Source organism: Mariprofundus erugo (genome assembly GCF_005818865.1).
GTDB lineage: Bacteria > Pseudomonadota > Zetaproteobacteria > Mariprofundales > Mariprofundaceae > Mariprofundus > Mariprofundus erugo.
Map to the genome: position 1 here is coordinate 286,485 of NZ_VBRY01000002.1, position 57,671 is coordinate 344,155.

Annotated in this window: 50 protein-coding genes, 2 pseudogenes and 1 riboswitch (1 of these 53 only partly in view); of the genes and pseudogenes, 41 read left to right on the top strand and 11 right to left on the bottom strand. The window is 53.1% G+C overall.

The window, feature by feature from the left end; genetic code table 11:
* A protein-coding gene (locus tag FEF65_RS03290) for a tetratricopeptide repeat protein (RefSeq protein ID WP_138238352.1) crosses the window boundary here: on the top strand, positions 1-1,489 show its 3' portion. Its footprint begins 413 nt before the window's first position; only the last 1,489 of its 1,902 coding nucleotides appear in the window; its start codon lies beyond the left edge, outside the window; it ends in the stop codon at positions 1,487-1,489.
* 235 nt (positions 1,490-1,724) lie between these two features.
* Here the strand turns inward: FEF65_RS03290 and FEF65_RS03295 are convergent, their stop codons facing one another.
* The 5 genes from FEF65_RS03295 to FEF65_RS13470 all read right to left on the bottom strand — a co-directional run bounded on the left by FEF65_RS03295 (position 1,725) and on the right by FEF65_RS13470 (position 4,887).
* Positions 1,725-2,156 (bottom strand): TerB family tellurite resistance protein, encoded by a 432-nt coding sequence (locus FEF65_RS03295; protein WP_138238353.1) that lies wholly within the window; start codon positions 2,154-2,156, stop codon positions 1,725-1,727.
* Between the two features lie 182 nt (positions 2,157-2,338).
* Entirely contained in the window at positions 2,339-2,761 is a 423-nt protein-coding gene (locus FEF65_RS03300) for a PilZ domain-containing protein (RefSeq protein WP_161595168.1), read from the bottom strand.
* A gap of 68 nt (positions 2,762-2,829) precedes the next feature.
* Positions 2,830-3,546 carry a sulfite exporter TauE/SafE family protein gene (locus FEF65_RS03305; RefSeq protein ID WP_138238355.1) on the bottom strand — a complete coding sequence of 239 codons (717 nt, stop codon included), beginning with the start codon at positions 3,544-3,546 and terminating at the stop codon, positions 2,830-2,832.
* Positions 3,547-3,605: 59 nt separating this feature from the next.
* Positions 3,606-4,508 (bottom strand): D-hexose-6-phosphate mutarotase, encoded by a 903-nt coding sequence (locus FEF65_RS03310; RefSeq protein WP_138238356.1) that lies wholly within the window; start codon positions 4,506-4,508, stop codon positions 3,606-3,608.
* Positions 4,509-4,725: 217 nt separating this feature from the next.
* Positions 4,726-4,887 (bottom strand): hypothetical protein, encoded by a 162-nt coding sequence (locus FEF65_RS13470; protein ID WP_162847933.1) that lies wholly within the window; start codon positions 4,885-4,887, stop codon positions 4,726-4,728.
* A 166-nt stretch (positions 4,888-5,053) separates the two neighbouring features.
* A riboswitch (cobalamin riboswitch) is annotated at positions 5,054-5,275 on the top strand.
* Between the two features lie 225 nt (positions 5,276-5,500).
* Between FEF65_RS13470 and FEF65_RS03315 the strand changes: the two genes are divergently transcribed.
* The 25 genes and pseudogenes from FEF65_RS03315 to aroG all read left to right on the top strand — a co-directional run bounded on the left by FEF65_RS03315 (position 5,501) and on the right by aroG (position 33,808).
* Complete coding sequence (locus tag FEF65_RS03315) at positions 5,501-7,393, top strand: TonB-dependent receptor (protein ID WP_138238357.1); 1,893 nt, start codon at positions 5,501-5,503, stop codon at positions 7,391-7,393.
* A gap of 19 nt (positions 7,394-7,412) precedes the next feature.
* Positions 7,413-8,096, top strand: a complete 684-nt coding sequence (locus tag FEF65_RS03320) for an energy transducer TonB (protein ID WP_161595169.1) — start codon at positions 7,413-7,415, stop codon at positions 8,094-8,096.
* Positions 8,093-8,893 (top strand): cobalamin-binding protein, encoded by an 801-nt coding sequence (locus FEF65_RS03325; protein ID WP_138238359.1) that lies wholly within the window; start codon positions 8,093-8,095, stop codon positions 8,891-8,893. The genes FEF65_RS03320 and FEF65_RS03325 overlap by 4 nt, the downstream gene beginning before the upstream one ends.
* 102 nt (positions 8,894-8,995) lie before the next feature.
* A complete protein-coding gene (gene bluB, locus FEF65_RS03330; protein WP_138238360.1) occupies positions 8,996-9,652 on the top strand; it encodes a 5,6-dimethylbenzimidazole synthase in 657 nt (218 codons plus the stop codon).
* Positions 9,649-11,154, top strand: coding sequence for a cobyric acid synthase (locus tag FEF65_RS03335; RefSeq protein ID WP_138238361.1), 1,506 nt, complete (start codon positions 9,649-9,651; stop codon positions 11,152-11,154). Before bluB ends, FEF65_RS03335 begins: the two co-directional genes overlap by 4 nt.
* A 45-nt stretch (positions 11,155-11,199) precedes the next feature.
* The gene (locus tag FEF65_RS03340; RefSeq protein ID WP_138238362.1) at positions 11,200-12,261 is read left to right on the top strand and encodes a PDDEXK nuclease domain-containing protein; all 1,062 of its coding nucleotides are present in this window, start codon (positions 11,200-11,202) and stop codon (positions 12,259-12,261) included.
* A gap of 29 nt (positions 12,262-12,290) precedes the next feature.
* Positions 12,291-12,635: pseudogene (locus FEF65_RS03345) on the top strand (PDDEXK nuclease domain-containing protein); the annotation flags it as partial.
* A 2-nt stretch (positions 12,636-12,637) separates the two neighbouring features.
* On the top strand, positions 12,638-14,968 hold the full coding sequence (locus FEF65_RS03350) for an nSTAND3 domain-containing NTPase (RefSeq protein WP_138238363.1): 2,331 nt from the start codon (positions 12,638-12,640) through the stop codon (positions 14,966-14,968).
* A 138-nt stretch (positions 14,969-15,106) separates the two neighbouring features.
* A complete protein-coding gene (locus FEF65_RS03355; protein WP_138238364.1) occupies positions 15,107-16,963 on the top strand; it encodes an SEC-C metal-binding domain-containing protein in 1,857 nt (618 codons plus the stop codon).
* 18 nt (positions 16,964-16,981) lie between these two features.
* Positions 16,982-17,506: a bifunctional adenosylcobinamide kinase/adenosylcobinamide-phosphate guanylyltransferase gene (gene cobU / locus FEF65_RS03360; RefSeq protein WP_138238365.1), complete on the top strand. Its 525-nt coding sequence runs from the start codon at positions 16,982-16,984 to the stop codon at positions 17,504-17,506.
* Positions 17,503-18,531: a nicotinate-nucleotide--dimethylbenzimidazole phosphoribosyltransferase gene (cobT, locus tag FEF65_RS03365; protein ID WP_138238366.1), complete on the top strand. Its 1,029-nt coding sequence runs from the start codon at positions 17,503-17,505 to the stop codon at positions 18,529-18,531. Before cobU ends, cobT begins: the two co-directional genes overlap by 4 nt.
* Positions 18,524-19,135, top strand: coding sequence for an alpha-ribazole phosphatase (gene cobC, locus FEF65_RS03370; protein ID WP_138238367.1), 612 nt, complete (start codon positions 18,524-18,526; stop codon positions 19,133-19,135). Before cobT ends, cobC begins: the two co-directional genes overlap by 8 nt.
* On the top strand, positions 19,123-19,848 hold the full coding sequence (cobS, locus tag FEF65_RS03375) for an adenosylcobinamide-GDP ribazoletransferase (RefSeq protein ID WP_138238368.1): 726 nt from the start codon (positions 19,123-19,125) through the stop codon (positions 19,846-19,848). The genes cobC and cobS overlap by 13 nt, the downstream gene beginning before the upstream one ends.
* Positions 19,848-20,774, top strand: coding sequence for a FecCD family ABC transporter permease (locus FEF65_RS03380; RefSeq protein ID WP_138238369.1), 927 nt, complete (start codon positions 19,848-19,850; stop codon positions 20,772-20,774). Before cobS ends, FEF65_RS03380 begins: the two co-directional genes overlap by 1 nt.
* Positions 20,775-21,509: an ABC transporter ATP-binding protein gene (locus tag FEF65_RS03385; RefSeq protein WP_138238370.1), complete on the top strand. Its 735-nt coding sequence runs from the start codon at positions 20,775-20,777 to the stop codon at positions 21,507-21,509. It begins immediately after the preceding gene.
* Positions 21,506-22,042, top strand: coding sequence for a cob(I)yrinic acid a,c-diamide adenosyltransferase (gene cobO / locus FEF65_RS03390; protein ID WP_138238371.1), 537 nt, complete (start codon positions 21,506-21,508; stop codon positions 22,040-22,042). Before FEF65_RS03385 ends, cobO begins: the two co-directional genes overlap by 4 nt.
* Before the next feature lie 72 nt (positions 22,043-22,114).
* On the top strand, positions 22,115-22,741 hold the full coding sequence (locus FEF65_RS03395; RefSeq protein WP_138238372.1) for a sirohydrochlorin chelatase: 627 nt from the start codon (positions 22,115-22,117) through the stop codon (positions 22,739-22,741).
* The gene (cobA, locus tag FEF65_RS03400; protein WP_138238373.1) at positions 22,738-23,490 is read left to right on the top strand and encodes a uroporphyrinogen-III C-methyltransferase; all 753 of its coding nucleotides are present in this window, start codon (positions 22,738-22,740) and stop codon (positions 23,488-23,490) included. The genes FEF65_RS03395 and cobA overlap by 4 nt, the downstream gene beginning before the upstream one ends.
* Positions 23,487-23,816 (top strand): (2Fe-2S) ferredoxin domain-containing protein, encoded by a 330-nt coding sequence (locus FEF65_RS03405; RefSeq protein ID WP_138238374.1) that lies wholly within the window; start codon positions 23,487-23,489, stop codon positions 23,814-23,816. Before cobA ends, FEF65_RS03405 begins: the two co-directional genes overlap by 4 nt.
* A gap of 185 nt (positions 23,817-24,001) precedes the next feature.
* Positions 24,002-25,930, top strand: a complete 1,929-nt coding sequence (locus FEF65_RS03410; RefSeq protein WP_238701147.1) for a transglycosylase SLT domain-containing protein — start codon at positions 24,002-24,004, stop codon at positions 25,928-25,930.
* Positions 25,931-25,992: 62 nt separating this feature from the next.
* Entirely contained in the window at positions 25,993-28,056 is a 2,064-nt protein-coding gene (locus FEF65_RS03415; RefSeq protein WP_138238376.1) for a M3 family metallopeptidase, read from the top strand.
* A gap of 3 nt (positions 28,057-28,059) precedes the next feature.
* A complete protein-coding gene (locus FEF65_RS13475) occupies positions 28,060-28,230 on the top strand; it encodes a hypothetical protein (protein ID WP_162847932.1) in 171 nt (56 codons plus the stop codon).
* Between the two features lie 39 nt (positions 28,231-28,269).
* Complete coding sequence (gene recQ, locus FEF65_RS03420; RefSeq protein WP_238701155.1) at positions 28,270-30,114, top strand: DNA helicase RecQ; 1,845 nt, start codon at positions 28,270-28,272, stop codon at positions 30,112-30,114.
* 258 nt (positions 30,115-30,372) lie between these two features.
* Positions 30,373-32,538, top strand: a complete 2,166-nt coding sequence (recQ, locus tag FEF65_RS03425) for a DNA helicase RecQ (RefSeq protein WP_138238377.1) — start codon at positions 30,373-30,375, stop codon at positions 32,536-32,538.
* Positions 32,539-32,737: 199 nt separating this feature from the next.
* The gene (gene aroG, locus FEF65_RS03430; RefSeq protein ID WP_274595099.1) at positions 32,738-33,808 is read left to right on the top strand and encodes a 3-deoxy-7-phosphoheptulonate synthase AroG; all 1,071 of its coding nucleotides are present in this window, start codon (positions 32,738-32,740) and stop codon (positions 33,806-33,808) included.
* 79 nt (positions 33,809-33,887) lie between these two features.
* On the opposite strand, the gene FEF65_RS03435 is transcribed toward aroG, so the two are convergent.
* Complete coding sequence (locus FEF65_RS03435) at positions 33,888-34,352, bottom strand: RNA recognition motif domain-containing protein (protein WP_138238378.1); 465 nt, start codon at positions 34,350-34,352, stop codon at positions 33,888-33,890.
* A gap of 131 nt (positions 34,353-34,483) precedes the next feature.
* Here FEF65_RS03435 and lipA point away from each other — a divergent pair, with 131 nt between their 5' ends.
* The gene (lipA, locus tag FEF65_RS03440; protein ID WP_138238379.1) at positions 34,484-35,404 is read left to right on the top strand and encodes a lipoyl synthase; all 921 of its coding nucleotides are present in this window, start codon (positions 34,484-34,486) and stop codon (positions 35,402-35,404) included.
* 57 nt (positions 35,405-35,461) lie between these two features.
* Here lipA and purM read toward each other — a convergent pair whose 3' ends face one another.
* From purM to dnaN, 4 genes are read right to left on the bottom strand one after another with little or no spacing between them, the layout of a single operon-like run.
* Positions 35,462-36,514, bottom strand: coding sequence for a phosphoribosylformylglycinamidine cyclo-ligase (purM, locus tag FEF65_RS03445; RefSeq protein ID WP_138238380.1), 1,053 nt, complete (start codon positions 36,512-36,514; stop codon positions 35,462-35,464).
* 11 nt (positions 36,515-36,525) lie between these two features.
* Positions 36,526-38,952 carry a DNA topoisomerase (ATP-hydrolyzing) subunit B gene (gyrB, locus tag FEF65_RS03450; protein WP_138238381.1) on the bottom strand — a complete coding sequence of 809 codons (2,427 nt, stop codon included), beginning with the start codon at positions 38,950-38,952 and terminating at the stop codon, positions 36,526-36,528.
* On the bottom strand, positions 38,949-40,091 hold the full coding sequence (recF, locus tag FEF65_RS03455; RefSeq protein ID WP_238701149.1) for a DNA replication/repair protein RecF: 1,143 nt from the start codon (positions 40,089-40,091) through the stop codon (positions 38,949-38,951). Before recF ends, gyrB begins: the two co-directional genes overlap by 4 nt.
* A gap of 31 nt (positions 40,092-40,122) precedes the next feature.
* Positions 40,123-41,229: a DNA polymerase III subunit beta gene (gene dnaN / locus FEF65_RS03460; RefSeq protein ID WP_138238383.1), complete on the bottom strand. Its 1,107-nt coding sequence runs from the start codon at positions 41,227-41,229 to the stop codon at positions 40,123-40,125.
* Positions 41,230-42,746: 1,517 nt separating this feature from the next.
* On the opposite strand from dnaN, the pseudogene FEF65_RS03465 reads away from it, so the two are divergent.
* Positions 42,747-43,109, top strand: a pseudogene (locus FEF65_RS03465) (transposase); the annotation flags it as partial.
* Between the two features lie 133 nt (positions 43,110-43,242).
* Here FEF65_RS03465 and dnaA read toward each other — a convergent pair.
* Positions 43,243-44,571 carry a chromosomal replication initiator protein DnaA gene (gene dnaA, locus FEF65_RS03470; RefSeq protein WP_138238385.1) on the bottom strand — a complete coding sequence of 443 codons (1,329 nt, stop codon included), beginning with the start codon at positions 44,569-44,571 and terminating at the stop codon, positions 43,243-43,245.
* A 142-nt stretch (positions 44,572-44,713) separates the two neighbouring features.
* Between dnaA and rpmH the strand changes: the two genes are divergently transcribed.
* From rpmH to coaD, 13 genes are all read left to right on the top strand, one after another.
* Positions 44,714-44,848: a 50S ribosomal protein L34 gene (rpmH, locus tag FEF65_RS03475; protein ID WP_138238386.1), complete on the top strand. Its 135-nt coding sequence runs from the start codon at positions 44,714-44,716 to the stop codon at positions 44,846-44,848.
* 53 nt (positions 44,849-44,901) lie between these two features.
* Complete coding sequence (gene rnpA / locus FEF65_RS03480) at positions 44,902-45,201, top strand: ribonuclease P protein component (RefSeq protein ID WP_138238387.1); 300 nt, start codon at positions 44,902-44,904, stop codon at positions 45,199-45,201.
* On the top strand, positions 45,194-45,403 hold the full coding sequence (gene yidD / locus FEF65_RS03485; protein ID WP_170304409.1) for a membrane protein insertion efficiency factor YidD: 210 nt from the start codon (positions 45,194-45,196) through the stop codon (positions 45,401-45,403). The genes rnpA and yidD overlap by 8 nt, the downstream gene beginning before the upstream one ends.
* Before the next feature lie 38 nt (positions 45,404-45,441).
* Positions 45,442-47,028, top strand: a complete 1,587-nt coding sequence (gene yidC / locus FEF65_RS03490; protein WP_138238388.1) for a membrane protein insertase YidC — start codon at positions 45,442-45,444, stop codon at positions 47,026-47,028.
* A complete protein-coding gene (gene mnmE / locus FEF65_RS03495; RefSeq protein WP_138238389.1) occupies positions 47,018-48,352 on the top strand; it encodes a tRNA uridine-5-carboxymethylaminomethyl(34) synthesis GTPase MnmE in 1,335 nt (444 codons plus the stop codon). Before yidC ends, mnmE begins: the two co-directional genes overlap by 11 nt.
* A 168-nt stretch (positions 48,353-48,520) precedes the next feature.
* Positions 48,521-49,387, top strand: a complete 867-nt coding sequence (locus tag FEF65_RS03500; protein ID WP_138238390.1) for a phosphoribulokinase — start codon at positions 48,521-48,523, stop codon at positions 49,385-49,387.
* 656 nt (positions 49,388-50,043) lie between these two features.
* Positions 50,044-51,000 (top strand): class I SAM-dependent methyltransferase, encoded by a 957-nt coding sequence (locus tag FEF65_RS03505; RefSeq protein WP_202978218.1) that lies wholly within the window; start codon positions 50,044-50,046, stop codon positions 50,998-51,000.
* 669 nt (positions 51,001-51,669) lie between these two features.
* Entirely contained in the window at positions 51,670-53,544 is a 1,875-nt protein-coding gene (gene mnmG / locus FEF65_RS03510) for a tRNA uridine-5-carboxymethylaminomethyl(34) synthesis enzyme MnmG (RefSeq protein WP_138238424.1), read from the top strand.
* Positions 53,541-54,107: a 16S rRNA (guanine(527)-N(7))-methyltransferase RsmG gene (locus FEF65_RS03515; RefSeq protein WP_138238391.1), complete on the top strand. Its 567-nt coding sequence runs from the start codon at positions 53,541-53,543 to the stop codon at positions 54,105-54,107. Before mnmG ends, FEF65_RS03515 begins: the two co-directional genes overlap by 4 nt.
* The gene (locus FEF65_RS03520) at positions 54,097-54,882 is read left to right on the top strand and encodes a ParA family protein (RefSeq protein ID WP_138238392.1); all 786 of its coding nucleotides are present in this window, start codon (positions 54,097-54,099) and stop codon (positions 54,880-54,882) included. The genes FEF65_RS03515 and FEF65_RS03520 overlap by 11 nt, the downstream gene beginning before the upstream one ends.
* An 87-nt stretch (positions 54,883-54,969) precedes the next feature.
* Positions 54,970-55,743, top strand: coding sequence for a ParB/RepB/Spo0J family partition protein (locus FEF65_RS03525; protein WP_238701151.1), 774 nt, complete (start codon positions 54,970-54,972; stop codon positions 55,741-55,743).
* Positions 55,744-55,753: 10 nt separating this feature from the next.
* Entirely contained in the window at positions 55,754-56,779 is a 1,026-nt protein-coding gene (gene mtnA / locus FEF65_RS03530; RefSeq protein ID WP_138238394.1) for an S-methyl-5-thioribose-1-phosphate isomerase, read from the top strand.
* 34 nt (positions 56,780-56,813) lie between these two features.
* Positions 56,814-57,308 carry a pantetheine-phosphate adenylyltransferase gene (coaD, locus tag FEF65_RS03535; protein ID WP_138238395.1) on the top strand — a complete coding sequence of 165 codons (495 nt, stop codon included), beginning with the start codon at positions 56,814-56,816 and terminating at the stop codon, positions 57,306-57,308.
* The last annotated feature ends 363 nt before the right edge of the window (positions 57,309-57,671 follow it).

Genomic DNA, 57,671 nt, shown 5'->3' on the forward strand with positions numbered 1-57,671 from the left:
AGCACAGCTGCACCTGGCCAGCATGTATGCCGAGGGTTCAGGGACGAAAAAAAATGATACAGAGGCGCTGTCATGGGCTATCAAGGCTGCGGCAGCCGGCAACCCCGAAGCAGCCTCCTATCGTCAGCAACTGCTTAACCGGGTCACCGCCTCGGCCTCGAACGGCGATGCCGCTGCACAATTTGTTCTGGCCATGCTCTATCAGCAGGGGCAGGGCTTGAATGCCGATATGCAAAAGGCGGAAAACTGGCTTCGCCAGAGTGCGGAGCGCGGCAATGCGGAGGCACAGTTTCATCTGGCTGAGCTACTGGCTTCACGCCCGTCAGATTCAGGCATGACCGAGGCTGCAGACTGGTTTCTCAAGGCTGCTGCCCAAAATCAGATTCAGGCGGCTGCAGCCATTGGCGTTCTCTATGCCACCGGCCATGGCATCGAAAAAGACCGTCAGCAGGCGATACACTGGCTGGAGATTGCCGCCAATGCCGGAGATATACGGGCACAGGCCAATCTGGGCGAAGTATATGGCGATGCCGGCATGCAGCAGGAGGCACTGCACTGGCTGACAGCCGCGGCTCAGGCCGGCGTTGCCGATACCGAAAACAACCTCGGCGTCATCTACGCACTGGGCCTTGGCGTCACAAAGGATATGCGCAATGCCGTTGCATGGCTGCAGAAAGCAGCTGCAGAAGACAATGCTGCCCAGTATAACCTTGGCCTGATGTATCTGCTTGGTACAGGCGTTATCCGTAACGATGAAACCGGCGCCTCGTGGCTGAAACAGTCCCGTCAGAACGGCAATGCACGCGCGGCACTGTTGCTTGGCATACTCTTTGACCTCGGGCGAGGGGTGGTCACCGATCGTGAAGAGGCCATCAAGTGGTATCAACAGGCGGCAGAGCTTGGTGATGCAGATGCCATCTACAACCTCGCGGTGCTCTATTATCATAAACAGGATTATGCGGCAGCACTGCCTCTGTTTGAGAAGGCCGCCAATAACGGCGACAGCAATGCCCAAAATATTCTTGCCACGATGTACCTGTGGGGACAAGGCATTAAGGCCAGCCCGACCGAGGCTTTTACATGGTTTGAAAAGGGCGCCAGGGGTGGCAATGCCATGGCCCGCTTTAACCTGGGTAATCTCTACCGCAAGGGTGAGGGGAGCGAGCAAAAGGATTCACAGGCGGTGTTCTGGTACAAACAGGCGGCAGAGCAGGGCTTTGATCAGGCCGAGAATGCACTGGCCTATATGTATGCACTGGGTCGTGGTACCGCCATGAATAAAAAACTGGCGCAACAGTGGTTCGATAAGGCGGCCGGCCAGGGACTTGAGATTGCCAGCCAGAATCTGAAGCTGCTGATGCAACAGCAAAACGGTTTCACCCTTGCTACTCACGCCATTGATGTGACAACCCGGGCAGATCTGTTCACGGACAAACAGATCGACCTTTCCAGCCAGCTGCAAATGCACCGCATTCCCCGGCTGCACTAGGGAGATGCTGATTTATTGCCATCCTGGCAAAAATCAGTTCGCAAAGACAAAAGCGTGGTTTTGTCTTTGCATACAAATCAGGCACTTACGCGTCTGATTTGGCGAGCCGTCCATGGCTCGCTCGGAAGCGCCGACACATCAGCGCTTCCCCAGGGAGATGCTGATTGATTGCCATCCTGGCAAAATTCAGCCCGCTGCTTTTAGCAGAGACCCCGCCCGGCCACTGGTTGAGACCTCAATGACCCGTCCGCTTGACCTTGACACATCGGGCAAGAAATTCGTTGTCAGGAATATCCAGGTGACGCGCAGCCCGATTAAACAGCTCCTCTTCATACTCCAGCGTCCCCGTATGTGTCAGTGCAATGGCCCAGATATCCCTTAACAACTGGATACGCTCACTCACAGGCAGCTGATTACGGAGCTCATCGGCCACCGAATCGATATCACCCTCAGCCGGGTTGAAACTGTTAATTTCTCGTATCACCATCTCAGGATCGGTGTGATAATCATGGGTAAGGATTCGGACGACAATATCCAGCTCTCTTTGCTCTGCCTTGCCATCCGACCAGACCATATGCAGCAAAAATCTGGAAATAAGATCCTGTAACTCGAGCGCCGTCAGTTTCTTTGTTTTCGCGGCGTGTTTTTTAAACAGATTGAACAACATCTGCGTTACTACCTCCCCACCCTGAATTCCAGCCAGCCATCCTGGCATATATAAGAGACCAGAACCCATTTCCGATCCGATGCAACAACAGATGGATATCCCCAAATATTTTCACAAGCAACGATGATAACGATACAGCCACCATACAATCACTTGCCCCTCTGCTATAGACCAGGCTCTCGTCAGCTCTGGTGACGCATCATCAGTGCATGCCTTGAATGTGTCGTATCCAGCATACCGATCCGACTGCAGCTGTTCTCATCAAAATGCACCCCGATCCCGTCATCCGTGACCCGGGCAACCTGTCCACTCAGGCGGACAGGATCCCGCTCGGAGAGAAATGTCAGCAGCAAATCCAGCTCTTCCCCCACCTTGAAGGCAGCCGGAGTTTCGATAAACACACCTGTTGCACTGACATTACGGGCATGACCGTAATGGTTGGTATCATCACGCGTTGAAAGGCTCAACAGCTCTGTGTAGGGAATTCGAGGGGCGACACGGGCTTCCCCTCTCCAGTCAGACATCAGATCAAGCAGCTGTGAACGAGCCTCTTCAGGCAGCTCGGCAGCGATTGATGACAATCGCTCAAGAAGGTCAGAATCCACAATCACCATAATAAAACAAAGACTACCGCTTAAAAAAAGACAGGCAAACAGAATGATCGTCAGCTGTGTCAGCCGTGAACAATCATGTATAAAGCAATAGCAGCCAGCAGAATCGCCACATACTGCTGAAACCGCTCCCGCGGCATGCGCTCAATCACCCGCTTTGCCGACCAGGTGCCCAAAACCATCGCACAGCTCATGATGGCAGCCAGTATCCAGAATTGCATATCCGTCTGCAGATAGTGCTGATATATGACACTTTTGACGCCATGCATCACAAGTGCGGTGACCGCTTCACTGGCAATATAGGCCACCGGCGGCAGACCAAGGGAAAGAAACACTGCTGCACCAAGTGGCCCGGCACTGCCGGCAAGCCCCGACAGAAAACCGGTGACGGCACCTCCTGCCAATAGCAGAAGAGGGCCTTTGCCAACATGCAGCCAACCGAAATATTTCAGCATAACAAACACAAGGATCAACAGCCCGATGACTCGAATCACCAAATCCTGCGGCAGTTGCACAAACGAGAGAGCCCCCAGTGCACTGCAGGGAATAGCCGCCAGCAAAAACTGACTGACCGGCCGCCAGTGGATCTGACTAAAACCAAAGCCAACCCTTGAAAGATTGCCGACAAACTGGGCGACCGTCAGCAGAGGAACTGCCTTATCCACCCCGACGGTCGCAACCAGCAGGGGCAATAACAACAGCGCGCCACCAAAGCCTGCTGCACCGGATATGGCGGCGGCAACAAACGCCGCCACAAACAGAAGCATGGATTCAAACATCAGGTCCTCGTCAAATGAAAATAGTGTGGCGCCTTACCTGTGAAGGCGCCACAGGAATATCAGAGTGCTTCGCTGCTGTATTCGACCGCAAGCCGGTGTGTCGCACCTGCGGCCAGCTCGACCACATCATCCGCGGCATTGGCCGTTTCAACACAGAGCATCTTCAGATAACCATCCGGCCCCAGATCGCCCATCCGCAGCGTCTTTTCGATCCATGGGTTCCAGACGATGGTGGAGGCACTGCCTTCGCTGCGAATCAGAATCCGCCGCCCCATCACAGGGTCGACGATGGCACAGCTGTGACCAGTGCCCAGATAGATTCGGTCCACTTCAGAAGCAATCGTGACAGCCCCCTGCTGGGTATGCTTGCCACCTGCAACCTTATCCAGGTAATCGCATCCATCCAGCCCTTCAACCTGAGCCTGACGCACGTCTCCAACGAGAAAGTAGGTATGCAGTGCATCGCCGAGCGTAAACGGAGTAGCCCCCAGGTTGGTGGTTTCCAGCGTCATCTGCAAAGTGCTGCCTACCGTCACGTGCAGCTGTACGCGCAACGGGTGAGCACACTGCCTGCGCGTGGCGTCCGTCTCCACCATTTCAAAACTGATGCTGGTACGACCATCCTCCAGCGATGAAGAAGCAACCGGTTTCCACTCCACTGTACGGGCAGGACCATGTCCCGGCAGACTCGAATCGGTCGCATGCGGACCAAACCATGGCCAGCAGACCGGCACACCGCCACGCAGTGATTTACCCGGCGCAAACACCGCCTCATCGGACATCCAGATCAGTGGCTGCTCGCCCATGGCCTGAAATCCAACCAGGTGTGCCCCCTGCAAAGCCATAGAGGCGCAGCCAAGGCTGTTTTCAATCTCGACCACAGCCATGCCGGCCGGGCCACTCAAAAACGTTATCTGATCGGTCATACCAAATGTCTTGTTCAGTTCATCGACGATGCTCATCACTCCCCTCCATTGATTAGTAACGGCATGAGAGGCTATGCCCGCACCTGCATCGATACAATCGGAAAGCAGCAGCGCTATATGGCGTGTTCTCCGCTATCCGGAGCAGGGCACAGGAAATAACACTTTATCCCCAAAAGCGTGGAATGCATGAGCAACCGGGAGATCATCAAAGGGGAGGGCCGTTACATGGATACTGTGAATAAGTCGGTCTTTCTCAGCTTGCCAGCCAGTCGTCCACACTGGGGGTCTTGTCCTGGTTGTCATCGGCATCATCGCCCACTTCAATACCCAGCTTGCGAAGGCGCTTCTCTTCGGCCTTTTTCTGTTTGGCTAGTTCTTTCTGACGTTTCTCAAACTTAAAATTCGGCTTGGCCAACCGGGCACCTCCACGGGCGTGATATGTCCGGTCAATGCAAGCGGAATCACTGCTGAATTCATTTTTTTATGCAGACATCGCCAACTCTGCCAAATTTTCTGGCCGTCGTCCCGAAATAGTCACACGTCCATATCCGCTGACATGGACGCCATCGGACCATGCCGCTAGGGTTGCCGGCGTTTCAGGTGTCCCGATGTCATGATGACAAAGGGATTAAACGGGAAGTCCGGTGCGGTGATCAATCACAACCAAGTCCGGCGCAGCCCCCGCTACTGTAGGCCAGACAACGCTGTTTATATCCACTGGGTGACGGATTCATGATCACCTGGGAAGGTGACAGCTGCGGATGAAGGCAAGCCAGGAGACCGGCCGGAAACACGGCATGACTGCACAACGGAGTCGACCTGATTTCTATCTCTGCCAAGGTGCGGCAACATCACACCACCACCGGGATGAATACAGCGATTGCACCAGCATGCCATCGGTTTGAAGCCTCGGAGGGGGGTGTTACCGGAGCTGACGGTGCCACCATTGCCCCTTCCGATCCGCATACATGCCGCTTCCGCTGCTGATAACCGCCCACATTAACAGGCGCGGCGGGCGCGGGAGAAACATGACATACAAACCACTGATAGCGACATCGCTATTGATCGCAATGACCACATCGGCTCAGGCAGCAGACCTGGGCGAAATCAACGTCACGGCAAATCGTACAGAAGCATCCACATCGACATCCCCTCATACAGTCACAATCATTGAGCGCAAGGTGATTGAGCAGTCCCATGCAGAAAATGTTGTTGAACTGCTGAAAGGACAACCGGGCATTGTCGTATCCGACAGCAGCGGCATCGGTGCCAAGGCCCAGGTGGATCTGGGCGGTTTTGGCGAGTCGGCAGCCTCCAACAGCGTTGTACTTGTCGATGGCCGACGCATCAACAGCCCCGATTTATCAGGAACAGACTGGACGCAGATTCCGGTCGATCAGATTGAACGCATCGAAATCATGCACAGCGGTGGCTCTGTATTGTATGGCCAGGGAGCTGTGGGCGGCGTCATCAATATCATCACCCGTATTCCGGAGGATGGCGGCAATATCAGCGTGGAAGGGGGCAGCTTTGCAACCGTTGGCAGCCGCGTCAGAGCAGGTGCAACAACCGGAAAAATACGCATGGAAGGAAATTTTTCCGGCCTGAAATCGGATGGCTACCGCAAAAACAGCAAAATAGAGCGCTATGACGGCGGATTACGCGGAGAGATTGACCTCTCCGAGGCGGCAACGCTCTACTTCAGCGGCAACCATCATATCGATCGCACCGGCCTGCCCGGCCCGCTGACCCAGGCGCAGATGCAGGCCAACCGCAAACAGAGCCTGACCCCGGCCAATTACGCCAATGCCACCGATGACTTTATCAATGCCGGTGTCATGGCCGATATCGGCGCTGTACACATCGATCTTCCGGCCAGTTATCGCAAACGGGACAACAATGCGGTCTACGGCGCATTTACCATGAATGGCAAGCTGAATACGCTGTCATTGCGCCCTAAATTTGATTTTGAACAGGCCATCGCCGGCATAACAAGTCACCTTGTTGGCGGCAGTGATATCGAGCGAACGACAGGTACGTTTGGCGGCATCAAATCCCGGCGCAACACGGCCGGCTACTATGGCTTTGCCACACTTTCGGATGCAGACGGGCGCTTTGCCATCTCCGGCGGCTATCGTGGTGAAAACTCGCGAGACCAGCTGATGCAGGGCGGCAACAGCAGCATCAGTAACCATAAAGGTGTGTACGATATCGGCCTGACCGCAACGCTGGGCGGATTCCACCTGGGCATCAATCATAGCACCTCGGTTCGCATGCCACTGGTCGATGAGCGCTTCGACTGGTTTACCGGTAACTGGAACCAGGCCCTGCGTATGCAAACAGGAAAACACGTTGGCATCAGCGGCCGCTACGGCAACGACCATAGCTATGCCGAGCTGACATTCAGTCGCGCCGAGCTCACCGATGAAATATTTTTCAACCCGCTCACCTTTGCCAATGAAAACTACAATGCCCGGACACGTCATGATGTCATGATGCTGAGCGGTCGCTGGGATGCAGGTCAGCTTCTGAAATTCGGTGGTAATATCACTCGCAACCATGCAAGCTTCCGTGGAGGCATCTATGCCGGGAAGGTGATTCCGGCCGTAGCACGTATGCGTGCCGGTGCTGACTGGACAGCAGACTGGAGCAAGCAGGTGCAATCCATACTGAAACTGACCTATGTCGGGCCGTCATACCTGATCAGTGACCAGGCCAATGCCCGCCCGCAACTGCCTGCCTACCTGCTGGTGGACACCGTACTCAATTTTTCTCTGAAAAACATGGAGCTGTTTGTTCGCGTCGACAACCTGACCAACAAACAGTACAGCAGCTATGGCGTCACATCCGCCTTTGCCGGGGATAACTACTATCCGGCAGCAGGTATCGGTGTGAGAGCCGGAGCCAGCTATCACTTCTAGCATCAGGTTATGGCCATGGGTGACGGCCAGCATCGTCATCCATGGCCTTCTGTTGCTCGTGCTACCGCATATCAACGGCAGCCGGCCAGCCTCTGCCGGCGGAAAAAACATCACTGTCGAGCTGGTCAGCCAGAAAAAATCAGCGCCTGCCATACAGACAGCAAATACGCCTGCCCCTTACACAAGCTCTCCAGTGGAAAAGAAGCCCGCCCTGATCAAGCAGGATCAGCCATCATCTGCCAGCAACCACCGACTTTATGCGGCAGCCAGGCCGGTTGCCCCCACAGCAGAAAAAATCAGCCCCCCTCAACCGGTCATCAGTCCGGCTGCAACAGTCACTGCATTATCACCGGCCCCTGTACCCGCCCCTGTTGCGGCATCTGCCGCTGCAATCACTCTCCTGCATGAGGCGAAGATACAACAGCCGACAGAGCATCAGCCTGAACTGATCAAGACGCGCATCCGTCAACATCTCGAATCATTCAAATATTATCCGGCCAGCGCTCGCCGGCGCGGTATTGAGGGACAGGTTGATGTCGGCTTCACGCTGAGCCGCAATGGAACGGCCGAACATATCACCGTTTTGCAGGGCTCAGGCTATGCCATGCTCGATCAGGCCGCGCTGCAAACCGTACTCAGAGCCCAGCCATTTCCGGCCGATGACGGCACCTACCGTTTCCGTCTGAGGTTTCAGCGCCTGTGAAATATCTGCTGCTGCTACTTCTGCTGTGGGCGCCCAATGCATGGAGCGCCGAACGCATTCTGGCGCTCTCACCCCATGCCTGCGAGATGCTGTACGCCATTGGTGCTGCCCGCCAGGTCGTCGGAGCGGTTTCCTGGTGTGACTATCCGCAGGCTGCGGCAAAGCTTCCTCGCGTCGGCAGCTATGAGCACATCAACGTGGAGGCAGCCCTGAGGCTGAAGCCCGACCTGGCGATTGTCGTCAACCGCCATGTGAGCGGTATCGACACGCTCGAAAAAATGGGCGTCCGTATCGTCGTCTCCAATCCGGACAGCTTTGAGTCCATATTCAGCGATATGCTGAAGCTCGGCCAGCTCACCTCGCACCCACATGAGGCTGAAAATATTGTCACCGGGCTGCGCGCGCGGCTGGACAAGGTGCGCGCACAACCTCGCTCCGGAACAGCTGTATTTTATGAGGTATGGAGTGATCCGTTACTGACGGCCGGCGGCCCCGGCTTTATCTCGGATATGATTCATCAGGCTGGCGGCAGAAATGTATTTGCCAATCTTGCCGTTGAAACACCGCATGTGAATGTCGAAGCGGTCATCCGTGCCAGGCCCGAGCTGATTGTCATACCGCTGGAAAAGCGTGATATATCGGTACGCCGAGCTTTCTGGGAAAAATGGCTTGGCAAAAACAGTGTCCGCTTTGTCGCCATCAACCCCGACCTTCTCCATCGCCCCGGACCTCGTCTGCTGGATGGCCTGGAGCTGTTGCAAAAAGCATTAAATGGAACCACGGATGGACACCGATGAACACAGATACAAGGCCAAATACAGCGTGGTTACAGACAATGAAGGCTCCCGCCATCGGATTTACCGGCGCTCAACTGTGGCCAGGTGAATAAGAGATTGAATATGGAATACACAAGCGAGCAAGCCCCCTTTACCAGTCAGGAGCGCGAGGCGATCTATCGCGTCATTCATGCCCGGCGCGATATGCGCCATTTTGCGGGCGGTTCAGTGGAGCCGGAAATATTGTCCCGCATCCTGGCAGCAGGACATGCGGCCCCTTCAGTTGGTTTCATGCAGCCCTGGCGCTTTATCCGCATCAGCAACAGCGAACTGCGCAACCAGCTGGCCGAACTGGTCGAGGCGGAGCGCCAGCGTACCGCCGAGCAGATGGACGAACGCAAAAGCGAATTCATGCGACTGAAGGTCGAAGGCATCCGCGACTGCGCCGAACTGATCGCCGTCATACAGGCACCCGACGATGGTACCGTGTTCGGTCGCCGCACCATGCCTGACGAAATGGCTCTCTGCTCCACCTCCTGTGCGATTGAGAATATGTGGCTGGCCGCTCGTGCTGAAAATCTCGGCATGGGCTGGGTCTCCTTCTTCGAGCCTGCCGATGTTGCATCACTGCTGGCATGCCCGTCCGGTGCACGCCCGCTTGCCCTGCTCTGTCTGGGGCCGGTCAAAGCATTCTACGACAAACCGATGCTCGAGACTGAAGGCTGGCGACAACGTGAAACGATGGAGCACATTCTGGCCGAGGATCACTATCCGCAATGAAGGCATTAATGATTCAGGGCACGGCCTCCGGGGTAGGGAAGTCGGTGCTGGTCGCAGGGCTGTGCCGACTGCTGGCCAGAAACGGCGTACGTGTGGCCCCGTTCAAACCTCAAAACATGAGCAACAATGCCGCCGTCACCGTCGATGGCGGCGAAATCGGGCGGGCACAGGCGCTGCAGGCCTTTGCCTGCGGCATTGAGGCGACGGTGGATATGAATCCTGTATTATTGAAGCCGGAAGCAGACTGCACATCACAACTCATCGTACGGGGCAGAGTCGTCGGCAAACTCGAATCCGCTCGCTTCCGCGAGGATCGCCAGCAGTGGCTGGAAATCGTACAGATATCATTCGATCGCCTCTGTTCGCAATACGATGTGGTACTGGTGGAAGGGGCCGGCTCACCGGCGGAGCCCAACCTGAGAGCCGGAGATATTGCCAATATGGGCTTTGCCGAAGCCGCCGATATTCCGGTCTGGCTGGTTGGCGATATCGATTGCGGCGGGGTGTTTGCCTCGCTGACCGGAACACTGGCCATCCTATCCGCATCCGAGCGCCAGCGCGTGCAGGCGCTCGTGATCAACCGATTCCGTGGTTACCTCTCACTGCTGGATGACGGCCTGCAGTGGCTGGAACAACAAACCGGCAAACCGGTCGCAGGCGTGATACCGTGGCTGCCGCTGGAGCTGCCCGAAGAGGATGCACCATACCGGCTGGGCAAACAGCCCGGCAAGGCAGCTGCATCCTTACATATCGCCGTCATTACCTGTCCCCGCATGAGCAACTGCGACGACTTCGACCCGCTGGCCTCGGAGCCGGCCATTTCTCTGCGCTTTATTCATCGAAGCGACCAGATGCAACCGGCAGACCTGGTGATTCTGCCCGGATCGAAACATGTCGCGGCCGACCTGGCCTGGCTGCGGGCGGAGGGGTTCGACAAGGCGCTCGAGCACCACCTGCGCTATGGCGGCCGCATCCTCGGTATCTGTGGCGGCATGCAGATGCTCGGACAAGCCATTATCGATGATACGGGGGTTGAAGGAGGCGGCCGGATTGCAGGTTTGAACTGGCTCGATATCACCACCCAGATGCTGCCGGAGAAAACCCTGAAACGGATCGATGCCACTGCAGCATGGCCTGCCGCCGTACCGGTACATGGTTATGAGATTCATTATGGCGACGATCATCCCGATCCGGCTCTGTTTCCGTTTTCACACCGCTCTGCCGACGGACAGATTCTCGGCACCTATCTGCACGGCCTGTTTGCCAGTGGTGCTTTTCGCGCCGCCTGGCTTGCCGAAATGGGCGTAACAACGGGGACAGGCGAAGATCACGCCCATCGCATCATGGCCAGCCTCGATCTGCTGGCGGATACGCTGGAGCAGCATATCGCACCGGATCTGCTGGCGCCGCTGCTTGCGAGCAGGATGCGACGTGACGAGTGCGCCAATAAAGCAGCGATGGATACAACAAATCATTCACATTCATCCTTGCGCCATGAATAATCGGGGTGATTTGCAGACACCAGCTGCGAACCTGGAGATAGCGGCATGAACGACCAACCCGCCCGATTGACCCCGATACCGGAAGGCTATGCAGACTGGCTGACCGAACTCAAAACGCGCATCCACTCCGCCCAGCAGCGCGCTACGCTGGCGGTCAACCGGGAGCTGGTGCTGCTCTACTGGCAGATCGGACGCGATATTCTGGCGCGGCAAGCCCAGGCAGGGTGGGGGGCCAAGGTCATCGAACGTCTGGCGCAAGATTTGCGCTTAGCCTTTCCGGAAATGAAGGGTTTTTCGCCACGTAACCTGAAATATATGCGTGCGTTCGCCGAGGCATGGTCCGACGCGGAATTTGTGCAACAGGTTGTTGCACAAATTCCGTGGGGTCACAATGTGGTCTTGCTCGACAGGCTGAACACACCGCAAGAGCGCCATTGGTATGCCGTAAAAGCTATTGAAAACAACTGGTCGCGAAACGTATTAGCCATGCAGATCGAAAGTCGGTTGCTGGAGCGCAGCGGCCAGGCAGTAACCAATTTCTCTGCCTGTCTGCCCAAACCCCAATCCGATCTGGCCCGTGAATCTCTGAAAGACCCCTATCGTTTCGACTTTCTGAACCTTACAGAGGAGGCGCAGGAGCGTGAGATCGAGCATGCGCTGGTAAACCATGTTACCGAATTCCTGCTGGAGTTGGGTGCAGGCTTTGCTTTTGTCGGGCGGCAGGTGTTGCTGAATGTGGGCGGCGACGAGTTTTTCATCGATCTGCTCTTCTACCATCTCAAATTGCGTTGCTACGTGGTTATCGAACTGAAGGCCGGGAAATTCAAACCGGAGCACCTCGGCCAGTTGGGCTTTTACCTCACCGCCGTGGATGCGCAAGTCAAAGACGCTCGCGACGGCCCGACCATCGGCATGCTGCTGTGCAAAAGCAAAAACAAGATCGTCGCCGAATATGCGCTTCGCGACAATGCGCAACCCATCGGCGTGGCTGAGTACCAACTGGTGGCATCTCTGCCGCCCGAGCTGCAAACCAGTTTGCCCAGCATCGAGCAGATAGAACGGGAACTGGGCGAAGATATCGGTATGGATAAATCAAAAGCATCATGACCAATTACTATTTCAGGGAGCCTGGGGGGAACTACGGCTACAGTTGCTTTCCAATATGGGACGCAGCGAGTCACAAATTGAGTTGGACCCACTACCGAAATCTCACCCATCAGGATGTCGGACAGATGGACAGCTATGTTCGCATCTACGATCAGCATCACCGCCCGGAAGGCGACCACCCAACCATCGGCCTGATTCTGTGCAGTCAGAAAAGCGAAGCGGTGGTGAAATATTCGGTACTCACCGACAGCGAACAACTCTTTGCCGCCAAGTATCTGCCCTACCTGCCCACCGAGGCAGAGCTGAAATATGAGCTGGAACCGGATCGCCTGAGGCTACAGGCGCAATTTATTGAAAGTGCCACGAAGAGTTAGCCATGGCTAAGTACGATTTCACGAACTCCCTTTCCCCTTTGGATTTCGAGCTCCTGTCAAAAGATCTATTGGAGGCGGAGCTAGGTATAAGTTTGGAGAATTTCAGCGAAGGAAGAGATAAAGGAATTGACCTTCGATATGCGCCAGTCAGCGGGTCTGGTTCACCTTTGAATGGGACAGATAACAGTCAGCAGTCAACAATTGTACAGTGCAAACGATATTCAAAGTTTTCAGATCTCAAAGCATCGTTGAAACGTTCTGAAGTCGATAAAGTAAGAAAACTGAATCCAGACAGATACATTCTGGTGACATCGGTATCCCTTTCTCCTCAACAGGTTGATGAACTCCAAGCGCTGCTATTGCCATATGTAAAATCGACTAATGATATTTACGGTCGAGAGCGCCTGAATTCCATACTTGGCAAACATGGGGAAATTGAGCGACGACATATCAAATTATGGTGCACATCAACCGGCGTTCTGGAGACGCTCATTAATTCAGGTACACACGTAGTTTCGCGTGAAGAGGTTGAGCGAACAATCGCGGCAGCAAAACTATATGTGCGTAATCCCAGTTTTGATGAAGCATTAGAGATATTGCACAAACATCGTGTCTGTATCATTTCCGGGCAACCTGGGATTGGAAAAACGACGCTAGCCCGAATGCTTCTTCTGTACTTTCAGGACAAAAAATTCGATGTGGTGAAGATTGAGAGTGATATATCCGAGGCACGTGCTGTTAGCTATCACAACAGGCCTAGATTCTATTACTATGATGATTTTTTAGGGCAGACAGCACAGGCCGACAAACTGAATAAGAATGAGGATCAAAAGCTGTTGGATTTCATGGCCAGCGTCCGAGATTCCAAAGACTCAGTTATGGTTCTAACTACTAGAGAATACATACTCAATCAGGCCAAACTTCACTATGAAAAGTTGGATAGAGTGGCTTTCGACCACCAAACGTGTGTCATTGATCTGTCTAAATATTCGCGCCGGATTCGGGCTGAAATATTGTATAATCATATTCACTTTTCAGACCTTCCCCATGAATATCAGGAAGCGTTGATAGCCGAGCGCGCTTATCTCAAGATAATAGACCACAAGAATTACAATCCTAGATTGATTGAATGCCTGACTTCGCTGACATGGATTGGAAGCACCTCACCAAAAGAATACATCCAATATTTTTTAGGGCACTTGGACAATCCATCTGCCATTTGGGAGCACGCATTTAGAAACCAGATATCAGATGCTGCGCGCCATCTCATGTTCGTGCTAACTACGCTTCCAACAAAGGTGGTCAGAGAACATTTGGAGCATGCATTTGAGGCATTTCACAGCGCCCAATGTTCCCGCTATGGAGTCCCTCATTCGTGTGCTGATTTCAAGAAAGCGCTTAAAGAATTGGACGGCACGTTTGTGAACACAAGCAGAGATGGAGAGCTATTGTTGGTTGCATTCCAGAACCCATCGATACGTGACTTCATGCAAAACGTTTTGCTTTCTGGAGAAAGTCTGAAAGAAGTTGTTAGTGCACTTGTGTATTTTGAACAAGCTGAGTGGTTCTCAAAAGTGTTAAATGAAGAAAAAGCACACGTTCCCATGTCCCTGCTAAAGAACCATGCGACATCCATTATTGATCGCATGAAGACGCTCTTTAATAGTCCTGGTTGTGGCCCAAGCCTCGGATGGTGGCACACATTAAATCCTGCGGTAAATAAGGCTGATCGTCTGGCTCAACTAGTCGAAACACTGAAACACGTTGATGCAGCAAAGCAGGTTCAATTCATAGAGTCTCAGATCGAAACTCTGGCTAAACAACTGTTGACGGGAGGCATCACGACAGCTTCATGCATAAGAGCTTCTGAAGCTTTGAGTTCAATGGGCTTTCTCTCAAGCGAATATGGTAGAAAGTTTATAACGGCTCTGAAAATTACAGCATTAAATAACCCATCTGATTGCGATGACTTTGAAACTCTTGCAAGCGTGATTGAGAGCTTCCCTGAAGTCTTTTCTCCCGCAGAGATTGAGACGGTGCAAAGCACCTATCAAGACTTCGCTTATGAATATGCCGATGATTTGGTGAGCGGCAACCTAGGCATCGATGACCCGGAGGAACTTCGGCATGAGGCTGGAAAGGTCGAGGAAATTGGAGAATACCTAGGGGTAGATATCTCAGAGGCTAAAGAGATGATCGTAGATTTTGCTGCCAAAAAAGAATTTGATGAAACCGATAGCTGGAGTCCTGATGAAGAACCCGTCAATGTCAGAGGTACACAGGATTGCTCAGATAGTGAAATTGATTCCCTATTTGGCACATTAAAGGCCTAGCTTGGAATGTACGCAGAGCAGTAATGCCTGATCTTGTTTTGTGCAATGAGATTCGTGGTCGATACAAGATGCAGATACTTCAAACCGATGGGCCAAAATTGGTCGAGCGATTGCAAGTTATGGTGACGAGGAGAAGAGATGACAATCGATGACATGGACGATGAATTGAGCGAAGCGTTTATGGATGACTTCCAGGATATGCTGTTTGAGGCAGCAAATTTTATCCGCAATTGCGATCCGGATGCGCAGCGGTTTATTGATCTGTTTTCATTGCTGGCCAGTGAAGATTTCTTCCCGTTTTTCGAGCGTCTGAATATTGAAAACGCTGCAGAGCTGCGTCGGCTGGCGCGGCTGTTTGCCATTCAGATTTGGAATGCCACACCATTGCCATCGAACCATTTTCGCCCGTTGCCGTTGCCGGAGCCCAAACGCAATGATCCCTGCCTGTGCGGTTCCGGCAAAAAGCTCAAACAGTGTTGCGCGCGCCTGGGGCATGAAGGGATGCCCGGAATTTCCGCCAATCTGATGACCGCGCTGATGCTGGAGGTCGTCACGCAGGCCGAGCTGAAACAGGCATGGCAACATCTGCCGCATATGGCGCTGGGCTATATTGCATCATCATGGATGCGTGAAGATGAGGCGATGGCAAACCGCGCATTGATGATGCTCGAACCGATTTTTAAACAGGATGATCATCTTCTTGATCATCGCGATGAGGTGGCGCTAGATGCCATGTTCGAACTCTGCAGCCTGCTCGATAAACCGCGCAAAAAGAGCGCCCTGATCAAACGCTTCATGGCCCATCCGAGCAAGGTGTTGCAGGCAACGGCACTGCACAGACAGTGCACGATACTGGGGGATCAGGGTAAGGATGCTGAGGCATGGGCCTATTTTCAGACGGCTCAGAGACTGGATCCCAATAACCCGTCATTGAGTCATCTGGAGTTGCTATTGCTGATGCAACAGGGGAAAACCGATCAGATGCAGCAACGGGGTAAATACTGGCTCAAACGGCTGGCCGGCATGAACCGGGCCGGCGAACTCGATGAGCTTATTGATCTGATCAAACAAATGATCTCCGATTCGCCGACGGCAATGGCCCCGCTGGTGGATCAGCTGAATCCCGGCGCCGGCCGTCTGATTGGCTGGTTGCAAAATGCCATGCGCAATCCGCCCGCCCTGATGCATAAAACCGTCTGCCACAACGATTTATGCATTGTCGAACCAAAAAACAGGGAAGCAGGTACACTGTTACGGCAGTGGGAACAGCTGGTATTGAGCCACGAAGATTTATGGCAACAGCCCGGACCATGGCTGAAACTGCTGGAACAACATCCGCAACTGGCAGGAAGCATCAATGTCATTGATGATCTGATCGGGGCCGTTTATGACCTGGATACCCCCAACCCTCGGGCTGTGTTTCAACCACTGGTAATGCTGGCCATGCTGCAGATCAAGGCGCTGCTGCCGATGGTGCCACAACAACCATTTGCGTGGGCTGCCCTGGAGAACCGGCCGGCACTGCGCGTTCTCGGTTTTCTGGCCGACACCATGGAAGAGCTGGATAGCGATAAGGAGTCGCTGGAGATACGCGAATGGCTGCTGAGGCTGAATCCCAATGACAATCAGGGCATGCGTTCGCTGGTGATCAATCGCTATCTGCAGCTGGGGCGCAATCAGGATGCCGTCGAGCTCGCCCGACACTACCCGGAAGATTTCGACGTCAGCATCAATTTTGGCTACGCGCTGGCATTGTTCAGATTGGGAAAGCGCAGCGAGGCCGACAAACGTCTGATGCAGGCGATCAGGCAATCGCCGCGCATTGTCGATACCTTGCAGCGCACGCGAATGAAGGAGCCCAAACAGCTGCATCCGGGATATATCTCGCTCGGCGGCGAAGATGAAGCATGGTACTACCGCGAGCATGCACGCGATTTGTGGCTGGCGACACCCGATGCCATGTCCTGGCTGAAACAAATCGCCCAACGCAAGTGAAATGAGGGATATATCACCATGCCTGTCACACTGATTCTCGGCGGAGCCCGCAGTGGCAAAAGCCGCCGGGCTGAAACCATTGCCTTTACCCATAGCGACCACCCGCTTTATATCGCAACCGCACCGTTGATCGAAGGCGATGACGAATGGAGTGCCCGCATCCATCACCACCGTCAGCAACGCGGCGAACGCTGGCGGGTCATCGAAGAGGAGATCGCCATTGCCGCTGTGCTGGAACAACAGGCCGGTTACGGCTCGACCGTGCTGGTCGATTGCCTGACCCTGTGGCTTGCCAATCTGCTGCAGGCGGAAATGGACCCTGAGGCAGAAGCCATGCGGCTGTGTCACACGCTGAAACACTGTGAGGGTAATATCATTCTGGTCTCCAACGAGGTCGGCATGGGGCTGGTGCCTGAATCGTCGCTCGGGCGCGCCTTCCGTGATGCGCAGGGGCGCTTGAACCAGGCCGTTGCCATGGTCGCACAACGTGTGGAGTTTGTCGCAGCGGGACTGCCAATCTGCTTAAAGGGAGAGAAAGAGTGACGATTGCTGTCATCCATGCTGAAAAAGAACAACGGGCCCGAGCCCATCAGGATCAACTCACCAAACCACGCGGTGCACTGGGGCGGCTCGAAGATATCGCCTGCTGGTTTGCCGCCCGTCAGGGCAAAGAGCTGCCTGATCCACTGCAGCCGCATATCGCAGTGTTTGCCGGCGATCACGGCGTTTGCGATGAGGGGGTATCGGCCTATCCATCGGTCGTAACGGGTGAAATGGTGAAAAACTTTGCCCGCGGTGGGGCCGCAATCAATGTGCTGGCCCGCCAGATCGGGGCCACGCTCGCAGTCGTCGATGTCGGCGTCATGGTCGATCTTTCCGGGATCGAGGGCATCGAGCACAACAACGTTCGCAGAGGTACAGCTAATCTGCTGCATGAAGCCGCCATGGGGGAAGCCGAGTGTCTGGCCGCCATCCACACAGGTCGCAGGATCGCATGCGAAGCAATCGCCAAAGGTGCGAATCTGCTCATTGCAGGCGATATGGGTATTGGTAACACCACGGCATCGGCCTGCCTGATTTGCCGGTTTAGCGGCGCAACAGCTGATGCAGTGGTCGGTTTCGGCACAGGCGTTGACAGCCATGGACGCCAGTTGAAGGTGGATATTGTTTCACGCGCGCTGGCACGCATCGGTAACTGCCCGGATGAAGCGGTACTGCAACAGGTTGGCGGGCTGGAGATTGCCGCTATGGCCGGCTTTTATCTGCAGGCGGCAGAGGCGGGCGTGCCTGTCGTCGTTGACGGTTTTATTGCTGCGGCTGCGGCACTGGCCGCACGGGTCATGGAGCCACAGGTAACCGGATGGATGCTGGCCAGCCACGTTTCACGTGAAAATGGTCATCACATCGCACTGAATGCACTGGGGCTTTCACCCATGATCGACTTCGGCATGCGCCTGGGGGAGGGATCCGGTGCAGCGCTGATCGTACCGCTACTGCAATCGGCCATCGCCCTGCACAACGAAATGGCCACATTTGCAAGCGCCGGGGTCACCGATAAAGATGAGTGACCCGATTGTCATTACACTGCTCCGTCATGGCGAGGTGAATGCAAACGGGTGGGCCTTTCGCGGCAGTACCGATGTGCCGCTCTCAACACGCGGCTGGAGCCAGATGAGAGCTGTAACGAATCATCTGGAGCCAATCGATCGGATTGCCACATCTCCGCTGCAACGCTGCCGCCTGTTTGCCGAAGAGCTGAGCCATCAGCATCAACTCCCGTTGCTCACACTCACTGACATGGCCGAAATGGACTTTGGTGATTGGGAAAACAGGAGCTTCGATGATATCTGCGGCGAAGAAAAACAGCTGTTACAGCAGTTCTGGGACTCCCCTGTTGGTATCAGGCCACCCGGCGGGGAGTCATTTGACGAATTCAGCCAGCGCGTCATCGACTGCTGGCATACATGGATTCAAAACGATAGTGGAAAAAACCGACTGCTCGTCGCGCATGGCGGCGTCATCCGGGTCTTGCTCGCCCATACACTCGAGATGCCCATGCATGCGCTCTGGCGGCTACACCTGCCATATGCCTCATGCAGCCGGATCTCCCTGCTTGACGGGCATCAGCCGAGGTTGCTGTTTATGAACAGGGAGCCCGTGTGCGCGGAGTGATTCTTGCCTTTCAGTTTCTGACCCGCCTGCCCACACCGCAACTGGCCGACTTTAAAAAAGAGGAGCTCTCCTCTTCCGCCGTCTGGTTCCCGGTGGTCGGACTCTGCATCGGCCTGTTCATCATCGGCATCGCCAGCATCGGCCTGCATGCAAATCCGTTGATGGCCGCTCTGCTGGCGGTGCTGTTATGGATTGCCATCACTGGTGGTCTGCACCTCGATGGCGCAGCCGATCTCGCTGATGGACTGGGAGCTGCACATCGTGACCCGGAGCGCTTGCTGGCCGTCATGAAAGATCCGCACACCGGTGCGTTCGGCGTCATGGCGATCGTTTCCATTCTGCTCACCAAACTGATCGCCGTTGCCTGGCTGCTCGAATCACCGGCCGCCAACCTGTGGGCACTGCTGTTGATACCGGCCTGGGCAAGACTCGGGGCTATCTACTGGTCACAAACGCTGAATCCGCTGGCCCCGGGCAGTGGCGAAACCTTCGTATGGCAGGTCAACGCCAACATATACAGAGGCTGGGGCGCGGCTCTTTTCTTCCTGTCGCTGGTTGCTGTCTCACTGCTGTTTGCCCTTATCGCGCTGTGCTCCCTGCTGCTGTGGCGAAGCTACCTGCAGCGGCGACTGGGAGGGATGAGCGGTGACTGTCTCGGTGCCGGCATCGAATATTGCGAGTGCATGATGCTGCTCGGCCTTGGCCTGCTCTGATGCTGCGCTGGGGTGCACTCCTGCTTGCTCTGGCAGCCTGTCTGCTACTGGGGCTGGCCGTCGGTCAGCAGTGGATGAATCCGCTGGATGCAACAGGACAGGATGCCGTTATTCTTTGGCAACTAAGACTTCCCCGCGTACTGGTTGCTTTTGCCGTAGGCGGGCTGCTGGCACTGGCGGGAGCATGGTTTCAGGTGTTATTGGGCAACCCGCTGGCTGAACCCTATGTGCTGGGGGTGGCGGGATCGGCCTCTGCCGGAGCCGTCACGGGCTTGATGATCCTGCCTGAATCCGCCTGGGCTATGTCGCTCGGCGCTTTTGCCGGTGCCTGGATCGGCATCATTGCCGTCATGCTTTTCTCCCGGCTCGGTGCCAGCCGCATGTTACTGGCCGGTGTCGTGCTGGCCGCATTCTGGTCGGCAATCCTGGCTCTGCTGCTGGCTCTGTTACCCGAGCAGGGACTGTTTCGTGCCTTCGCCTGGATGATGGGGGATCTCTCCCACAGTGACGTACCTGTTCCGGTCCTGTTACTGGCATGGGCCATCGCACTCTCATGCGGCCTGATGCTCTCCCGTTCACTGGATAAGCTGCTGCTTGGCGAACGCCATGCCGAAGCCCTCGGTGTCAACGTGAAGCAGCTGCGTACACGGCTGTTATGGCTTGCCTCTGCCGTCACGGCACTGTCAGTCACAGCAGCCGGCACCATCGGCTTTGTCGGCCTGGTGGTTCCGCATTTAATGCGTCTGATTTTCGGCTCACTGCACAAAGCGGTACTGCCTGCCTCAGCGATCGGCGGCGGCCTGCTATTGTTGCTGGCCGATACCACCGCCCGCACCATCATTGCACCGGCCGAACTGCCGGTCGGCGTACTTACGGCCATCATCGGCGTACCGGTATTTCTCCTGCTGCTGTTGAGGCGCGGTTAAATGTCCGCACGCATGCAACTGACAGATGTATCGATCCGACGTGGTGACAGAGTCCTGCTCTCTCAGCTGAGCTGTGAACTTCATGCCGGTGAGATCACGGTCGTGCTCGGCCCCAACGGGGCAGGAAAATCGAGTCTGCTACTGGCCATAGCACGGCTGATTGAGGCCAGCGGCTCCATCACGCTGGCAGGTCGTCCGCTGGCAAACTTCAGCCGGCATGAACTGACCGGACAAATCTCATGGCAGGGCGAGCTGCCACCCACCGAGTTCGGGTTGACGGTTCAGCAGCGCCTTGAGCTGGCTGGCACCGATGCGAAAGATGAGATCGAGAGTGTCGCGACCGGCATGGATATCAACCATCTGTTATCCCGCCCGCTCGGTCAGCTCTCCAGTGGCGAGCGCCAGCGCACCGAACTTGCAGCCCTGATGTTGCGCGACACACCACTCTGGTTACTGGATGAACCCACCGCCCACCTTGACCTCAAACACCAGATTCAGTGTATCGAGATGCTAAAGTCACAACGCGACAAGGGTCGCACCATAATCACGGTATTGCATGATTTGCAGCAGGCGATGGCTATTGCTGACCACTTGATCCTGATAGATGGCCGTGGCGGAGCCGAACATGGTGAGGCCGCCGGGCTGTTTGATCCGGCCCGAATGACAGCACTGTTTAGCGCATCACTCAGACAACAGGGAGCACTGCTTGTCCCTGATTACGGGGAGAAAACATGAAAGCACGCGATAAACGACAGGGCGTCGTACTCGTCCACACCGGCGAAGGCAAAGGTAAATCATCCTCCGCCTTTGGCGTGGCCTTTCGCGCTGCCGGCTGGGGCATGAGCGTGTGCGTAATCCAGTTTATCAAGGGCAAATGGAAAACCGGCGAGGAGCGCGCATCAAAGGCTTTCGCTCACATGGAGTGGCACGCACTCGGTGACGGCTTTACCTGGGACACGAAAAACCCCGAACAGGACATCAAAACCAGCCGCGAAATCTGGGAGTTCTGTAAGGAAAAGGTGCGCTCGCATGAGTTCGACCTGATTGTTCTGGATGAAATCAATTACTGCTCAGGATATGGCTGGATATCAGGTCAGGAGATCGCCGAATTTATTCGCGATGAAAAACCGGCATGGATGCACCTGATTCTGACCGGCCGCAATGCCGCAGCGGAGGTCATCGAAGTCGCCGATACCGTCACCGAGATGAAAATGATCAAGCACGCATATGAATCAGGTATCTCTGCCACCCAGGGCATCGAGTTTTGATCTGATCCCGTGCAAAGGTGAGAAAATGATGCCAACGGCACCATACCAGAACTGCTCAAAGGGCATAGAGTCATGAAAATTCTGATTGCCCACGGCTCTTCCGATGCAACGCATGCCAAACAGGTGCGCATGCTGGCCGAAAGCGTATCCAATCTCATCGGTGAAGAGGTAAGGGCGGCATTTCTGTCGGATGAACGGCTGCCGGCAGGCAGTGTTGTGTTGCCGCTGTTTCTCGGCGCAGGAAAACATCTGAGCGAGGATGTTCCGGCACTGGTTGCTGCCTCCGGCGCCACACTGTTGCCATCGCTGAACGAGTACGCCGAACAGCTGGTCACCATGGCCTGTAACCAGCTGACCCGGGAGAGTACACGCATCCATGCGCTGTTTGCCATCTATCGCTATAGCGGTTTTGAACCGCTGGTTGCCGCAATTCACAGCGCCAACAGCCGCTGTTCTCTGGTGGCAACCGCCTCACTTCACTCCGAGCCCTCACTGACCAGTGTATTGAATCGCTGGCAGAGCGATGGCGTCGGGCCGATAACCGTGCAACCGATGCTGTTGTTCGGTGGCCACACCCTTGGCAGGCTGCAGGCCATGATTGAAGACGCTTCCGCAACAGATGTCCTGCTCGCACCGGTATTGAGCGAATGTGATGGTTTTGCTGCATTGATTGCCGGTTGCCTGCAAGCACAATCATGAGGCTTGATGCTCCCCTTCGGGCGGGTGAGGTCGCGCTGGTCGGTGCAGGCCCGGGGGCTGCAGCCCTGCTGACTCTGGCTGCCGCGTCACTGATCTCCGATTGCGATGTCATTGTCCATGATGCGCTGGTATCCGATGAGGTGCTGGCCATGGCGGCCACCGGGGCCGAGCTGATCCCGGCAGGTAAACGCGGCGGGCGCCCGTCAGCCAGTCAGGCGGATATCTGCGACATGCTGATCGAACAGGCAAAAGCCGGTAAACGGGTGGTTCGCCTGAAAGGTGGCGACCCGTTTGTGTTCGGTCGCGGTGGCGAAGAGGTAAGAGCGCTGGCACAAGCCGGCATCCGCTTTCGAATTATTCCCGGTATCACCGCCGGTGTTGCTGCACCGGCCATGGCCGGTATCCCGGTCACCGATCGTTCGGTGAATGCAACGCTGGCGTTTCTGACCGGCCATGAAGCCAGTGATGAAAGCCGCATGGACTGGCAAGCACTTGCCAAAGCCTTTCCGGTACTGGTTTTTTATATGGCCGCACGCAACCTGCCGCGCATTGCCAGCTGCCTGCTTGGCGCCGGTCTGGATGTGCAAACACCGGTTGCTATTATTCATGCCGCAACCACAGAGCATGAACAAACGAACACCGGTACGCTGCAACAGGCGGCGGCCGGCGCTCTTGAGGCTGAATCGCCAGCCATCGTTATTATCGGTGATGTGGTTACATCACGGACTATCTGGAGAGATGAAACATGAAAAAACCTGTCATGCCACCTTATCGTCGCCACGCCATCCTGTGCTGTGGAAAAAGCTGCGGCGAGAACCTGCCACTGCTCAACTACCTGAAAAAGAAAGTGGCAGATGCAGGACTGGTCATGGGTGACCCTGATTCAGTGCGCGTCAACCGCGCCGGTTGCCTGGGCATCTGCAGTGATGGTCCCATCATGGTCGTACATCCTGAAGGTGTCTGGTATTGCAACCTCGATGAGGCCGGCATTGATCGTATCGTCGAAGAACATTTCCGTCAGGGGAAGGTCGTGGAGTCCCTGGCATTTTATCAGGCCAATCCGCCGGCTGAATAAATCGCCGGCAATCTCCCGTCATCATGAAAACCCGTCGTTTTCGTGACCATTTTATGACACAATGGCGCACGTCACAGAATGTCGTTGCTGGTATTAACGGGGAAGTCCGTCTAAGCTGCTCGAAGCGTTGGCAAGGGGTGGGTATGCGGTTCGTGTTGTTGGTTATTGCGTCATGTTTTTTCGCCATGCCTTTTACTCAGGCAGCAACGATTGAGCAGCAGCGCGACTGGTTTACACAGGCCCACCGTGCGCTTGATGCCCACCATATGGACCGTTACGCCACGCTGAAAAAAAAGCTGGCTGATTACCCTTTATCCCCTTACCTCGATATCTGGGAGCAGCGAAAAGCGATTAGTGGCAAAAACGATGCTGAAATTGCTGCCACGCTGGAGTTATTCCCCGATATTCCCGAATCAGATGATCTGCGTAAGGCATGGGTCAAAAGCCTGGCTGAACGCAGCAAATGGAAAGAGGTGGCCAACCAGCTCGAGCACCACCCGCGTCTGAAGTCAAAGCTGGCCGAGCTGGCGATTGTTGCTGAATGGCATAGCGGCAACCAGGAACATGCCATGACCGAGTTTTCCAAACGGTGGGTCAACCTCGACAAATTTAGCGGCACCTCCATCAGTATGCATAAGGCCTGGCTGCGACAGGGACATCCCACCAGTGAAGAGCGCTGGTCACGCATCATCAAACTGGCCGGTAAAGGGCACTGGCGCGATATTGAGGCGCTTGACGGGCCGATGAGCAAACAGCAGAAAAAATGGCTGCACTACTGGCGCAATTTGCAAAAGAACCCGCAGTCCGCCTTTGCCCGCTGGCCCTCTTCACTATCGCCATCGTCACCTGTGTACACGGCATTATCCCAGGCCATGATCAGCGATGGTCTTACCCGCCTGGCCAGAAAAGACCCGCTGCAGGCCTATGCCATGCTGCAGCAGCTTCAAACCCGTATGCCATTTGACAGCAGCGATGGCTTCTATGATGAGGTGGCCAAAGAGATCGCCCTCAGGGCCGCACGCCAACATATGACAGTTGCCGCCGGCTGGCTGGAACAACTGCCTGATCGACAGAAGAGTGCTGAAACACGTGCGTGGCAGGCACGTATGTATATGCTCGACTACGACTGGGCCAAACTGTTGCAGTTCATCGAAGCCATGCCGACAGAAGAACAGCAGGAAGATCGCTGGCAGTACTGGCGGGGATATGCCCTGCAAGCCAGGGGAGATAACGAAAAGGCAAACGCTATTTTCGCTGCTGTTGCCAATGGCCGCGGCTATTACAGTTTTCTCGGTGCAGAGCGCATGGGCCTTCCATACAGCTTTGACAATGAACAAATAGCAGCATCTCCCGCCATGATTCGAGAGCTGGAACAGCGTTCGGGCGTCATACGTGCGCGGGAATGGCTGGCTCTGAAAAGCTACAGCAAGGCAGATCGTGAGTGGTATGCCGCTCTTGCTGCGGCCAACCCGGATGAATGGAAAGCAGCGGCTGTGATCGCCTCCGCATGGGAGTGGCCGGAGCAGGCCATCAGGGCTGCCTACCGGGCAGGAGCGATGAATGCCCTGGAGGAACGTTTTCCACTGCATTACCAGAAGGATGTATTGCTGGCGGCAAAAGAAACGGGGCTGAGCCCCGCATCGATCTGGGGGGTCATACGCCAGGAGTCGTTGTTTAACAGGCAGGCGCTGTCACCGGCCGGCGCACGCGGGCTCATGCAACTGATGCCTAAAACCGCAAAGATGGTTGCCAAAAAAATCCGCCTGCACGGTGGCCACGAAGCATTGTTTTCACCACGTGTGAATATTCGTCTGGGATCACATTACCTGGCAGACATGAAGGCGCGCTTCTATGATCAGCTGGCACTCGCTGCCGCCGCCTACAACGCCGGGCCGCATCGGGTTAAACAGTGGCTCGAACGCACCCCGTTCGATACGGGTGAAATTTGGGTCGAAACCATCCCCTTCAATGAAACACGCCACTATGTACAACAGGTCATGGCCAACGCCACCGTATATGAGTGGCGGCAACAACAGGCACCCACGCGCAAATTTCCCGTTCAGGCCATCGTTGAACCAAGCCAGATCACTTTGAACTCACCGGACCTGCTGTAAACAAGGGCTGGCCGGCAGTCGTCAGGCTTGCGTCAACTGCCGCTTATTCTAGCGTGCACTGCATGAATACACTGACTTGTTCCGATAACCCGCTCATTCAGGGCATCTTTACCGAACTCCCCCTTTTCGACCGTATCAGGGCAGAGCATGTGCTGCCGGCACTGGAGCTTACACTCGCTTATGCCCGCAATCAGGTAGCATTACTGACCGATATTGATGCCCCTTCATGGGACATCCTGATGCAACCGCTTGAAAGTATGGATGAAATGCTGGGGCGCGTATGGGGACCGGTCAGCCACCTGAATGCCGTGTGCGACTCGGATGAGATGCGCCCGGTCTATCAGCAGGGTGTGGCTAAAATGGCCGAGTGGTCTTCTGAACTGGGACAGAATGAAGCGCTCTATGCCGCGATCAGAAAGGTTGCCGATCGCGATGATTTCGCCACCCTGTCCGGCGAACGGCAACGGGTAGTCGAGCATGCCTTGCGTGATTTCAAACTCTCCGGTGCAGAGCTGGAAGGGGATGCCAAAGAGCGTTTTAAAGCCATCCGCATGCGCTCATCCGAACTTTCAACCACATTCGAGCAGCATATTCTCGATGCGACCCGGGCCTTTTCACTGCATATCACCGATGCGGATGATGTCAGCGGACTGCCTGAATCGATCCTGGCAGCAGCATCCCAGCGTGCGGCAAATTCCGGGAAAGAGGACGGCTGGCTGATTACGCTTGATATTCCATCCTACCTGCCGTTCATGCAATACGCCGACAACCGCAACCTGCGTGAAACCATGTACCGGGCCTATGTCACACGCGCTACGACCGGCGAGCTTGATAATACAGGCGTCATCGACGAAATACTGAAGCTGCGCAAGGAAGCTGCATCACTGCTTGGATTTGAACACTATGCCGCCTCGTCGCTGGTCTCGAAAATGGCTGAAAGCGCCGATGAGGTCAGTGCGTTTCTGCGCGAGCTTGCAGCAAAAAGCCGTCCGGCAGCTGAACATGAGATCGCGGAACTGCGCGTATTTGCAGCCGATGAGCTTGGCCTGAATGACTTACAGGCATGGGACATTCCCTATGCCTCTGAAAAGCTGCGTCTGAAAAAATACGCCATCAGCCAGGAGGAGCTGAAGCCATACTTCTCCGAGCAAAACGTGGTTCAGGGCATGTTCGGGCTTGTGGAGCGGCTGTACGGGATATCGATCAGGGAGTCGGAGTCTGTCGCGAAATGGCATGATTCAGCCCGCTTCTTTGAGGTATTCAGCAACACCGGTGAAAAAATTGCAGCATTTTATCTCGATCCATATGCCCGCGCACACAAGCGCGGTGGCGCATGGATGGATGAATGTGTGGCCCGCTGGCTGAAAAGTGATGGCACGCTACAACTGCCGGTTGCCTATCTCGTCTGCAACTTCGATGCACCGGTTGGCGACAAGCCGGCACTATGGACCCATGATGAGGTCACCACGCTCTTCCACGAATTTGGCCATGGCCTGCATCATATGCTCACCACAGTAAACGAGCTCAGCGTATCGGGTATTCGCGGTGTACCGTGGGATGCAGTCGAGCTGCCCAGCCAGTTCATGGAGAACTTCTGCTGGGAGCGCGAGGTGGTCGATATGTTCGCCCGTCACTATCAGACAGGTGAAACCATGCCCGATGCTCTGTTCAACAAGATGCTGGCGGCGAAAAATTTCCAGTCAGCCATGATGATTTTGCGCCAGATCGAATTTTCACTGTTCGACCTGTTGCTGCACAGTGAATATAACCCTGACGGCAATGATTCAGTACAAAACCTGCTCGACAAGGTACGCAGTGAAGTCGCTGTGCTGATCCCGCCTGCCTTTAACAAGTTCCAGAACAGCTTTTCCCATATTTTCGCCGGTGGTTATGCCGCCGGCTATTACTCCTACAAATGGGCCGAGGTACTCTCGGCCGATGTCTATGCCACCTTTGAAGAGGAGGGGATCCTGAATACAGATACAGCCACCCGCTTACGCAACGAGTTGCTCTCCATTGGCGGCAGCCGTGACATCATGGATGCATTCATTGCCTTCCGTGGCAGAAAACCAACCGTGGATGCGCTGCTTCGTCATTCCGGCCTCCACACCGATCAGGAGCAATAAATCATGGATCATCAACACGTCACAATTACCGATATTAAAATGCCATTCTTCTCCATGGTCATCTTCATGGTGAAGTGGGCCATCGCCTCCATTCCCGCTTTTCTGATTCTATGGTTCTTTGGGGCGATCGCATTCGGGCTGCTGGGACATTTTTTCGTCCCCCAGCCGATCTGAACATCCGGCGCTATCAACCCGACCTGCGATTGATACGTGATGTTTGATCTGATCAAACGCCCTTTCATGCGCGATGACATGAGGCAGGCACGCCGCACCCTGAAAAAGATCTTCGGCTACGATGATTTTCGACATCATCAGGCCGAAATTGTCGATGCGCTGATTCAGGGAGAGGACGTATTAACCCTGATGCCGACCGGCGGGGGAAAATCCATCTGTTATCAGATTCCGGCGCTTGTTCGCAATGGCACCGCCATTGTCGTTTCTCCGCTGATTGCCCTGATGCAGGATCAGGTGGATGCCCTGCAACAACTGGGTATCAGTGCGGCGTTTCTGAACTCAACACAGAAGCCGGCGGAACAGAAAGCGATCGAACATGATCTGATGAACGGACAGCTGAAACTGCTCTATATGGCACCGGAGCGACTGTTAAACGGCTATACACTTCAACTCATCGACCGTTGTGACATCTCTCTGTTCGCCATTGATGAAGCCCATTGTGTGTCTCAGTGGGGACATGATTTCCGTAAAGAGTATCAGCAACTCTCCATGCTGCATGCACGTTATCCACATATTCCGCGCATCGCATTGACCGCCACTGCCGATGCCCGCACCCGTCAGGAGATCATCGATCAGCTGGCGCTCCACCAGGCTAAAGTCTTTATCAACAGCTTTGATCGTCCCAATATCCATTATGCCATCAACGAAGGTGCCGGAAGCCGCGATGCTCTGTGGCGCTTTATGCAACAGCAACACCCGGATCATGCCGGCATTGTTTATTGCCTGAGCCGAAAGGGGGTCGAATCAATTGCCGAGTGGCTGAACAGCAAGGGGCGGGAAGCACTGCCTTATCACGCAGGTCTGGCACAGGCTGTACGCTGCCATCATCAGGAACGATTTTTGCGCGAGGATGGCTTGATTATGGTGGCCACGATCGCATTTGGCATGGGGATCGATAAACCGGATGTCCGCTTTGTCGCGCACATGAACCTGCCGAAAAATATTGAATCCTATTATCAGGAGACAGGACGGGCCGGACGCGATGGCAAACCATCCGATGCATGGATGTCATATGGCCTTAAAGATGTCATCAATCTTCGCCAGTTCACCGATAACAGTGATGCAGACGAGCAGTTCAAACGGATCATGCACCAGAAAACCGATGCGATGCTGGGGCTTTGCGAACTTACCGGCTGTCGCAGGGTGGCCCTGCTCGCCTATTTTGGTGAACAGCTGGAAAAACCTTGCGGAAACTGTGATAACTGCCTGAATCCACCAAAGACATGGGATGCCACGATTTCCACCCAGAAAGCACTCTCGTGCGTCTATCGTACAGGCGAGCGCTTCGGAGCCCAATACGTTATCGATGTGTTATGTGGAAAACAGGATGAGCGTATCAAACAGAATGGTCACGACAAACTCTCGACATTCAATATCGGCCAGGAGCATAGCGGGCCGGAGTGGAGGGCTGTTTTCCGGCAACTGATCGCACACGGTTATCTCATCGCCGACACAGAGGGCTACGGAGTACTCAAGCTGACAGCAAAAGCCGCACCACTGCTCAAACGAGGATGTCAGGAAAAGGTGCTGATGCGCACGCTGCGCAAACCGGCGAAAAACCAGCAACGCACGGGTAACGGAACCTCGATGGTTAGCATGACAGCAAATGATCAGGCACTGTTTGACCGACTTCGGGCCCTGCGCAGCCGCCTGGCAAAAGAGCAGGATGTACCGCCCTATGTCATTTTTCCTGACCGGACACTGACAGAAATGGCAAACCTGCGTCCCGGAAGCGAAGAGGAGATGCTGGATATTTCAGGGGTCGGACAGGCTAAACTGGCCCGATATGGCCAGGCCTTTTTACAGGAAATCGCACTGGACTAAGGTGATCCGGCAACACTCTATCCGCTGTCCCTGTCGCCCAGTGAGTGACAGGGATGCTGCAGGCATGCAATAACATTGGCAAAAATACTTGCGATTAGATTCAAAACATGGTGAAATGATCCTTTAACGGCCCCATTGACGTCCAATACGCCCGGGATCACCGTATTGCAAACATACAAATTGAATCGATATCCGGAAGCCAGGCATGGTTTCCGGACATAAAGGCATTGGCTTTTCGGCCCGTGCAAGAGGAAGGAAATGGCAACAAAAAAAGTAAAAGAACAGGCCAGAAAGGTACTGAAGGATATCTTCGGATATGATGTATTCCGCCCTATGCAGGAAGAGATCATCTGCAACCTGCTCGATGGCAAGGATGCCTTTGTTTTGATGCCTACCGGTGGTGGCAAGTCGATCTGTTACCAGATCCCGGCCATCATGCGTGAAGGAACCGGCATTGTTGTCTCCCCGTTGATCTCGCTGATGAAAGACCAGGTGGATGCCCTGACTGCCTGCGGTGTCAAGGCGGCCTATTATAACTCATCGCTTAAAGCCGCTGATGCGAAGGATGTCCTGGAACGCTTTGAAGCGGGAGATCTTGACCTCCTTTATGTGGCACCGGAACGATTGCTGTCCAAGAGCTTTCTGACCAAGCTGGAGACAGTCAAACTCTCCATGTTCGCCATTGACGAAGCCCACTGCGTATCACAATGGGGGCATGACTTCCGCCCGGAATATGTGCGCCTTGGTGAACTGCGCGAAATCTTTCCTGATGTGCCAATGCTGGCACTCACAGCCACCGCTGATGAGCACACCCGCGAAGATATCAGCGATCGTCTGAAGCTGGCAAAAGCCAAACGTTTTGTAGCCAGCTTTGACCGTCCGAATATCCGCTATCTGGTTGCTGAAAAGCGGCAGCCACTAACCCAGATCCTGCAGTTTCTGGAGGGCTGGCCCAACGCATCAGGTGTCATTTACTGTCTGTCGAGAAAGCGGGTGGAGGACCTGGCGGTGAACCTCCAACGTCATGGTATCCGGGCTGCTGCCTATCATGCCGGCATTCCGGGCCGTACCCGTGAAAGGGTGCAGGACGATTTTCTGCGAGACCGTGTTAAAGTCATTGTTGCCACCATTGCCTTTGGTATGGGTGTGGATAAGCCGAATGTCCGTTTCGTAATTCATCACGATCTGCCGAAAAGTATCGAGTCCTATTATCAGGAGACCGGCCGTGCCGGTCGAGACGGGCTGGAGTCGGAAGCGCTGATGCTCTATGGCTCCGGCGATGTGAACCTCGTTCGCCGACTGATTGAAAATGTGGAAAATATCGACCAGCGACGTGTTGAGGTCCATAAGCTCAATAGTATGGTCGCCTTCTCTGAAGCACTGACCTGCCGCAGAAGGGTGCTGCTGGGTTATTTCGGTGAATCACTGGATGAACCGTGTGGTAACTGCGATATCTGCCTTGATCCGCCTGATACCTATGATGCCACCGAATTCGCACAAGCGGCGCTGCAGTGTGTGCGCGAGGTCAAGGGCCATTTCGGTATGGGTTATATTGTCGACATGCTGCGTGGCTCGAATAACTCCCGCATCCGTGAAAACAAGCATGATAAACTGAAGTCGCACGGTTCCGGTGCTGACCTGAATGCTGACGAGTGGACCTCCATCCTCCGCCAGCTCGTGCATCATGGCTATTTTGTGCAGGATGTCTCCAAGCGCGCAGCCATGCTGGCAACCAAAAAAGCCGAGCATATCGGCACCGGCGAACCGATTATACTGGCCAAATACCAGCCGGGTATTCGGCGTCAGTTCAGGAGACTGGGTGCCTCCCGAGATGAGGCGCTGTTCAAGAAACTGGTGCTGTTACGTGAAGAAATAGCCGATAAGGAAGATGTTCCGCCACATGTGGTTTTCAGCGACGTAACCCTGACCGAAATGGCCCAGAGCAAACCGGTCAGCGAGGACGAGCTGCGCGGAATCAGTGGTGTAGGCCAGCACAAACTTGAAGCCTACGGTAAAGCCTTTATCAAGGTCATCAGCAAGCATGCTGAAACCACCGATGCACCTCCGGTGAAATCCGGCGGCAAGGAAATTCCGATGCTGATCGCCAAGGGGCCGGGACTGAATGAAACCCAGTCATATACGCTCTCGCAGCTGCGTAAGGGCATGAGCCTGACGCAGATTGCAGCTCAGCAGAATGTCAGTGAATCAACGATCATGAAGCACTTTGTGGCCATCATCCGTGCCGGCCAGTACATCGATGTACCGGCACTGATCGGAGATGAGTTCGATACCATTATGACCGAGCTGGATGATGCTGATCCCTATGCTTCATTAACTGAAATCAAGCGTGAACTCAGTGTGGAACTGGATAATGATCAGTTCCGTCTGGTACTCGCCTGGCGCGAAGGCATCGGCGTCGCCTGATTGCCACAGCAACAGCGCATGATGTTTTAGCGGGTGCCGGAAAGTGAATCGCTTTAAACCGGCGCCCGCTCACATCAGCTGGTCCGCTCCGCTTTAAGAGCAGATCGGGCTAACAGTTTCCTTTATTTTCTGCAATACTGCGCCCCGCAGGTGCCAATCTGCGGGGATCTATCCGGTTTTATCAGGGGCAAGAAACGTCATGGCTATGAAATATATCACCGACGACCTGCGTATCAGCGGGATGAGCGAAATTGCTCCGCCGCAGCAGGTACATGCTGAATATCCAACATCCGAAACAGCTGCACGCACCACACATGATGCCCGCCTGGCCATTCATGATATTCTTCATGGTGTTGATGACCGCCTGCTGGTTGTCATTGGTCCCTGCTCGATTCATAACCCGGATGCAGCGCTCGAGTATGCCCGCCGAATTAAAGCCATGCGCCATGAGCTTGCCGATGATCTTCTCATTGTTATGCGCGTCTATTTTGAAAAACCACGCACCACGGTTGGCTGGAAAGGGCTGATCAATGACCCTAATCTCGATAACACCTTCGAGATCAACAAGGGAATTCGCCTCGCCCGTAAACTGCTGCTTGATATCAATGAAATGGGTATTCCTGCCGGTACCGAGTTTCTCGACCTGATCACACCGCAATATGTGGCTGATCTGGTCAGCTGGGGAGCGATCGGCGCGCGCACCACAGAGTCGCAGGGCCATCGTGAGCTTGCCAGTGGACTCTCTTGTCCGGTCGGCTTCAAAAATGGCACTGATGGCGGTTTCCAGATCGCTATTGATGCCATCGGAGCTGCGACTCACCCGCATGTATTCCTGTCGCTGACCAAAGAGGGCAAATCGGCCATTTTCTCCACCTCGGGTAACGATGATTGCCATATCATCCTGCGCGGCGGCAAAGAACCCAACTATGATGCTGCCAGTGTCGCTCGCGCCATTGCAGATCTGGAAGGAGCTTCCCTGCACCCGTATCTGATGGTCGACTGCAGTCATGCCAACAGCTGCAAACAGTTTAAGCGGCAGCTGGATGTCGGACATGACCTTGCCGGGCAGATTGCCGGCGGCAACCGCCACATCGCCGGTGTCATGATTGAAAGCCATCTGCATGAAGGACGCCAGAATGTCGTGTCCGGTCAGCCACTGAAATTCGGGGTAAGCATTACCGATGCGTGCATAGGCTGGGAAGACTCTGAAACCCTGCTGCGCGAGCTTGCCGGGGCTGTTCGAAGCAGACGTGCAACAGTATCGGACTGACCGTATAAACAGGCTTGGACTGATTCAGTACCTGTAAGTAAAAAAAGCGCGGTGTGACCCGCGCTTTTTTTATGTTTCCTTATGCTTCGCCTTTTTTCTGGGCTTCGTTCACACGCAGGGTGCGTCCGGCATAATCATTATTATCCAGATGTTTAATAGCTGCCTGTGCTCCGGCACTGTTCATCTCAACAAAAGCATAACCTTTGAAACGTTTACTGCGTCTGTCCTTGACCATTCTGATATCAACCACCTCTCCATAAGGAGCGAACAGGTTTTTGATATCATCCGGACCTGCGTTAAATGGCAGGTTACCGACATACAGGTTGCTCGTCCCGGATGATGCTGCGTCCGTATCAGACTCATCGGCAGAACTGACCGGATAGAGGGCAACCAGAAGTCCACCCGCCACACAACCAATCAGAAGACCGGTTGCAAAGACAGATCCGGCCGGAGTCTCCATACCGAATAGCCCTGCGCTGTAATATCCCAGCAGTGACAAAACAAGTGCAGCCGCGAACAACTTTATAAAACAGGAAAAACTCATTTACATCTCCTCATTGATTCCAAACAATTTTCTTCGTGGCAACAAAGGCGGAATCATGCCAAAAAGAGAATCAATACGCACGAATCACCGTTTCATGGTGACGGGGAGCAAATCGTTGTTAGCATAGCCACATGAGCCGTAAAATCATACCTATACAAACTGAAAGCCAGGGAGAACCCATGGCCGGAAAACCGGCCTGGTTAAAAGTTCGAGCTCCCATGTCGGCTGAGTACAAGTCCATTGTCGCCATGATGCGTACACTCAAGCTGAATACCGTATGCGAAGAGGCTTCCTGCCCTAATATTGGCGGCTGCTGGAAACAGGGTTCTGCCACATTCATGATCCTTGGCCGTGTTTGCACCCGGACCTGTGCATTCTGCGATGTCGCAACTGGAAAACCGGACCCTGTTGACCCGGACGAACCGGTGAACCTCGCCACTGCAGTGGCCCAGATCGGGCTTAAGCATGTGGTCATTACATCGGTTGACCGTGATGATCTGAAGGATGGAGGGGCAGGGCACTACGCTGCTGTGATTCGCGAGCTCAGGGAACGGCAACCTGACGTCACCATTGAAATTCTTACCCCCGATTTTCAGAGAAAACCTGCCTCCTGTCTCGATACAGTGATGGCTGCCCGTCCGGATATCTTTAACCATAACCTGGAAACCGTACCCCGCCTTTATCGTTCTGTGCGACCGGGTGCACGTTATTTCACCTCCCTGCGTCTGTTGCAACGGGCCAAGGAGATTGACCCCGGAGTGGTCACCAAGTCAGGCGTCATGGTCGGACTGGGTGAAGAGAGGGATGAACTGCTGCAGGTCATGGATGATATGCGCGAAGCAGGCGTAGATATTCTCACCATTGGTCAGTATCTGAGACCGAGTATTAACCATCATCCGGTGATGAAATACTGGAGCCCGGAAGAGTTTGAAGAACTCAAATACCTGGCCGAGAAAAAAGGTTTCGGCATGGTTGCATCCGGCCCTCTGGTACGCTCATCCTTCCATGCCGATGAAGTGTTTGCAGCACTGAAACTCTCGAAGCAGAAATAAAAAATCCCCGCACTGCCGAAACAGTGCGGGGATTTCATCTGCCAACTCCGGAAACTTCTAGCCGATCAGAGTCACCGGTTCACCATCCCTGCGGTGAATATGTCCGATGCGATATACCGTTTCACCAGCCTCGCGCAATACGGCTTCGGCTTTTTCAGCTGCATCGGCCGGAAGAATCGCCACAAAGCCGATTCCCATATTAAAGGTCCGATAACGCTCATGTTTTTCAACGTCGGCGAAACCAAGCAGGTATTCAAATACAGGCGGAACCGGCCATGATGAGATATCCACCGTCGCAGCAAGCCCTTCAGGCAGAATGCGCTCAATATTGTCAAACATGCCACCACCGGTGATATGTGAGTAACCATGTACGGTCACGGACTCTTTCAGCATGGCTTTCACAGCCGGTACATAAAGACGGGTAGGGGCAAGCACGCTATCAATTGCAGCTGTACCATCAGAGAGAAGATCGTGGCTGATATCAGCTCCTCCCACCTCAATCAGCTTGCGAATCAGGGAGAAACCATTGGAGTGAGGGCCACTCGAAGCCAACCCGATCATCACATCACCATCGCTGATCGTGGAGCCATCGACAATATTCGGCCGGTCCACAACACCCACAGAGAAACCGCCAATATCATAATGACCCGGTGAATACATGCCCGGCATTTCCGCTGTTTCACCACCAATCAGGGCGCACTCACAAACGCGGCATGCATCGGCAATGCCTTCAACAACGGCTGCCAGCGTTTCACCATCAAGCTTGCCTGTAGCCAGGTAATCGAGAAAAAACAGCGGTTCGGCAGCCTGGGCGGCCATATCGTTTACACACATGGCCACGGCATCGATACCTGCTACATGCGGACGGCCATGCTGCTGCAATAGCAACAGCTTGGTACCCACGCCATCCGTGGATGCAACCAGCACCGGCTCCTGCATATGCTGGAAATTGGCGCTGAACAGGGCACCAAACCCTCCCAGCCCACCGATCACTTCCGGACGGGTGGTCGAAGCAACGGCCTGTTTGATACGACCGACAAAAGCATTACCGGCATCGATGCTCACTCCGGCATCGGCATAGGTCAGGGTTTGTTTGATTTTATCGCTCACATGTTATCCTTTTAAACATCGAGATTTTTAACTTTCAGTGCATTGTCCTGAATAAAGCGACGACGTGGTTCAACGGCATCTCCCATCAGGGTCGAGAATGTTTCATCGGCATTCACCACATCCTCAAGCATCACCTTTTTGAAGATACGATTGGCAGGATCCATGGTGGTTTCCCAAAGCTGCTCAGGATCCATTTCACCCAGTCCTTTATAGCGCTGAATATTCAGCCCTTTTCTTCCCTCGCTCTCAATGGTCCCTGCCAGTTCATCAAAGTGGCTGATATTCCAGCGCTTATCGGCATGCTCGAGATAAGAGCCGGAGCCCACCATCACCTTCAGTGACTCACACAGCTTCTGAGCTTCGCCGAACTCAGCCGTCCCCACCAGATCCTTGTGAAGCCGTGAAATCATCAAACGACCGTGATCACGGCGCTGGAACTGAACCCAGAATGCGCCATCATCTTCATCCTGCATCACCTTCCAGCTCAACACCTCATCCTCACGGGAGGCCTGTCGGAATGCGTCGGCAAGCACCTGCATTCTCTCTTCCAGCAGCTCACGGCTGCGCATCACCTTCAGTGTGATATTGCCTGTTTCAACCAGCAGCTTGAGTACCTTGCTATCAATGCGCTGTGACAATCTGCTCAACAAGCGTTGCAGACGATGAATACTGCGTACAGCAGTCTGCAAGCGCTCGCCACTCATCACGCCGGCTTCGGTTGCAGAGAAATACTCTTTCCCTTCAGAACCATGCTCCAGCAGGAACTCAAAAAGCTCGTCATCATTGGCGATATAGCGTGATTTTTTACCACGGGTTACCCGGTACAACGGTGGTTGAGCAATATAGAGGTGGCCACGCTCGATCAACTCCGGCATTTGCCGGTAAAAGAAGGTCAGCAGCAACGTCAAGATATGCGATCCATCCACGTCCGCATCGGTCATGATCACAACCTTGTGATAGCGCAGCTTGGCAATATCGAAATCATCCTTGCCGATACTGGTACCCAGGGCGGTAATCATTGTACCGATTTCCTGTGATGACAGCATTCTGTCAAAACGGGCTTTCTCCACATTCAGGATTTTACCCTTCAGAGGAAGAATTGCCTGCGCCTTGCGATCTCGTCCCTGTTTGGCTGAACCACCCGCAGAATCACCCTCCACCAGGTAGAGCTCGGAAAGTGCCGGATCCTTCTCCTGGCAATCAGCCAGCTTTCCGGGCAGGCTGGAAATATCGAGTACGCCCTTGCGGCGGGTCAGATCACGAGCCTTGCGTGCAGCTTCACGCGCTGTGGCGGCCTCGGCTACCTTGCCAACGACACGCATCGCTTCTTTCGGATTTTCCTCAAACCATTCAGCCAGCTTCTCGTTGACCACACCCTCAACCACGGCACGGACCTCGGATGACACCAGTTTCTCCTTGGTTTGCGACGAAAACTTGGGATCAGGAACCTTGACCGACAACACCGCCGTCAATCCCTCTCGACAATCCTCACCGGTCAGGCTGACCTTATGCTTTTTCAACAATCCACTGGCGGTCGCGTAGTTATTCACGCAGCGGGTAAGAGCACTGCGCAGACCTGCCAGGTGGGTGCCTCCATCCTTCTGGGGAATATTGTTGGTAAAGCAGAAAATATTTTCCTGATATGAATCGGTCCACTGCATGGCCAGTTCAACAGTGATATCGTTTTTCTCCACATCCATAGCCACACAATCGCTGTGCAGTGGAATACGGGTGCGATTCAGGTGACCAACAAAAGCCGAAATACCGCCCTGATAGGCAAAAACCGCCTTGTTGTCAGTGCGCTCATCCATCACCTCGATATGCACGCCGCTATTGAGAAACGAGAGCTCGCGCAAACGGGAAGCCAGGATATCAAAAGACATGTTACGGTATGAGAAAATGGAGAGACTCGGCAGAAAACGTATTTCTGTACCGGTCCCCCTGGCTTCGCCGACAACAGCCAGCGGCTCCACAGGATCACCCATCACATATTTCTGGTAGTAGACCTTGCCCTGACGACGAATTACCAGTTCAAGCGACTCTGAAAGGGCATTGACCACCGATACACCCACACCGTGCAGACCACCTGAAACCTTGTAGGAGTTATCATCGAATTTTCCGCCGGCATGCAGAACCGTCATAATGACTTCGGCTGCAGAACGATTTTCTTCCTCATGGAGATCAACCGGAATACCGCGACCATTATCACGCACCGTTACGGAATCATCTGAATGGATGATTACTTCGATCTTGTTGCAGTAACCAGCCAGCGCCTCATCGATGGCATTATCCACCACTTCGAATACCATGTGATGAAGACCTGATCCGTCATCAGTATCACCGATATACATGCCAGGCCGTTTGCGCACTGCATCCAGTCCACGCAAAACCTTGATACTGCCGGCACCGTACTCCTTCTGATCCTGAGAGGCACTCATGCTGCTTCCTCCAATCCATTCACCAGTTTGATCGCTTTACTAACCATTGTATTCCGTCCGTTTCTGTCATCCGCTGCCCAGGTACCCTGAGCCGACAGTACTTGTATATCCACATCAATATGATCCGGCACATTGATCCCCGCCGGAGCTGTCATCAATATCTGGGCATGGCTTTCCTGCAAGCGCTCCAGCACCCTGCACTGGCGCTCACTATCCAGTGCCTCAAGACAATCATCGAGCAGAAGTATCGGTATAAGTCTGCGATAACGAATCCATAAACCGCACTCTGCCATTTTCAGTGCAATGGCGGCCAGTCTTTGCTGACCACGAGAGCCTGCACTGCCAATTTCACGCTGCTGAAACAGGATGCGCAGTGTATCACTATGCGGGCCGAAACGCAGGGTTCCGGCACGTCTGTCCTCTTCCCGTTTGCCTGCCAGCCTTTCCAGCCACTCCTGACGCTTATAGTCAGGCATGTTTATTTCCAGACTGACAGGGTATTCGGTCAGTCGCTGCTCATCAACCAGAAGCTTGTTCAGCTCACTGATCACACGTAAACGCGCTGCAATAATCGGTTCACCATGGGTGACAATCTGCTGCTCCCAGACCACCAGCTCATCATCACCGGCTTTTTGACGCAATAAGCGGGAGCGCTGCATCAGCGCGCGCATATAATGCTGGTAGTGAAGGCGCATCGGCTCAAAAAAAGTCATCACCAGGCCATCAAGCCAGCGCCGTCTCTCCCCCGGTGCTCCATCCACCAGTTTTCGTCCCTGTGGCGCATCGACCAGCACGGGAAAACTTTCACTGACATCCTTGCGCCGCTGAATATCACGCCCCTGCAGACGAATGGAGGTTTGTCCCTTACGCCCCTCAACCGACAGATGCATCGGGCCAAATCGCTGCCACTGGCCATGAATAACGAAACGCTGTTCACCATGACGTAACAAAAAAGGATCACGGGCCTGGCGAAAGGAGCGTCCATGCGACATCAAATAGACCGACTCCAGCAACGTGGTTTTACCACTTCCATTGGCTCCGACAACAAGATTCAATCCATTTGTGCATGTCCATGAAAGCGCTTTATGACAACGAAGATCACTCAGCCTGAGCTCACGAACAGACAATGGTGTGGCCATGATCGTCATTTTTCAGCTGCCAACAACCAGGCTAAATTCTCATCGGCATAATAACATAACGGGAGCTTTCATCGTCTTCGCCCCGGATAAGAACAGGGGAAAGCTCATCCTTGATCTCCATCATGGCGGTAGATGATCTGATCGCCCCCAATACATCTCTCAGATAACGACCATTAAAACCGATGGCTATTTCATGACCTGCATAATCAACGGCGATGCGCTCTTCAGACTGCTCCTGCTCTGTATTATGAGCCGATACATCAAGTCCCTGAGTTGAAAATGTCAGACGAATATCATGGGTGAATTCATTGGCCACAATCATGTTGCGACGAAGAACCTGGTCAAACACTCCCTTTTCGATACGTGCAACATCGGGATTGTTTGCAGGAATGACATCCTGATAAACAGGGAAGCGTACATCGATCAGTTTGGAGGTAAGCACATTGACTCCGGCTACCAGGCGAATCTGACGCTCACTGATCAGTAACTCGATTTCCCCCTGATTTTCATCACAGAGCTTGCGAATTTCGAGCACCGCTTTTTTCGGTACAATGCACGAAGCAGGCTGTGATGGTGCATCAAGACAAGCCTCCGACAAGGCAAGGCGATGCCCATCGGTAGTGACCAGCCTCAAATTCTGTTGATCATCCAGTTCAAAGAGTGTGCCGGTAAGATATTTGCGTGTTTCATCGGTAGACATGGCAAAAGAGGTAGCACCGATCATGTCAGCAAGTGTTTTACCCGGCAGTTTAACAGCTGTCGCATTTTTCTGCTCTACCAGATCCGGATATTCATCGGCGGACTGGGTAGCAATACGAAAACGGGACAAGCCACTGACAATGGAGAGAAAACCGTTCGCCGCTTTCATTTCCAGAGTCACGTCTTTTTCAGGATCCAGCTCCTTGATGATATCAAAGAGCTTCTTGGCCGACACAGTAGTAGCGCCTTCTGCTTCTACGAGGGCATCGGCATAGCTTCGAATTCCGACTTCGAGATCGGTTGCTGTCATGGATATACCGCTTTGATTCACTCCGATCAGCACGTTGGCCAGGATTGGAACGGTATGCCTTTTCTCCACGATACTCTGGCAACGCTGTATGAGTTGCAACAAAGGAGCTCTCGGCAGGGTTATCTTCATTACTATATCCTCTTTTCAACCTTTTTTTAAAAAACTCGTCGTCATCATAAAGGGTGTGGATAGTGTTGGTAAGTTCCGTGATAGCTGAAATCATTACCTTTATTCTGAATCTGTCCTGTGCACATCCGGAAGTACAGCTTGTGGACAGCCTGGGAATAACTATACATCAGGCTGGCTATCTTAGCGTGAATCGCAGTTATACTCAAACGATCCACAGCTGACATGACTATCTATTCACAGCTTTGTAAAAACAGCCGCATGGATCATAAAATTAGCATGATTTCTCCATGGTTGCCTGAGCATTTTAGATCGATTAAACCAGATTCATCGTTTTGAAACGCCAACCCTGGAAAGTCAAACACTGTTGTTGGATCTGGCTGTGAAAAAATGTCTGATTACTTGTTATCTCTTAAAGCTTAAAAGAATCATCGTCATCATAGGGCATGTGAACAGTGTTAGAAGTCCCGGAAGCATTTGTTTTAACATATGTTATCTGCTTTATCCGGTGTGCACAGCGGTTGAGTGAATCTGTGGAAAGGATGGGGATAACTATTCATCTGTCGACTGTAATCAGAGCCTCATGCAGTTATACTCAAAACATCCACAGCCATTCGCTATGTCATTTCACAGATTCAAAGATACACCGGATCCTGCTTTTCCATCGAGGTGGATAAACAGACATCATGAGACCTTTGCATGTCCTCTTTTGACGACTCCCGAGTTAACCGATCATCCAACCGGATTGTTTCTTTGATTCATGGCAAAAGATGACACAGATATGCAAGCAAACGCTTACGATTCTGTTTGGCTGGTCATATCCGTTATGAAAAAAGTGAATTTGCAGATGAGCTATATTGACCGGTGGTATGATTGCAGCTGTAACCGAACTGACAGATGAGTACCGGAGTTTATCGTGTACAGCCTGTATCGGTTTTATCATCCGGCTTAAGGAAGCACTGATGTGTCGGCGCTTTCAAGCGGGCCATGGACGGCTCGCCACAATCTGGCGCGTAAGTGACAAAATAGCAGGTCATCAATCCGGGGGTCAGAATCATGACAACTCTGCTTTTGATGATGCAGGAAGAAATATATAACGAGTTAGTAAAAAGAATGGACAGGAGAAGTTCATAATCCGTGCGTTGACACCGTGAGGGACGAGATCGCTCTTCGCAAACAAACGATGACCTGTATATCTCTTTAGTTTTTAAAAAATCATCGTCATCATATAGTATGTGGATAGTGTGAGATGGTTTCTATCTCAATGTAATCGTTCAACTTATTTGATAGTGAGCTTGTGCATACAAGCCATGCCAGTCTGTGGACAGGCTGTGGATAACTTTATATCGGACCGATCAGGCAGCCAGAGATGATGGTTATACTCAAGTTATCCACAGCTGGCACGGCTGTTATTTCACAGCTTTCTTTCGTGAAGCGTTGATTCTTTCAGTGCGTCCGTCCATGGCTCGCTCGGAAGCGCCGACACATCAGCGCTTCCTTAAGTGTGCAAGTGTTTGCTGACTCCGGCCAACCGGGCTCACATCGATGAGCTTCCCAAGCTGCTGAGGGCTGAGGATGAGGTGGTGTTTGCAGATGCAGGCTATACCCGCGAGGAGTACAAACGGGGCTCTCGACATATGGGCATCCCCTGGTGTGTGCAGGACAGGCGAGGATCGGGAAAGCAGCTGTCCGGTCGCCAGCGCAAACGTAATCGCAAACGCTCATCGGTTCGGGCGCGCGTCGAACATATATTCAGGGTGATCAAACGCCAGTTCGGTTTCGATAAAACCCGTTATCGCGGCCTGGCCAGGAATGCGTCACAGGTAAACATGCTCATGGCCCTGGCCAACGTCTATATGCTGAGGCGGAGGCTCGCAGCGTGAGGGACGAATCCGCCCGAAATTTGCCAACAGAGGCGGTTTGGAGTGTTACAAGCATGATTGGGTGATCTGACCAGGGCAATTCACCGGATGAATCGCTCCCGGTCAGAAAAACAATGACAAACAGCTGAATGAATCAGCGTTTCAACTGAGCCAGGATACGATTCATCTCTTCATCGAAATCCTCATCATCTTCGCGCATTTTTGCGATTTTTCTTACAGCATAGAGGATGGTCGTATGATCTTTACCGCCAAAGCGGGAGCCTATTTCAGGTAGCGACAGTGTTGTCAGTTCCTTACTGGCATACATGGCAACGTGGCGTGGAAATGCCACAGTACGGCTGCGTTTTGCCGAAGCCATTTCCCGTACATTGATATTGTAATATGCGGCAACCTGCTTCTGAATATCTTCAACAGAGATGGCTCTAACCTCTTCATGGAGAAGGTCCCGCAATACATGACGGGCAAACGCAATATCAATGGTGCGGCCTGTCAGGGTTGAGTGGGCAGTAAGACGGGTGAGGGCTCCTTCAAGCTCTCGTACGTTGTTGGTGATGCGTGACGCCAGCAGGTTTGCGACCTCGCGATCAAGTTGCACACCTGCGAGCTCGGCCTTGCTGGAAAGAATGGCAAGGCGTGTCTCCAGATCAGGCGGCTGAATATCTGCAACAAGGCCCCAGTTGAAGCGCGATCGCAACCTCTCCATCAGATTGACCAGATCACGGGGGCTTCGATCCGAAGTCAGAATAATCTGTTTTTTTACTTCATACAGCGCGTTGAATGTATGAAAGAACTCTTCCTGAGTTCGGTCCTTGCCGGCAATAAACTGAATATCATCGATAATCAGTACGTCGACCTGGCGGTACTGGTTGCGGAACTGATCGGTAGAGCCGTTACGGATGGCCTGAATCAGTTCGTTGGTGAAGCGCTCACCGGTTCGATAGGCAATACGATAGTGATTTCGGGAGATAAGAGAGTTGGCGACAGCGTTGATCAGGTGGGTTTTACCCAGGCCAACTCCGCCATACAGGTATAGCGGGTTGTAAATTTCTCCCGGCTTTTCAGCAACAGCCAGCGATGCAGCATGACAAAATTCGTTACCGGAACCGACTACAAAGTTTTCAAATGTAAATCGGGGATCGATAAATCCGTCGACCAGCGATGCCTTGGGTTCTGCAGGTATATCATCTTTGCGATCACTTTGGCCGGTCAGTGTCTGATCGACCGCATAGCATATGGTGATATCCGCACTGGCAAATTCGTTGACCAGTGCGGCGATGCGTGCACCATAACTGTTTTTCAGCCCATCAAGGAAAAAGCGGCTGGCGACAGTCAATGTAAGCGTATTTTCTGTTTCACTGGCGAAAACAGGGCTGATCCACGCATCGAAGCGAGAGGCAGGAACCTCCTCTTGTAGCTTGTTCGATATGCGGTCCCACAGGGCTGATTGATTCGAAATTGTCATCGCCAGAATTGTACACTGTTACAGGTGATCATCCAGCATGCTTTTTGTGACAGCATCGGATTACTTGACACTGAGCGTCTGGCAATTACCATGCGCGGCCATTTTTGTATGTGCGAAATTGTAAGTATCAGGAGTTAAAACCATGAGCTTTACCTATAAGCCAAGCCGAATCCGCCGGGCCCGCCGTCATGGTTTCCGCGCGCGTATGGCAACCAAAGCAGGCCGTCTTGTACTCAGCCGTCGTCGTGCCAAGGGTCGCAAGCGACTCAGCGTCTGAGCAACCGGTTTCCAAAGTCGTTTCGCTTGCTCTCCAAGGCTGATTTTTCAGCTATGCGCAAGGGAAGGCGGCTTAACCATGGCGGTTTACGCCTGGTTTACCGAAAAAACGGACTGGGCTACTCCCGTTTGGGACTGGCCGTTTCGCGGAAGTATGGCAACGCCGTGGAAAGAAATCTTTTGAAGCGTCAGGTTCGAGAGGTTTTCCGTCAAAGCGATTGCCACACGCTGGCGATAGATCTTTTGCTGATTCCTATCAGTAAGGCTGAACAGTTGCAGAATGCCGTGCAGGAATTTTCCAGCGCCCTTTCCATGATCGGATCACAGGGCGCTGGAAAAAAAGGCCATGCGTAAAGTTTCACTGGCACTTATTCGTGCCTATCAGCTATTTATTTCCCCTTTATTGCCTCCACGATGTATTCACATACCCAGTTGTTCAGAATATGCCTCTGAAGCAATTCAGAGGCATGGTTTTTTTCGTGGTGTTTGGCTTGGAGCGAAGCGACTGTTACGGTGTCACCCGTTTGCGAAAGGTGGATATGATCCTGTACCCTGAGTGGCGATTACTGAATCAGATCAAGGAGAAGTAGTTATATGGAACAACGGAATATTATTCTGGCCTTTGCGCTGTCGATGGTTGTTCTGCTCGGCTGGAGTGCGCTTTTTCCTCAACAGCCACAGCAGGAAGCGGCTGTGCAACAGGTGGTTCAGTCACCGGCTGATGCAAATCAGAAAGATTCAGGGGCAGAACCTCCTCTGGCCGAGATGGCTTCTACGCCGGATCATGCTGCTGTACAACAGGTTTCGCCGTCCTCCAGTTCACTTTTTTCGGATAAAAAGTTCACCGTCAGTAATGATCTGATGAGTCTGACCATGGACGGCAAGGGCTGGTTTGTTCAGTCGGTGTTGAAAAACTACCGTGAATCGATTGAATCTGATTCTGCCAATGAGAAAGTGTTGAGCATGAGTGACGACGGTCGCTCTGTATACGTGAATTCGGGTGTGATGGGGCAGAGCATCAAGCAGCCTTTTCATGTAACCGATCAATCCGCTCATGCCATGGTACTGCAGGCCGAACTTGAAAATGGTCAGGTCTGGCAGCGCACCATTTCGCTTGTTCAGGGCTCCTATATTGTCGATGTGGAAGATAAAATTATCGGTGGTGCCGGGCAGAAGATTTATCGCCAGGTAGTTGAGCGTCACCCTGACAAGAAACTCAATACATTCTATGAGCATATGGGTCCAACAGCACTGCTTGACGGTAAGTTGACCGAGCCTGACTACGATGACCTGGATAAGGAATCGGTACGTATGGCGGCTGTCGGTGGCTGGACTGCCATTATGAACCGCTATTTTATCGCGGCGCTTATTTCCAATAAGGACCAGGACTATCCATATTATTTCAAGGGCGATGGTCGCTCCTATCAGGCTGGTTTGATCGATGATGGCAAACTGGAAGGCAGTGATGCTGTTTTTCATGCCAGAATGTATCTTGGACCAAAGTCGATTGCCGTGCTGCAGCAGGCGGGAGAGGGACTGGAGCGCTCAGTTGATTATGGCTGGTTTGCATTCATAGCCAAGCCGATGCACTCCTTCCTGTTCTGGATGTATGGGCTTCTGCCTAACTTTGGCTGGTGCATTATTCTGCTGGTGCTTTGCATTAAAATTCTGTTCTTCTGGCCAACCCAGAAGTCATATGAGTCGATGGCTGCGATGCGCAAACTTCAGCCTGAGTTAACTCGTATGAAAGATCTTTATGGTGATGATCGTCAGAAGATGAGTCAGGAAATGATGTCACTGTATAAGAAGCACAAGGTGAATCCACTTGGCGGATGTCTGCCGATACTGATTCAGATTCCTGTGTTTTTTGCCTTGTACAAGGTTCTTCTGATGTCGATTGAGATGCGTCAGGCTCCATTTATTGGCTGGATTCACGATCTTTCTGTACAGGATCCGTATTTTGTATTGCCGGTGTTGATGGGTGCATCCATGTATATTCAGCAGAAGCTGAATCCGCAGCCACCTGATCCGATGCAGGCAAAAATCATGCAGTTCCTTCCGCCTGTATTTACGATTCTCTTCCTCTTCTTCCCGGCTGGCCTGGTGCTGTATTGGGTGGTGAATAACACACTGTCAATCATGCAGCAGAAACTCGTGATGAAACGGATGAATGTCGAATAAGGCTGTTCCTTCCGGATCAACCATTGCCGCAATCGCCACGCCTCCAGGGCGTGGCGGTGTTGGTATCATTCGTATTTCGGGCCCGGATGCGATATCAGTCATAAGTAGTCTGTCGACACGTAAATGTAACCCGGAACCAAGGGTGGCCACGCTTGATGTATGGCGTGACAGCAACGGTCAGGTACTCGATCAGGGGATTGTACTTTTCTTCCCGGGCCCGGCCTCATACACAGGGGAAGATGTCGTTGAGCTGCAGGGGCATGGCAGCACAGTGCTGCTGCATGCACTTCTAGCCCGCCTGTTTGAGCTTGGCTGCGTACCGGCTCAACCCGGTGAGTTTACCAGAAGGGCTGTTGAAAACGGCAAAATGGATTTGTCCCAGGCTGAGGCCGTGGTTGCCTGTATTGATGCTGCGACAGTCCGGGCCTGCCTGCAGGCGCAACGCCAGCTTCAGGGAGCATTCGGACGGCATATCAATGAGCTGATGGTGCGTCTGACTTCGCTGGTTGCCCATGTAGAAGCGACGCTTGATTTTCCGGAAGAAGAAATTCCCGACCTCTACTTTTCTGACCTGCGCGACAAGATGCTTTTGCAGGTTGTTGAACCCGTCAGGGTCATGCTTGCCTCTGCGCCACTGGGGGAGCGTCTGTTTCATGGTGCGACGGTTGCGATTATCGGTGCTCCGAACGCCGGAAAATCGAGCCTGTTAAATGCATTGTCAGGTCGGGATCGAGCGATCGTCAGCCACATTGAGGGGACCACAAGAGATACCCTTGAGGTTGATTTTGAGGTGCATGGTATTCCGCTTCGTCTCGTCGATACTGCGGGGTTGAGGGAAACGGATGATCTGATTGAACAGGAAGGGGTTCGCAGGGCTCGGGAAACAGCCAGCAATGCCGATGTCACGCTGTTTGTTGCGGATGCGACACGTCCGCATACATGGGATGAATCTGTACACGCTGATATTTTTCTGATGAACAAAACAGACCTTCAGCATGGCGATGTACCGGAGAAATATTTGCAGATCAGTGTCGCCGCCGGTATCGGGCTCGAGTCGTTGCGAACGAAGCTTGCAACCTATCTTGGCGATATGGCGATGGGTGATGAGGGAATGATGGTGACGCGCGAGCGGCATCGTGTGATCCTCACAGAGGCTCTTGAATATATTGAGTCGGGTTTGCTCTCATTGAGCGATGAAGAGATGCTTGATGTCACTGCGATGCAATGGCGTCGTGCCTGGGCATTACTGGGCAGTATCCTGGGTATCGGCGATGTGGATCATATTCTCGATCGTATATTTTCTGAATTTTGTATAGGGAAATGACGAGGCTATGTTTCTGAAAAGGTTGCCGATTCCTTTTTCTTGAAAAAGGGTAGCCGGTTGGTTCATAATGCTCGACCTTCCGGGGTATATTTATTGAGGGGAATGTGGCGGGTTAAGGTCTCAAGTGTGATTTAACTGCCTGATACTATTAGGGTTTAGGAGTATAAGATGTCAGCAAAATATCCAGTGATTTCTGTTACCGGTTCGTCCGGAGCAGGCACCAGTACGGCGAAGATTGCACTTGAGCATATTTTCAGGCGAGAGAAGGTGACTCCTGCTATTGTTGAAGGCGACTGTTTTCATAAGTATGACCGATATGAATTCCGTCAGAAAGCGAAGGAGTTCGAGGCGGCCGGAAAGAGACTGAGTCACTTCTCTGATGAAGCTAACCTCTTTGGCAAGATTGCCGAGCTGTTCGATTCTTACCGCAGAACCGGTCGTGGTCTTGCACGTACCTACGTTCATGACGATGAAGAAGCGAAGGTTTATGGCGTTGAAGCGGGTCGTTTTACCGACTGGCGCGAGATTGGTGAGGGCTCTGACCTTCTGTTCTACGAGGGCCTGCATGGTGGTGTTGAAGAGGTTCGTCCATTTGTTGACCTGCTGATTGGTATTGTTCCTGTTGTGAACCTTGAATGGATTCAGAAGATCCATCGTGATACCGAGATGCGCGGCTATTCGTCTGAAGCGGTTGTGGATAACATCCTTTCCCGCATGCATGACTATGTCCATTTCATCACTCCGCAGTTTGTTAACACCGATATCAACATTCAGCGTGTACCTCTGGTGGACACTTCTAACCCGTTCATCGCACGTGATGTACCGACTCCGGACGAGAGCCTTGTTGTGATCCGTATCCGTAAGCCGGAAAAATGGGGAATCGACTTCCCATGGCTGCTTGCGATGCTGAATGGTTCTTTCATGTCACGTCGTAACACCCTCGTTGTACCTGCTGCGAAGATGGTTCTGGCTATGGAGCTGATTCTTTCTCCTATTATGCACCAGCTGCTTGAGGCTCGTCGCAATACCCTGTAATCAGTTTTTGTCCGACCATAAAAGGCAGCCCATTACGGGCTGCCTTTTTCTTTTCCCGTTTATTATGTGTATGTGCAGTGGTTCCAGTTTGGCTAGGGAGCTGCTGATTGATTGCCCTCCTGGCAAAAATCAGTCCGTAAAGGCAAAAGCGTGACTAAAAGGCAGGAAGCCGATTGGACGGCCAACGGCCGCCCACAGGGCGAGGGCATGATGTCCGAGTTGTTTTGTCTTTGCTTACAAATCAAACACTTACGCGTTTTATTTGACTCGCTGCATCCTGCAGCTCACCGGGCGGCGGCAAAGCCGTCCGTCCAATCTGGCTATCCTGCCGGATTTTGGCGCCCGTTCATGGCCCGCACGGAAGCACTGACACATCAGCGCTCCCTGGATTTAACACCACGTTTTCATCTGGATTGATTTTCAGAGCGGCGATCAAGCCCCTCCTGATGGCATTTACCCGACTGGGGAGGGGGCAATGTGTTTGTTTTATTCTGCCATGCACTGTTTGGTGATCCGGTTGTGACACATATCCGGCTATTCCTGCGCTCTTCAGATGCTGTTGGCTTAATATGTGTACTGACTATTGTTTGACGGGATTATGCCTCTGTTTATCATGTCTCCTTTATAGCTTATAACAGGAAGATCAGGGGTCTATTTTGAACACCAGTCAAGTGCAGAAGCGTTTAACTCAATGCGATCTTTGTGGTGGCTCTGACTTTGTTGAGATAAGTGATCGTGACCGTAAAGGTGAAGAGTTACACACCGGTGTTTGCCAGAGCTGCGGGCTTGTCGCTCATATGCCTGTGCCCAGTGAGGCTGAGGTAGCCGAGTATTATGCTGAACACTATCGCCGGGATTACCATGGCGAGCAGACCCCTTCCTCTCGTAGAATTATGCGCGCATGGAGAAATGGTGAGCGTATTCTTACTGTGTTATTTCCTTATCTTGGCAAGGGTGCCCGGGTCTTCGAAGTGGGCGCCGGGATTGGTTGTACGGTCAAAGCATTTGAATTTCAGGGTTTTGCTGCCAGTGGTATTGAGCCTAACAAGGACTTCAATGCCTTTACGCGCGGGCAGCTGTATGCCTCTGTGGATAACCTGAATCTGTATGATTTACCTGTTGAACCTACATATGATGCAGTTCTCCTGATTCATGTGATTGAGCATTTCTGTAGTCCTACCAAGGCTCTGAATCATATCCACGGATTACTGAATCAGGGTGGCTACTTCTATGTTGAGTGTCCTAACCTGGCCGCACCATTTGCGACGTTTAATCGACTTTTTCATTACGCTCATATTTATAACTTCACCCCAGCAACGCTGGTTGCGCTGGCTAAAAAATGCGGGTTCGAGCTTGTCAAAGAGTTCACAGATCAGTCCAGCCCTGACATTCATATGCTGTTTCGGCGTGTTGATGTGAAAGTACTTGAGGTTGATGCTGCTGAGGCTGATCGATCGAAAGTTGCTGTGAGTCGCTACAACATGCTTACCTACCATATTCGCCCTGCATATATTTTGCGTCGTATCAGTAAGGTATTCAGCTACCTGACTGAATATTTGCTTGCCGGGGTGTTCGTGAAGGGGCTCCTGGCTCGCTGTAATTCTAAAAAATAACCACTCCCTTTGCTTCGGCGGGGGAGGGTGGTACCCAACTCCATGATCAGTTTCGGCTGTGTTGCGTCCTGCACAGGGGATAAGTGTATCAGGTCATCTGGCTTGAAGGTCTGTATTGCGGTTTCCGGTTTTTTTGGGTCATGTGGTTCTCTTTGTTTCAGGCATGAGCATTGTCTGGATGATCTGATTTTGTAGTCAGTGTGATGTTGATGCACGGTGTCCAGCGACCTGACTGTAATCAATTTCCAGTCGCTGGTTCCGGCTATTCTCATCTTCTGATGGGGTGCTATTGTATTGTTTGCGTCTTCAAATCTTTCGTGACCAGTCTCTGATTCACCCGGCTGTTCTGTCATGCTGTATGCATTTGGTGTTCTCTCTTACCCGTGATGCTCCCTTTTTGTATGTATGTTCGCCATGGGTGGGGGTATTGCTTTGCCGGATTTTTCCAGGCAAATGCGCGATTTGATTGTTACAGCCGTTCCGCACTTGCATGCTTGCCTATGCGCGTACGGAACCTGAACGGTCGTATTCCAGCTCCCTTGCTGTGCTTTTCGTATGGATTTCTCATGGATTGTTTTCCTTGAATTGACACAGATTTGATAAATTTTTTCTGTTTTGTTTGATCATGTATCCATCACTCTCTAACCTCCCGCATCTGACATGGAGGAATTGTTTCACGTGAAACACCCTGATTTTATAGATGTGATTGTAATTGGCGCTGGTCATGCCGGCTGTGAGGCCGCCTGGGCGGCAGCTAATCGAGGGGCGACGGTACGCCTTATCACCCAGAATCTTGATACGATTGCCAAGATGTCCTGTAACCCCGCCATCGGTGGAATTGGCAAAGGGCATCTGGTGCATGAGGTGGATGCGCTTGGCGGGTTGATGGGGGTAGCGGCGGATCAGTCTGCACTGCAATATCGTGTACTCAACCGAAGAAAGGGGCCAGCCGTTCGGGCTACCCGTACGCAGTGTGATCGCAGGCTCTATCATATATACATGCGGAGCATGCTTGATGGTCATCCGCGCATTCACCTTCATCAGGGCTCAGTCTCTGAATTGATGTTCGATGGTGATCGGGTTGTTGGTGTGGTCGATGAGCTCGGCGTAAAGCATGAGTGCTCATCTGTTGTGTTAACGACAGGTACCTTTCTCGGTGGTGTGATTCATGTCGGGGATCGCTCCATGCCGGCCGGCAGGGCAGGGGATGCACCTGTCATGGGTCTTACCGATGAGTTATATCGCAGAGAGCTTAAGGTTGGACGCCTTAAAACCGGCACTCCCCCAAGACTGGATAAGAAGACCATTGCATGGGATCAGCTGCCGATGCAGCCAGGTGAAACAGATGTTCAGCCATTTTCTCTGATGCACGATCATGTGAAGCAGGAGCAGATTCCCTGTGCAATCACCCGCACGACAGAGAGAACACATGAGATAATTCTTGAAAATCTTTCAAGGTCTCCGATGTACTCCGGAAAGATCGAAGGTGTTGGCCCGCGTTACTGTCCAAGCATTGAAGATAAGGTTGTACGGTTTGCGGACAAGAGTAGTCATCAAATTTTTCTCGAGCCGGAAGGTGGAGATCATAATGAGGTCTACCCGAATGGAATTTCGACATCATTGCCGATAGATGTGCAGTGGGCCTTTGTGCGCTCCATACCCGGGCTAGAAAAGGTTAATCTGATTCGACCTGGTTACGCGGTGGAATACGATTACATCTCTCCACAGGAGCTGACCTCCTCGCTGGAAACGAAAAAGATCAAAGCTCTGTTCCATGCAGGTCAGATTAATGGAACAACCGGCTATGAAGAGGCTGCTGCGCAGGGATTGATCGCGGGCATCAACGCCGCGTCGGCTGCGCTCGAGTTGCCGCACTGGGTGCCTGATCGTTCGCAGGCATACATGGGGGTCATGATTGATGATCTGGTGACAAAGGGGGTGACCGAGCCATACAGGATGTTTACTTCCCGTGCAGAGTTCAGGTTACAGCTTCGTGAGGATAATGCGGATCTTCGCCTTGGCAATCATGCGATTGAGCTGGGGCTGTATAGCGAGTTGCGGCGGCAGCGATTTGAAGCAAGGCGCGACAGGGTGGGGGAGGTGTTTGCTTCTGCCGGAGCGATGCAAATAGGCACAGGTGCTGAATGGCGGTCACGCCTTGCTGAACTGCGGCTTCCTGTGCCGACCCAGTCGATGTTGTTTTCATCATACTGTCATCGTGAAGATGTGAATGTGGATCAGGCTGTTGGATTACTTGATGGTGCCGGTGCGCTGAATGTGCGCGACCTTGAGTCGATCAAGGCTCTTTTGCACTACAGTGGTTACATTGATAAGCAGCATCAGGATGTGGATCGATTCAAAAAAATGGAGGCACAGATTATTCCTGAGACGATCGATTACTCTCGCATTGCGGGTATCAGTATTGAGTGCAGTCAAAGGCTTCAATCTGCCCGACCAGCTACGCTTGGACAGGCATCGAGATTGTCCGGGGTGACACCGGCAGCGCTGACCGGGTTGATGATGCATCTGAGGACGCTGTCATGAGTGATACCCGTTTTGATGGTTATGTGCGAGAGGTGCTCAAGTTTCGCAAGGCCCTGAACCTCACATCCATTAAGGATGAGGCTGAGTTTAAACAGAAGTTTATTCTTCCCTCGCTTGAATTGCTGAACTGGATTCCTCAGGAGGGGAGGGTGCTCGATATTGGCAGCGGCATGGGAATCCCCGGGGTGCCGTTGGTGATTGCCCGTGAGGGATTGCACGGCGTGCTTGTCGAGCGAAGGAAAAAGCGTGCTGAATTTTTGAGGCATCTTGTTCGCACCTTGAAGCTTGATGCCGAAGTTCACGATGTGGATGTGAATGCGGTTGCATCGCTAAAGGTGGACATTTGTGTTGCCCGTGCCGTTGCAGATGAGCGGTTGCTGCTGAAAATGTGCAGTCGCCATGCGAATGATTCTGCCGTTGCGGTTTTGCCGGTTCCCTTAAGCAGTGAACAGGTGGAGATGGATGACTGGTCATGTGTTGATCAGAAAGAAGTAGATGTACACGGTACAGTGCAGCTAATACGTTGCTACCGATATTGTCCGGAGGTTTCACGTGAAACATAACAGGTTGGGCCCTGTAACCGCTATTGCGAATCAGAAAGGTGGCGTGGGAAAAACAACAACCAGTATCAACCTGGCAGCATCGTTGGCTGCACTGGATAAACGGGTGTTGTTAGTGGACCTTGATCCTCAGGGTAACTCAACCTCGGGCCTCGGCCTGCAGCAGTCACGCGTCAGGTGTGGTACCTATGATGTGTTGATGGGCGAAAGCCCGCTGGAGCAGGGGATTGTAGAGACGGAGTGTGAGCGACTCTCACTGTTGCCGGCCAACATGGACCTTGCGGGTGCAGAGATTGAGCTGGTGACGGAAATGGCGAGAGAGCTTCGCCTGCAGCAGGCATTTTCAGCATATAAGGGGGAGCCGTTTGACTATGTGTTTATCGATTGTCCTCCGGCACTCAGTCTGCTGACAGTGAATGCATTGAGTGCATCAGACCGTGTACTGGTCACTCTGCAAACAGAGTTTTATGCCATGGAAGGGTTGACTCAGCTGATGGACTCGATTCGGCGTATTCAGCAAATGTTGAATTCCGGTTTAACCATGGAAGGAATTCTGCTTACGATGGTGGATAGAAGGAACCGGTTGTCGGCCCAGGTAGAGGATGATGTTCGCTCATACTTTGGCTCGCAGGTGTATACCAGTACGGTTCCAAGGAACGTGCGGTTGTCAGAGGCGCCAAGCTTTGGTGTACCGGTAATGTATCACGATGTTCGCTCGAAAGGCTCACAGGCATATTTGGCTGTGGCGCAGGAATTTATGCAGCGTAGCGCAATATAAGGAGGAGGTATTATGGTCGCTGTGAAAAACAGGGGGTTAGGTCGGGGTTTAAGTGCGTTGCTGGGAGATAAGCCTACCCCGGAGGTCATGAGTCAGTCGACTCAGATTCCAATCACTAAAATCAGGCCAAACAGCTACCAGCCAAGAACACGGTTCTCCGAGCAGGAGTTGTCCTCATTGACAGAGTCGATCCGGAGGGAAGGCGTGTTGATGCCGATCCTCTTGCGTCCGGATGGCGATGGCTATGAGTTGATTGCCGGTGAGCGTCGCTGGCGTGCATCACAGGCGGCCGGTCTTGTTGAGATCCCTGCCGTGGTACGTGAGGTTGGAGATCTCGAGGCACTTGAACTTGCCATTATTGAAAATGAGCAGCGCGATGATTTGAGCGCGATTGAATCCGGGCGTGCCTATAAACGGATGATTGATGAGTTCGGTTGCACTCAGCAGCAGGTAGCAGAAAAGATCGGTGTCTCTCGCGTGCAGGTGAGCAATCTTATCCGTCTACTGCAGTTGTCAGATACCATCAAAACGATGATCGATCGCAAGGAGATGACCATGGGCCAGGCCCGACCTCTGGTTGGCTTGCCGGTAGATGTTGCAGAAAAACTGGCGTTGCAATGTATCGAGCAGGGATTAAGTGCAAGGCAGATGGAGCGCGAGGCAAAGCGAGCGACAAAAGAGGTGGTGCCCGGAGTGGCAAAAGAACCTCATGCAGATGTGACTGCTCTGCAGGAGGAGTTGACCCGGAGAATCGGATTGCAAGTTGCATTGGCATGCAAGAAGAACGGAGCAGGTGAGCTGCGCATCAAGTATAAGCAACCGTCAGAGCTTGATGCGGTTCTGAAAAAGCTTCGCAGCTAGCATTTCTGATATGCGCATAGGGCAGGATGAATACCGGGCTGTTTTCTGGGATACATCGACACAAGCTGTTCGGTGGATTGAACAACGGTTGTTGCCACATACCTTTACTATTGTTGGCAGTCGTAATCCGGAAGATGTTGCACAGGCAATTGAAACCATGCAGGTGCGAGGGGCGCCAAGTATCGGGGCGGTCGCAGCGCTGGGGTTGGCTCTGGCATGGCAGGTCGATCGGGGGCGATTTTTCGACTACTGGCTGCAGCGATTCAGAAGAACGCGTCCGACGGCTGTGAATCTGTTTCACGCCTGTGATGTGATGGAGGGGCTGGCGATTGGAGAGCCCTCGTCTGAGGTCATGATCGAGCGGGCTGTCTATTACGGTGATGAGGAAGTGGCGGCAAACTGCAGGATGGGAGAGCACCTTGCCGAGCTGCTGGCTGTCGGTGAGCGTCGCATTCTGACGCACTGTAACGCGGGTTGGCTGGCCGCAGTCGACTGGGGTACGGCTACATCCGGTATCTATCATCTGGCCAGGGCCGGGGAGTCACCATTTGTATGGGTGGATGAGACAAGGCCGCGATTACAGGGGGCGCGACTGACCGCATGGGAGCTGATGGAGGAGGGGATAGCCTGTGCCCTGCAGGCGGATAGTGCCGCTGCGTGGATGATGGCCCAGGGTAAAGTGGATTGTGTCGTGGTCGGTGCTGACCGGGTTGCAGCGAATGGAGATGTGGCCAACAAGGTGGGGACGTATGCCCTGTCGCTGGCGGCAAAAGCACACGGAATACCCATGTATATTGCGGCCCCATCCTCAACGTTTGATCGCATGTGCAGCAAGGGAGCCGATATCCCGATAGAAGACCGGCATGGTGATGAGGTCACTGTGATGGATGGCATGGATCAAAAGCGTTGTCATCGACATATAAGAGTCGCGACGGAACGGGTGAGGGTGAACAACCCCGCGTTTGATGTGACGCCTTATGAAAACATTTCTGCAATCATCAGTGAGAACGGTTTGTGGGCCAGGGGTGCTGATTGACCGAACACAAAGCTGTACATATCCGGGAGGTAAAATGATTCGCACTGCAATATATCCGGGAACGTTTGATCCGATCACACTCGGTCATGTCGATGTTGTTCGTCGTGGTATGAAGCTGTTTGATCGTATTGTCATTGGTGTGGCAGAAAATCCGGGTAAGGGCCCGATGTTTGATGTGGATACCCGGCTGGCGATGGTGAGAGATACCTTTGCGGAGGAATCCGGTGTAGAGGCTGTAAGGTTTTCTGGCCTGCTGGTTGATTTGGTTCACCAGCAGAAAGCGACAGCAATTTTGAGGGGGTTGCGCGCGGCATCCGATTTTGAATATGAGTTCCAGATGGCAACCATGAACCGAAGGCTGGATGAGTCTATCGAAACAGTTTTTGTGATGGCACGGGAAGACTATACGTTTGTGTCATCGAGGTTTATTCGCGAGATATCCAGTATGGGAGGGGATGTCGCAGAGCTTGTACCTGATGTGGTTGCCCATGCGTTGCGCAGTCACTATGGCCGACATCGCTCCGAATAGATCGCAGGGGTGAGTATTTATTAATAAGGGTATATGGAATTTCTGCGCTTGAGTTATTGGAACGAAAAGTAAAAAAAGGTGTGGCTCATTTTCCGTTCATCGTGCATTGGCGGGAAATATGGCTGAAGAAAGTTTTTAACCCCCTGTATGCGATAAGATGCATTTAAAGCCACAGGACGACTCTACTAAATGCAGAGCATTCCGCTCTCCTTAAGGAGATGTGATTTATTCCTGGCAAAAAATCAGCATCAGTTCATCTTTACGGGCACTGGTTCCCGGACTTCCGCCATGAACCTGATTTCTTACAGGCGGAGCGCCGGCATTGAGCAGGCAGGCATAAGTCCGGCTATCACATCCCTTGTA

Coding starts and splice junctions, on each gene's coding strand:
- FEF65_RS03295 (WP_138238353.1), bottom strand. CDS start 2,156: ATGTTGTTCAATCTGTTTAAAAAACACGCCGCGAAAACAAAGAAACTG.
- FEF65_RS03305 (WP_138238355.1), bottom strand. CDS start 3,546: ATGTTTGAATCCATGCTTCTGTTTGTGGCGGCGTTTGTTGCCGCCGCC.
- FEF65_RS03310 (WP_138238356.1), bottom strand. CDS start 4,508: ATGAGCATCGTCGATGAACTGAACAAGACATTTGGTATGACCGATCAG.
- FEF65_RS03315 (WP_138238357.1), top strand. CDS start 5,501: ATGACATACAAACCACTGATAGCGACATCGCTATTGATCGCAATGACC.
- bluB (WP_138238360.1), top strand. CDS start 8,996: ATGGAATACACAAGCGAGCAAGCCCCCTTTACCAGTCAGGAGCGCGAG.
- FEF65_RS03335 (WP_138238361.1), top strand. CDS start 9,649: ATGAAGGCATTAATGATTCAGGGCACGGCCTCCGGGGTAGGGAAGTCG.
- FEF65_RS03340 (WP_138238362.1), top strand. CDS start 11,200: ATGAACGACCAACCCGCCCGATTGACCCCGATACCGGAAGGCTATGCA.
- FEF65_RS03350 (WP_138238363.1), top strand. CDS start 12,638: ATGGCTAAGTACGATTTCACGAACTCCCTTTCCCCTTTGGATTTCGAG.
- FEF65_RS03355 (WP_138238364.1), top strand. CDS start 15,107: ATGACAATCGATGACATGGACGATGAATTGAGCGAAGCGTTTATGGAT.
- cobU (WP_138238365.1), top strand. CDS start 16,982: ATGCCTGTCACACTGATTCTCGGCGGAGCCCGCAGTGGCAAAAGCCGC.
- cobC (WP_138238367.1), top strand. CDS start 18,524: ATGAGTGACCCGATTGTCATTACACTGCTCCGTCATGGCGAGGTGAAT.
- FEF65_RS03380 (WP_138238369.1), top strand. CDS start 19,848: ATGCTGCGCTGGGGTGCACTCCTGCTTGCTCTGGCAGCCTGTCTGCTA.
- FEF65_RS03385 (WP_138238370.1), top strand. CDS start 20,775: ATGTCCGCACGCATGCAACTGACAGATGTATCGATCCGACGTGGTGAC.
- cobO (WP_138238371.1), top strand. CDS start 21,506: ATGAAAGCACGCGATAAACGACAGGGCGTCGTACTCGTCCACACCGGC.
- FEF65_RS03395 (WP_138238372.1), top strand. CDS start 22,115: ATGAAAATTCTGATTGCCCACGGCTCTTCCGATGCAACGCATGCCAAA.
- cobA (WP_138238373.1), top strand. CDS start 22,738: ATGAGGCTTGATGCTCCCCTTCGGGCGGGTGAGGTCGCGCTGGTCGGT.
- FEF65_RS03405 (WP_138238374.1), top strand. CDS start 23,487: ATGAAAAAACCTGTCATGCCACCTTATCGTCGCCACGCCATCCTGTGC.
- FEF65_RS03410 (WP_238701147.1), top strand. CDS start 24,002: ATGCCTTTTACTCAGGCAGCAACGATTGAGCAGCAGCGCGACTGGTTT.
- FEF65_RS03415 (WP_138238376.1), top strand. CDS start 25,993: ATGAATACACTGACTTGTTCCGATAACCCGCTCATTCAGGGCATCTTT.
- FEF65_RS13475 (WP_162847932.1), top strand. CDS start 28,060: ATGGATCATCAACACGTCACAATTACCGATATTAAAATGCCATTCTTC.
- recQ (WP_238701155.1), top strand. CDS start 28,270: ATGTTTGATCTGATCAAACGCCCTTTCATGCGCGATGACATGAGGCAG.
- recQ (WP_138238377.1), top strand. CDS start 30,373: ATGGCAACAAAAAAAGTAAAAGAACAGGCCAGAAAGGTACTGAAGGAT.
- aroG (WP_274595099.1), top strand. CDS start 32,738: ATGGCTATGAAATATATCACCGACGACCTGCGTATCAGCGGGATGAGC.
- FEF65_RS03435 (WP_138238378.1), bottom strand. CDS start 34,352: ATGAGTTTTTCCTGTTTTATAAAGTTGTTCGCGGCTGCACTTGTTTTG.
- lipA (WP_138238379.1), top strand. CDS start 34,484: ATGAGCCGTAAAATCATACCTATACAAACTGAAAGCCAGGGAGAACCC.
- gyrB (WP_138238381.1), bottom strand. CDS start 38,952: ATGAGTGCCTCTCAGGATCAGAAGGAGTACGGTGCCGGCAGTATCAAG.
- recF (WP_238701149.1), bottom strand. CDS start 40,091: ATGGCCACACCATTGTCTGTTCGTGAGCTCAGGCTGAGTGATCTTCGT.
- dnaN (WP_138238383.1), bottom strand. CDS start 41,229: ATGAAGATAACCCTGCCGAGAGCTCCTTTGTTGCAACTCATACAGCGT.
- dnaA (WP_138238385.1), bottom strand. CDS start 44,571: ATGACAATTTCGAATCAATCAGCCCTGTGGGACCGCATATCGAACAAG.
- rpmH (WP_138238386.1), top strand. CDS start 44,714: ATGAGCTTTACCTATAAGCCAAGCCGAATCCGCCGGGCCCGCCGTCAT.
- rnpA (WP_138238387.1), top strand. CDS start 44,902: ATGCGCAAGGGAAGGCGGCTTAACCATGGCGGTTTACGCCTGGTTTAC.
- yidD (WP_170304409.1), top strand. CDS start 45,194: ATGCGTAAAGTTTCACTGGCACTTATTCGTGCCTATCAGCTATTTATT.
- yidC (WP_138238388.1), top strand. CDS start 45,442: ATGGAACAACGGAATATTATTCTGGCCTTTGCGCTGTCGATGGTTGTT.
- mnmE (WP_138238389.1), top strand. CDS start 47,018: ATGTCGAATAAGGCTGTTCCTTCCGGATCAACCATTGCCGCAATCGCC.
- FEF65_RS03500 (WP_138238390.1), top strand. CDS start 48,521: ATGTCAGCAAAATATCCAGTGATTTCTGTTACCGGTTCGTCCGGAGCA.
- FEF65_RS03515 (WP_138238391.1), top strand. CDS start 53,541: ATGAGTGATACCCGTTTTGATGGTTATGTGCGAGAGGTGCTCAAGTTT.
- FEF65_RS03525 (WP_238701151.1), top strand. CDS start 54,970: ATGAGTCAGTCGACTCAGATTCCAATCACTAAAATCAGGCCAAACAGC.
- mtnA (WP_138238394.1), top strand. CDS start 55,754: ATGCGCATAGGGCAGGATGAATACCGGGCTGTTTTCTGGGATACATCG.
- coaD (WP_138238395.1), top strand. CDS start 56,814: ATGATTCGCACTGCAATATATCCGGGAACGTTTGATCCGATCACACTC.